Genomic DNA, 57,671 nt, shown 5'->3' on the forward strand with positions numbered 1-57,671 from the left:
AAGATCCAGCGCTTCCGGCAGCAGGAGGAAGCGGTTAGCTGAGCCCGTTCCCTCCGGAAAGCGAGTGTCCGCAGATACAGGCAGATGCAACGTTATTCACTTAAAATGACTTTATCAACACTCTGAAAAGCCGCGCCGGAGATTTTCTCCGGCGCGGCTTTTAAAATGAATTCCTGAATAACAACTGGACTGCAGACAGATGTCTTATCAGTTTCCTGATCGGCTGTCAGAAGCATGCTTTCTAAGCTCGATAGCTTCAGCACGGGCAGTTTCAACTTCTGTGCGGTCTCTGACAAGGTGCCGGTGAAGAACAGAAGGATCTATGCTTCGATCATCAAGATTCCATTCAAGGCCAAGTGCGGATGTCCTCTGCCGGCAAATACGTTCCACTTCATCGGTGAGCGGAATAGAGAAAGGGCGATAAGGCCAACCTTGGTAAACTTCTTCATAACGTTGATTCAGCGATTCTCTCAGCTGATCTGTATAAATTCCAACTTCATACAGCCGGTGATCACCGCGATCGAGCAGCCGGAAAACTTTATCGAAAAGCTTAAGGCTTCCACGGATATTTCCTCTGCGCTGATGATATAGCGCAACCGCCAGCTGAATAAGCAGCAGCCATGTTTTTTCCCGGTTATTTTCTATCCAGTACTCTTCTAAAATTTCATGACACTCAAAAAAGTCACGTGTTGCATGAAATTCAATTAAATAATTGACATACGCCTGTGGATAATCAACTCTCACTTGCTGCATGTGCGACTCTCCTTTTTCCTTAAGCCTGCTTTGCTTTTATCTTTTCAAGTATAAATCATCTTGCTCATTTATAAAACTATTTCCGTCTGAGTCCGCGGTATATGATATAATATCGCATGAAATGGAGTGGGAACTGATGACATATCACGTAAAACTACACGGGTTCGAAGGCCCTCTTGATCTGCTCCTTCATTTGATTCAAAAAAATGATCTGGACCTGTATGATATTCATTTGAAGGATATTACGGACCAATATGTGGATTATATTCGAACGATGCAAGTACTGGAGCTGAATGTGGCGGGAGAATATCTTGTCATGGCTTCAACGCTTCTATATATGAAAAGCAGATTGCTGCTTCCCGCTGAGGAACCGGAAGAGCTTTATGACGAGCTTGATGCAGAGGAAGAATGGACAAGAGAATCGTTAATGGAAAAACTGGTGCAGTACAAAGCCTATAAGGAAGCTGCCTCAGAATTAAAGCAGAAGGAAGCAGAGCGAAGTCTTTATTTTACAAGACCGCCCGAAGATCTTTCTTGCTTCACTGGAAAAGAGGACCCTTCAGCTGAACTGGATGTATCATTATTTGACCTGATTGGAGCTTTCCAAGATGTTCAAAAGCGCACGAAAAAAGAAAAGTCCTATCACAGCGTTGCGCGTGAAGAAATATCAATTGAGTCCAAGATGGGAGCTATCGTGGATACTCTCAAGCGCTACAAGGGCAAAACAACGTTTCGAACGCTTTTTAATGAAGATCAGGAAGATACACCGGTAATGACTTTTCTGGCATTGCTGGAACTGATGAAAAACAAACGGGTGACGTGTGAGCAGGCCAGGCACTTTGCCGATATTTCAATTGTAATGAAGGAGGGGGATTTTGCGTGACGGAAAAAGATATCACCGGAAGACTGGAAGGGCTGCTCTTCGTAGCGGGAGATGAAGGAATGGAAAAAGCTCATCTTTTAAATGCTCTTCAGTTATCGGAGGAGGAGCTTGAACAGCACGCTGATAAATTAAATCAGCAATATGAAAGCGGCGGGAGAGGCATTGCTTTGCAGGAAGTCGCCGGAGGTTATCAGCTGACAACAAGACCGGAACATGCAGATATGTATAAGAAACTCGTCTCTTCACCGGTCAATACGACTCTTTCACAGGCAGCACTCGAATGTCTGGCAGTCATTGCGTATCGTCAGCCGGTCGCGCGCATGGAAATCGAGGATATTCGCGGTGTTAAAACTGACAGACCGCTTCGTACGCTGCAAAACAGAGGGCTGATACAGGAGACCGGGAGAAAAGAAGGTGCCGGCAGAGCGATTCTTTACGGAACAACGAGGTATTTTCTTGAGCAGTTCGGTCTGCAGACGTTAAACGACCTTCCTCCGCTTGAGAAAGAAGAGGAAGGCAGCGAAGATTTTGATCTCTTTTTTGATCGGTTTCAACAAGCGGTAGAAGAGGAAGGTTAACGCATAACGCTTCCACCCGATATTTTAAGGGATTCCCCCACAATGTTATCCGCTGCATCCGAGAGCAGAAACATGATTGTTCTTGCCGTTTCTTCAGGTGTCGTTATCCTGCCGGAAGGAAGGGCTTTTTCGGTTTGTTCGCGCTGTTCTTCATAAGAGATACCGTTAGCGACGGCCTTTTTTTCCAGAATCTGACGGGCCATGTCGGTGTCTACAAACCCTGGACAAACAGCATTCACTCTTACACCGTGCTCAATAGCTTCCAGAGCAAAAGAGTGAGTAAAGCCGATCATGGCAAATTTTGAGCCTGCGTATGCTGTACTTCCGTGCGTTCCACGGAGACCGGACAAGGAAGATATATTCACTACGGACCCTTTCCCGCGTTCTTTCATGCTTTTAAATACGAGCTGACTCAGCATCACTGCAGAAGTAAAGTTGATCTGCATAATGGACTCCAGCTCATCCTCCTTAATAGACTCGACTACGTCGCCGCCGGCTATACCGGCTCCATTAACGAGCCCGGTTAAAGGACCGAAAGCTTCTTCTGCTTCAAATACAAGCCGCTCTCGGTCCCGAGTATCTGTTAAATCGGCCTGAATGGTTAACAGATTCGAGGCATCAGCATGATAGTGGGCCTGCTGACTCAGCGATCGAAGTTTTTCTTCGTTCCGGCCTGCTGCTGTAACCTGAGCTCCAAGCTTAAGTAATTCAAGTGCCAGCACTTTGCCGATTCCGCCTGTTGCTCCGGTAATTAAAACATGTGTTCCTTTAAATGCGTTAGCATGAAACATACTCATTCACATATTCCTCCTCTTCGAACTGCCCGTTCTAAATGATACGGGATTCTTGTCTACAATTACCCTCTAAAGGGAAAGAGAAAACAGAAGCACATAGCAGATTTTCAAGTTGATGGCTGGAAGGAGTCCATACATGTATATAACAAGAAATAAATGGAAATGGGCTATTGCCGGTCTGTTGCTAATTACACTGGCTGCTACATTATACGGCCTTTTTAAACCTGTGCCGGAGGGAACGTCTTTTAAAGGCGATGTTCATTACACCGACAATCTTTCATTTCTGTTTAACCGCTCTTTTGAAGAGGATGGAGAAAGAGTGTTTAATGAGCAGATATACTCGGCCGTGCTGGAAGCAGTGGAAGAGGCTGAAACGTTTGTCGTAGTGGAAATGTTTCTTCTAAACGATAAAACTGACGGTGATTTCCCGGATCTTAGTCTCTCGCTTACGGAGGCGCTGATCGCGGCATCGGAAAGAGGGGTTGACGTTTATGTCATTACTGACCCTATTAATACCAGCTATTATTCCCATGACTCTACGATGATCAATATGCTGAATGAAGCTGAAATTGAAACGGTTATAACGGATATTTCCAGACTTCAGGATTCAAATCCCCTTTATTCAGGAATATGGCGGGCGTATTTGCAATGGTTCGGACAGAGCGGCAACGGATGGATTGAAAATCCGTTTGACCCGGAAGCGCCCGATATGACGATTCGTTCATTTCTAAAGCTGATGAACGGGAGGGCGAATCACCGAAAAGTGATTGTGACGGAGGAAAGCGGGTTTGTCATGTCTGCTAATTTCCATGATGAAAGCTATTATTATATAAATACCGCGTTTCAAACGGGTGGTCACGTTTTATAGGATTTACTTGATTCAGCTCAGTCTGTTTCAAACTTCTCCGGAGGACCGGAAATTCAGGCAGAACCGGCAATGGATGAGAATGAGGGCGAATATGCTGTACAGGTTTTAACAGAAGGAGAAAACTTCACCAGGGTTCAAAAAATGCTGGATGAATCTTCAGCAGACGATATCGTTTACGCAGCTCTTTACTTTTTAGCGGATCCGGATATTGTCGATAGTATAAAAGCCGCAGCCGAGCGAGGAACAGAAGTAAGACTGATTCTGGATCCTAATGAGAATGCATTTGGTATGGATGTATTCGGTATGCCTAACAGACCGGTAGCGGAAGATTTGATGGACCTTGGGCTTCCAAATTTGCAGGTGCGCTGGTACAACACCGGAGACGAACAGTTTCACCCTAAAACGATGGCCGTATTCAGCAGCTCCGGTTTACAGGTAACAGCGGGATCAGCCAATTTTACGAGCAGAAATATGCGGGATAATAATCTCGATACGAATCTTTACGTGGAGGCGGATCAGGGAAGCGATATATACTTGGAAATCGAAAGTTTCTTTGAGGAAATGTGGACGAACGACGGAGCAGATTATACGTTGCCTTACGAACATTATCTAAATCCACACTCAAGCTGGCGCGAGTGGGTGTACCGTTTTCAGAAAATATCCGGATTGAGCACGTATTAAACTGCCATACTTACATGTGGAGATTCAGCAAAAGGGCGCTCACGGGATGTGAGCGCCCTTTTTTGATTAATAGATTTCAGGATTTAATCACTGTCTGGCTGGCTTCATCTTGTTCCAGCTGTTCCGGAGAAGCATGAAGACGTTTGACGTTCGTAATAACGAAGCCGCTTTTCGGTATCGTCGGAACTCTGGAAAGCGACCATGCAAGATTTTGTTCTGGTACCTCATACGATAAATGCGTCGTGAAATACTTGAAGAATGCACGCATCACAATGACAGTCAACCACTCACCTGCACACCGGTGGCCGGCATAATGGTCACCTCCTCCTTGCGGAACGAAGGAAAAGGGGCTGCCTTTCCAGTCCTTGAATCGTTCAGGATTAAACGTATCCGGATCATTCCAACTGTCGGGATGACGGTTTGTGCCGAAAAAATCGAGAACGACAAGCTGATCTTTTTTAAATTGATAATCATGCCACGTAAATGGCTTTTTAACTTTAGCTGCCATAGCGGGAGCGAAAGGATAATAGCGCCGTACTTCCTGGGCAAACATCTGACTGAACCCATTTTCATCTGCGGCGAGCTTCTCGCTGATGTCAGGAAATTCATGGAGGGCGAGACAGCCGAACACGATAAAGTACCCTGTAGCCAGCAGCGGGCGCACGGCGTTGTTAACCTCGACGGCAGCCTCTGAAGCAGAAAGGCGTTTGCCGTTCTCATCGCGGTAATGTGAGATAATATAAAGAGCCGTGTGTTCCGCAGGCTGAAGCTTGCCTTTGCGAACTTGCCGGACAATGCCGGCGAGCCATTCTTCCTGACTTTTTCGGGCTTTTTTTCCGTCTTTCATTCTGGAAAGAGAACCGAACGAATCAACCATCATCCCCATTTCCCGGGTACGCTGCGCCGCCTCTTCTTCCTTAAGGGGTACACCAGCCCAGCGGCATCCGCTTCTGACGAGAACTTCCCGAATGTCGTCATATATAACCGTTCTGCTTCGTTTTTCCCAAAGCTTTGCTTTCTTATCCAGTTCCTGCAGCGCAATGTCCTTCATATCTTCAATTCGTTCCGGAGTCATCATAGACAAAAACATACGCTTGCGGTGCCGGTGTGCTTCTCCATCCATTCCATGGACGCCTTCTCCGAGCAATGACTTGCTTATCACGCCGGGGACCGCATTTTTCCGGACGAAAAGCTCGTTATCATAAAACTTTTCAACTGCTTCTTCACCAGCCATGCATACAGCCTTTTTACCAAGGAGTCTTGTTTCAAAAAGGTCAGACTCCAGCTCGCGCCTGCGTGAAGTAATAAACATAAATCCTTCATTAAGCAAATTAACTGTATTATCAAATCCTTTGGCTTTTGGTACAGGATACTTTATTTTCAAGTTTCCATCCCCTCTCTTATCTGGTCATACCTGCTGCAGGCAGCTATGTACACCTTTCAGATACCCCTGAGGGGAGGGGATGAAACCAGATGCAGGCTAGCCGGCCTCTGTGCGCAGCTCCTCAAGGAATCGTGCAAACGCCTCATGAAAGTCTTCTGCTTGCGTTACATTGTTATGATCATATCCGGGAAGCTCAATATGCTCTGTGCGACCTGCCCATGTCTCCGCTGTCACGAGGGAGTGCTCCGGGGGAATAACCATGTCTTCAGACCCTGTAAAAACAAGCAGCGGCGTTTCGACCGTTTCGGCCATCGTACTCACCGGAAAGGGATGCCGGATAAAGGTGCCGGCGGGGAGCCACGGATGCCGGTGCTGCTGCAGTGCTTTTCTGGAATCATAGGGAGAAATTAATATAGTCGCTGCAACCGGCCTCTCAGAAGCTAAATAGGCAGCCGTACCAGTTCCCATGCTCCGTCCTCCCGATACAATCATTGATTGATCCACCGCGTGATGGGATGCTCCGAAGTCATAAAGCGCTTCGGCATCGGAGAAAAAAGCGTCCTGGGACGGCTCTCCAGTACTCTTTCCGTAGCCGCGGTAATTAACAAACAAGCCATGCCATTCATCCGGGAGCGGGAGGGATTCCATTGCTCTGGAAGCTTCCTCAGCATTCCCTCCAAAATAAATAAACAACGGTGCAGCTTCATCAAGGGAAGAAGGGAGGAACCACCCGTGCAGTTCGGCTCCATCAGAATCGATAACGACTTCCTCAGAGGATGGGAACGCTTCATTTACTTGTTCGATTCGATCATTAGACAGGGATGCTCCTTGAAATAGGTTTTCTTCCTGATTCACAATGGCCTGGTAAAAGTGAAGACCATAAAACAGCAGGCCCACACCTGCGGCTGCTGAAATGAGTAATTTCATTTAAAACCGTTCCTTTCTTCGTCATACCAGATTCGGAGATGATCCTGCATCTTTGCTTCCAGCTTGATTGATGCCGACCGCACGCCGCCAGCCTCCGTATCCGGTGCATCTGGATGGCCACGGAATGCGGTTTTCCATTCTCCCTGGTCTGTTTTCCAGTATGTAAGCAAATAATCCGCATAGAGGCGATAACATTCTTTTGCAGCATGACTTTGCTGAGCAGTAAGCGGAACTTCTGACAGGGGAAAAGGCAGCTTGGGATTCGTCACCTGAATTTCTCGCACGTGGAGCTTTTCACGCTGCCGGGAGCAGGCATTGTGCATTGCCAGAAGCTGCAGCTCAACGAGCCGTTTTTGTTCAATTGCCACATCAGCCTCAGCGTTTTTTGCTTTTAGAGGCAGTTCAGGCTGTTCATTTCGTATAAAAAGGATCAGCAGCAGAACCTGGCCGATCAGAACAACAGATAGCATTACCGTTTGCAGCAAGCGCACCACACCTCTCTTCTTTTGCGAAACCGGCTTTTTCGGAGTACAATAGAGTACTGGCAGATAAATTGTATCATGAACCGCTGTCGGGATGACAACGGAAAGGAAAGGTGTAAACATGGAAAGATTACAGAAAATTATTGCCTCGGCAGGAATTACGTCACGCCGAAAAGCTGAAAAACTGATTGAGGATGGAAAAGTGCAGGTAAATGGAGAAACCGTAACCGAACTTGGCAAGAAAGCAGATGCAGCAAAGGATACCATCCTTGTAGACGGGGTGCCGCTGCAGAAGGAGTCCCCGGTATACTATGTTCTCTACAAGCCTTCCGGTGTGATTTCAAGTGCGAAAGATGAAGCCGGCAGAAAAACGGTGGTTGATTATATCGATACGGACAAGCGGGTTTATCCGGTAGGGCGCCTTGACTACGATACGTCCGGCATTATTATTCTGACGAATGACGGTGAATTTGCCAATACGCTGATGCATCCGAAATATCAAGTTGAGAAAGCTTATTTAGCGAAAGTAGAAGGAATTCCATCGAGACAGTTGATTAAAAAACTGCAGAACGGAATTGTAATAGACGATCAAAAAACGGCTCCCGCGTTTGCGAAAGTCCGTAAAACAGACCAGCGCAAAGGTACATCACTTGTAGAGCTGGTTATTCATGAAGGACGGAACCGCCAGGTCAGAAAAATGTTTGACGCTATCGGCCACCCTGTTATCAAGCTGCGGCGGGAGCGGTACGGCATTCTGGATACAAAAGGCCTTAATGCAGGAGAATATAGAGAGTTAAAGCCGCATGAAGTAAAGAAGCTGCGCGATTCAGCTGTCACATAACGTTCGAAAAAGACATCCCTCCATTTCATGATAATGAAGGCGCTGCATGATAAGATAAGGATGGGGAAATGTTTTCAGTAAAGGAGGGATAGCCATGAAAAAAAAGCGGCTTTTAATGAGATCGGCAATCCTTTTTGTGATGGTTGCTGCTATCGGGTATACATTCTTCAATCATTTTTCGGAAGAGCGAGGCCTGGTTGATGCCGGGGATTCAGCACCTAACTTTGTGCTGGAGGGTCTGGAAGGTGAACCGATCGAACTTTCCGATTTGAGAGGAGAAGGCGTGTATCTCAATTTTTGGGCTACATACTGTACTTACTGCCGCTCAAAAATGGAATATTTGCAGGAACATTATGAAGAATATGAAGAGAAGGGCGTTCGGGTCGTCAATGTAAACGTGGATGAAACGACGCTTCAGGTTGAACGGCATAAGCAGCGATTTAACCTGGCCTATGATTTGTACATTGACCGCAATATGCTTGTGAGTAATGCGTACGGTGTAGGCGTACTGCCGTCAGTCTTTTTAATCGATGAAAACGGAGAAGTGATTGAGAGACAAGTCGGTGGAAAAACTGAAGAGCAGGTCCTCACAGCACTGGATTCACTCGTGCCTGCTCAGTAACGGGGGATTTACATGAACAAAGTAACATGTGAGTGCGGACATGAAAATCCGTATGGGACGTACTTATGTGAGTCATGCGGGAAACCGCTCCAGGATGAAGGACGCCTGGCTAACATGCGCTATGAAGGAGTGGCAAGACGATCACAGACGTATAAAAGATCGCCGGTGGACAAGGTGTGGAACTTCTTTTCATCGGTTAAGGTAGGTATCTGGATCATTGTGCTGCTGCTCGTTACGTCGTCGATCGGCACACTGTTCCCACAGGAAATGTACATTCCGCCCGGAGAAAGCCCGACTGAGTATTATGCGGCTGAATACGGACTTGCAGGGCAGCTGTATTACGACTTGGGCTTTCATAATCTCTACAGCTCATGGTGGTATATGCTGCTCGTTGCAGCTCTTGGAATATCACTCGTCATCGCAAGTCTCGACCGTTTCGTGCCGCTCTACAGAGCACTCAAAAAGCAGCGCGTAACCCGGCACACAGCCTTCATGAAAAAACAGAGACTGTACGGAGAAAAAGAATCAGGCGAAGTGGATATTGATCAGCTGAAAACGGCTTTAATCAAACGCCGCTACAAAGTGAGAGAGGAAAACGGAAACCTGCTTGCGGAAAAAGGACGGTTCGCAAGATGGGGCCCTTACGTTAACCACGTCGGGCTGATTATCTTCCTTATTGGAGGAATGCTCCGCTTTTTCCCGGGAATGTACCTGGACGATTACGTCTGGATTCGTGATGGGGAAACGGAAGTCATCAGCGGCACAGATGGAGAATACTTCGTTGAAAACAATCAGTTCGTCGTAGAATTTTACGACGAAGAAGAGAATGACATTCTGCAGCCTGCCCTTATGCGTGCTGATGCGCCGGTAGTGTCAAACTTTCAAACCAGTGCTTCCTTGTACAAACGATCTTCGGAAGGATCCATCGGCAGCGGCACAGAACTTGAACACGTAAAGGATCATGAAATCATCGTAAACGATCCACTGACGTTCGAAGGAATCTCCCTGTATCAGACGGATTATAAGATGAATGAGCTTTCCAGTTTCACATTCGGAGTCGAAACAGATGCAGAAGGGGAAACAGAAGCGTTGGAAGATGTGGTATTTACCGTGGATTTAAACGATCCGCAGATGTTTTATGAATTTGATAATGGCTATCAAATTGAAATCATTGAATACTTTCCTAATTTTTATGTGAACGATGCTGGAGAGCCGACAACGGAAAACAGAGTTCCGGATAATCCGCGGATCATTTTTGAACTGTTTCCTCCGGAGGCAGATCCTGAAACCGATCAGGGTGAAATCAGCCTGATAGGGATCCAGGTAAACGAAGAACTGAATGGAGAAAATGATCATACGATCCGCATGCTGGACGCGGATATGGTAAACGTGACCGGTCTTGTTATCCGCCGCGATCATACACTTCCGATTATCATGGTCGGCGGTGCCATCTTTATGGTCGGACTTGTGCAGGGTTCTTACTGGCATCATCGGCGTATCTGGATTCAGCAGAAAGACGGCAAGCTGTTTGTTGCCGGGCATGCCAACAAAAACTGGCATGCGTTAAAGAAAGATCTCGAATATTTAAATGACTATTCGGATCTTCCTGAAATAAAAGATCAGCTGGAAGAAGATAAAGCAGCTGAAACGGAAGAAGGAGGGACTTCCAGTCATGTTCGAGCTCAGCAGTAATATGCTCTATGTCGCATTTGGTCTTTACCTGGCCTCTACTGTCTTTTTTGCCGTGTCGATCACAGGCCGGAAATTTAAAAACCGCAGCGGGGAAGAAAAAAATAAATCAGCTTTGTTAGGTTATCTTTCCGCGATTCTGGCACTTTGTGCTTCCATTGCCTATTTCGTGCTCCGCTGGATCGCTGTCGGCTATGCACCTGTCAGCAATATGTTTGAGTACACGACCGCCCTTGGAATTGCAATGGCACTCGCGTTTGTGATTATTTATCCGATTTATCATAACAGATATTTGGGATTTGTTACGATGCCGATCGTGATGCTGATCATCGCGTACGCTTCCATGTTTCCCGGTGAAGCACAGCCATTGATTCCGGCGCTGCAGACGAACTGGCTCTTTATCCATGTTATTACGACAGCGATCGGTCAGGGGATTTTAGCCATTGGTTTCGCTGCGGGTGTATTATATCTTATCCGCTCGATTGACTTTTCAAAGGCTTCGAAAAAAGTAAAGGCAATTGAATTTATTATGTTCGGACTTCTGGCAACGGTTGCTTATATTGCGATCGGCACAGGATTTGGTGCCGCTGATTACACAGCTGAATTCTCTTATGTCAATGAATTTGGAGATGAATCGACAATAGAGTACTATCTGCCGCCGATTGTCGGACCGAATGAAGGAGAATTGATCTCCGAGCAAGGCTTCAGTCCTGTCGTTAATCTACCTGATTATTTACGCAGTGACGATGTAAACACGCTTCTCTGGTCGTTCCTCGGAGGAATCGTGTTATATGGCGGACTACGTGCAGGCTTCCGTAAACCGGTTGCTGGAACGATTCAGCCGCTGGTCAGCCGGGTGAACCTGCAGACGGTAGATGAAATCAGCTATCGTGCCATTGCGATCGGATTTCCTATTTTTACACTTGGTGGTCTCATTTTCGCTATGATATGGGCACAAATCGCGTGGACAAGGTTCTGGGGATGGGATCCAAAAGAGGTGTGGGCCTTGATCACCTTCCTCTTCTACGCAGCCTACCTGCATTTGCGGCTGTCAAGAGGATGGCACGGTGAAAAGAGTGCGTGGCTCTGCGTGATTGGGTTTGCTCTCATCATGTTCAACCTGATCTTTGTGAACCTCGTAATCGCCGGACTTCACTCTTACGCATAACTTCGATACAATATGAATACAGGATCATGGGGCTGTCCGCATAAACGGACAGCCCTTTAAATGGAGGTCAGTGCTATGGAAATTGCTGAAGATACGAAGATTTTAATTGTAGACGATGAAGAACGAATCCGCAGACTGCTCAGAATGTACCTGGAAAAAGAAGCGTATACAGTGGAAGATGCTGAAAACGGAGAAAGCGCTCTCACGATGGCGCTTGAAACCGATTATGATCTGATCGTGCTTGATTTAATGATGCCGGGTATGGACGGCATTGAAGTTTGTGAAGAAATTCGAAAACAAAAGGCGACGCCGATCATTATGCTCACAGCTAAAGGGGAAGAAGTAAACCGTGTGCAGGGGTTTGAGGCCGGTACAGATGACTATATTGTTAAGCCGTTCAGTCCGCGTGAAGTGGTGCTGCGTGTAAAAGCGCTGCTTCGCAGAGCGTCGTCCACGAAATTTCTGCAGACGGAGACGAAAACAAAAGAACTGTTTGAGTTTCCTTATTTAACAATAGACGATGATGCGCATCGAGTGACAGTAAAAGGTGAATTAATCAGTCTGACGCCTAAGGAGTATGAATTGCTTCTGTACCTTGCACAGGCACCGGATAAAGTGTTTGCCCGTGAACAGCTTTTAAAAGACGTCTGGAACTATGAATTCTTTGGTGATTTGAGAACGGTGGATACACACGTCAAGCGGCTTCGGGAAAAACTAAGTCAAGTTGAGCCCAAAGCGTCAGATATGATAAAAACAGTCTGGGGCGTCGGCTATAAGTTTGAAGCAGGAGACGCCGGCTGATGTTTTGGCGAAGCGTCGTAGGGAAGCTCTGGTTTACTATTCTTCTCTTAGTTTCAGTTGTTCTTCTTGTGCTGACCGTACTTCTGCTCGAATATTTTGAACGGTTTCACACCGAACAGGCTGAGCAGGAGCTGCTGAACCACGCCAATTTAATCGTTGAATTTCTGGAGGAGTCTGAGAGCGGGGAAGAGGCGGTAGAGCTGACGAGTACGATTTCCTCATCCTATGCTGCCCAGGCTGTCGTATTCGGCGAAACAGATTACTGGTATACGGCACAGGAGGAATCGCTCCCAATCGCTTTATTTTCAGAGGACGGCACGTTAGCGCGCGTGCTTGAATCGGATGAAACAGTCGTCACTCAGGGAGAGTTTATGAATACGCCGGAAGATGAAAGAGAAATTATGATCGTCGGCGTTCCGTTCTCATTTGAAGATGGTGAAGACGGAAGCCTGTACCTCTATCAGCCTCTGGATGTAATCGATGAAGCGTCAGACCAGACGAAACAAATCATCTTCTTCTCGGCGGCAATCGCCATTATCCTGACGACTGTCTTTGCTTTCTTTCTTTCTTCGCGAATTACGGCACCGCTCAGGCAGATGCGCACCGCTTCGCTTGAAGTCGCCAAAGGTAATTTTGATACAAAAATTCCAATTCAGACAAAGGATGAAATCGGTCTGCTTGCAATGGCATTTAATCGGATGGGCAGAGCGCTGAACACGAATCTGACGGCATTGAATCGTGAGAAGGAACAGCTTTCCCGAATTCTCGCTTCGATGGCTGACGGAGTCCTCACGCTTAATAAAGAAGGACAGGTTGTTGTGATGAACCCGCCGGCTGCTTCGTTTATGGAAACGTGGAAGTACGAGCAGCAGCTCGCAGGAGACGGTCAGCCAATTGAACTTTACAGACTGTTCAGAAGAGTGGTCACGGAAGAGAAAGAAGTCGATGCAGAGTTCACTGTACAAGGACGAAGCTGGGTCATATTAATGACACCGCTTTATGACGATGATACGATTCGAGGAGCGGTAGCCGTTCTGCGTGATATGACAGAAGAAAGGCAGCATGATAAACTCAGAAAGGACTTTATCGCTAACGTGTCACACGAGCTTCGTACGCCGATCTCCATGCTTCAGGGCTATAGTGAAGCTATTGTGGACGATATTGCAGAGAGCGCGGAAGAGAAAAAGGAAATGGCGGGTATTATTTACGATGAATCGCTTAGAATCGGGCGCCTCGTAAATGAACTGCTTGATTTAGCTCGAATGGAAGCAGGATATCTTTCTCTGCAGCGAGAAATAGTTGATATCGGAGTGATTGTTGAAAAAATGATTCGGAAATTTCAAGTTGTTGCAAATGAACAGCAGCTCTCCCTTTCGTCATCTATTAAGACGAGTCATGCAGAGGCATATGCAGATCCTGACCGGATCGAACAGGTACTGACGAATCTGATTGATAACGCAGTGCGTCACACGTCAGAAAAGGGAAGTGTTTCGGTTTCTGTATTTACGGAACAGCGTGATATCGTGATTGAGGTAAATGACACGGGAGCAGGAATACCGGAAGAAGACCTTCCATTCATTTTTGAGCGTTTTTATAAGGCTGATAAAGCGAGGACGAGAGGCAGGGCAGGAACCGGACTGGGTCTCGCTATCGTAAAAAACATTGTCGATGCCCACGGCGGAAAAGTGACTGCCCGCAGTAAATTAAATGAAGGAACCACATTCCGAGTAGAACTTCCATCAGCTAAAGGAGGAGAAGAAGCATGAAGATTTATACGAAGAAAGGTGACAAAGGTCAAACACAGCTGATTGGCCGCAGAGTGCCGAAAACAAATGAACGAGTCAACGCTTATGGCACAGTGGATGAACTAAACAGCTTTATCGGTGTCGCTGCTGCATCTCTTCCGGAGAACTGCAGCGATATTCAGCAGGAGCTTCTGGAGATCCAGCACGAGCTGTTCGATCTTGGGGGAGATTTGGCAAACGTAACAGGTAAAACTGACTGGGCGCTTTCAGGAAAAGCCGTTTCCAGACTTGAAGGTGCGATCGACCGTTATTGGAGCGAGGCTGCGGAAATTAAAGCGTTTATTCTTCCAGGGGGTACAAAAGCAGCTGCTGATATGCACGTATGCAGGACGGTAGCTCGCCGTGCTGAGCGCCTCACAGCAGCCATTCATGATGATGATCAAATGCCGACTGAAGCGCTCCCTTATTTAAATCGTCTTTCTGACTATTTTTTCGCTGCAGCAAGAGTGGTAAATCATCGTAATGATGTGCCGGATATCGCCTATGCCAGAGGAAAAACAGTTTTCAAGTAACAAATCGTTGATGCTGAAGCATGAAAAGAGCAGCAGGGGGAGTACAACGTTTTTACGAGCCTTAAACGAAAACAGAGACCCGCGACGGACACGGGTCTCTGTTTGTATTTATATTAGAGAAGAATTTCGATGTCAGCCTGGTCACGCAAATCCTGCACGTACTGATTTTGACGAATCTGCATTTCGATTTCTTCTTGCACATCTTCAAATTCAGCTTCAGCCATTTGAGGATCGCTCATAGCCTGCATTTCAAAAGCTTCACGCGCTTCTTCCTCATCTACTTCGTATTCTTCTTCAACATGATCCATGGAAAGCAGCTGTTCAACGAGATTCATTTCGCGAATTTCATTTTCAAGCTCTTCTTCCGTGTATCCTTGTGATTCTAATGCTTCCTGAAACTCTTCATCTGAGCCGAATGCACTTTGAATTTCTTCATATTCTGATTCGACTTCATCTTCATCTGCTTCAAGCCCTTGCTCTTCAGCTTCCTGAGCCATTACGCGTTGATTGATGAGCTGATCCAGAAACTGCTGTTGAAACTGCATCATCATCATAGAAGATTCTTCATCTTCCATTTCCTGTTCAGCGAAAATCTGTTCGAACTGAGCCAGCTGTGCCTGAAGTTCGCCACTCTGAATTTCTTCACCATTAACGACCGCAACCGGCTCTTCAGGGTCGCGTTCCATGAATTCAGCAGCTTCATCCGGATCCATATCTTCAACTGCTTCTTCATTCATGCCGTCGTCTTCACCATTCATTGCATCGTTCATGTCATTATCTTCATCCGGCGTATCAGCATTTTCGCTGTCATTGTCGATGGATTCTTCGATATTGTTGTCAGTATTTCCGTTGTTTTCGGCATTATCAGCGTTGTTCTCGTTCCCGCAGGCTGCTGCAAAAAGCAGAGTAGAGAGTGAGAGAGCAAGCATACCGTTTCTAGTTGTCTTTTTCATTTGATTAATCAACCTTTCTGTATATGTCCCATTGCTACAATAACTGTATCATAAATAAAAGATAGTAGGCAATTTAGCGATTCTATAAAAATAACGAATCTGCCCGGCAGGCGGACGATAAGCTCTTGACATCCCGATATGACATGAATGAAACCTCTCGTGATATATCATTCGTTCGGGTGCGTGCAATCTCAAAAAAAAGCCGTCCATTTAGGCGGACGGCAGCCTGTTTTTACAATTCAATTGACGTAACAAACTGAATTTCTTCAATCCGAGAGAATGCTTCCAGAACGTCATCCTGACATTCTTTATCAGTTGTAAGAAGCATGATAGCCTGTCCGCCTTCTTCTTTGCGGCCTACCTGCATGGTAGCTATATTTACGTCATGCGTTCCGAGCAGCTGACCTACTTTACCGATTACACCGGGGCGGTCATTGTGTCTGACATAAAGCGTGTGCTTGGCAGGCTGAAAATCGAGCTGGAACTGATCAAGCTGTACAATGCGGGGACCAATTTCTGCACTGTGTGTGCCATGAATAATGAGCTTATTTGATTCACCAAGGATCTCTGCCTTGAAAAAGTTTTTGTACCCGTTCGCATCATTTTCGTGAATTTCAGAAACATCCACTTCCCGTTCCTTGGCGATGACGGATGCATTCACTTCATTTACGTAGTCGTCCATTCTGTGACGAAAAAAACCTGCAAGAAAGCTGCGGCTGAAGAGCCCGGTTTCCTGATGAGAGATCTCACCGGCATAGCTGATGTTAATTTGTTTAACCGGCTCTTTGAACAGCTGTGAGGCTGTTTCGCCAACTGTTTTCGTCAGCTTGGTGAACGGAGAGAACTTTTCGAACGCGTCCTGATCCAAATAAGGAAGGTTGAGAGCATGCGGGGCAGGCCTGCCTTCTAAGTATCCCAACACTTCCTGTGAAACCGATTCTGCAACATTTTGCTGTGCCTCAGTAGTGGAAGCTGCAATGTGCGGAGTGGTAATCACCTGATCGAGCGAAGAGAGAGGATGTTCAATCGCAGGTTCTTCAGCAAAAACATCTACTGCAGCGCCGCGTACATGTCCGCTCGTTACCGCGCGGTAAAGGGCTTCCTCATCAATGATACCGCCGCGCGCACAGTTCAGAATAAACACACCGGGCTTGGTCGAAGCCAGCGTTTCATCGTTTAACAAATGACGGGTTTCTTTCGTGAGCGGCGTATGAACCGTCAGAATATCACTTTGACTCAGTGCATCCTCAAGTGAGACCGCTGTAACATGATTTTTTTCTGCACGGGATTTTGTCAGAAAGGGATCGTACGCAAGTACATTCATTCGAAAGGCTCGAGCCCGCTGAGCAAGCTCTGCTCCGATTCGACCAAACCCGATGATACCAAGCGTTTTCCCGTACAGCTCTGCTCCCTGGTATTTTTTGCGGTCCCAGCGGCCTTCTTCCATCGAACGGTTCGCCTGAGGAATATTGCGCACGAGAGAGGCCATCATCGCAAATGTATGTTCAGCCGTTGAAATCGTATTTCCGTCCGGAGCATTTACCACGACAACACCATGATTTGTAGCAGCATCCAGATCAACGTTATCGACTCCGACTCCGGCACGGCCGATTATTTTTAAGTTAGGCATGCTGCGAAGCAAGTCGGCTGTCACTTTTGTTGCACTGCGTATGAGAAGAGCGTCAACCTCTTCCAATGGAATTTCCGTCTCGTGTACGTTTTCCTGCACAACATTTACGGAACTGCTGTCCAGGATCGGACGAAGACCGTCTTCACTCATTGCATCTGAGACCAAAACCGTATAAAGGTTCTGATCCAGCTTGACTGCTTGTTTCACGTTCACTGCACATCATCCTCCATTTAGGGTACTCAACTGATTGTCTTATACTAACATGAAAATCTGATTATTTGGACGTTCACGCTCAAAAAACAAAAGTTTTTTCGGAGTAGACGAGAAGTCCGACCAATGGTAGCGCTGTCATCTGCATATAAGAGTGTCTAATCAGAGACAGGCAAGGAAACTATCTTAAAAATGGTTTGCTACAGAAGGGGGTGTCCATTCGTGATTATCGATCAATATTACTTGCAGCAGGCTTATATTTACGACAAAAAAAGTCCTGTATCAGCGTGCGATACAGGACCGGGTAAAGAAGTCTATTCAAATTTTAGTGCGTCACCGTCAAATGGTTCATCGGCGATTTTAATTGAATCTGTCGGACAGCCATCAAAGGCGTCTTCCAGGTCTTCATACAGATCCTCAGGCACTGCTTCCGTTCCTTGATTATCATCCAGAATCACATAAGCGATTCCTTCATCGTCATAATCATAAATATCCGGAGCAGCTGCACCGCAGGCGCCGCATGCAATACAGGTGTCTTTATCGACAATCGTGTATTTAGCCATTTCCTTACCTCCTATATAAGTATCTTCCAAAAGCCATAGCGGCTGGAATTCGTAACGATTCGTACTTCCTACGATGTTTAATTGTAAAGGTTCTCCTTAAAGATTTCAACAGGCAAAGCGAATACGCTTAACCAGTCCGCTGGCGCAGCCGGTTATTTTTCTTTAGAATAGAAGGCAAAGCAATTGAATCGCTGATGTCGGGGAGGTGGACATGTTGAAGGGTTTACTGCTGCACGTGATTTCCAAACTTCAGAAAAGCAGGTCTGCTTCTGGAGCCGTTCATATACTTAAGGGGAAACGTTCTGCACAGACGATACAGGACATTGAGCTGTTTCAATTAAATCAATGGGCCGGTGCCGCGAGATGCTGGAAGGGAAAAGATCTTGCTGCATTGGCAGAACAGCTGTATAACGAGAAAATGATCACAGGAGATAATCGCCGTTCTGCAGTGACAGACAAAGGGTATCATCTGTTAAAGCAGACAGCATGGATGAATGAGCTGTATTTTCAAGGCCGTGAATATGAATGGACCGGATTTGCTGAAGTGTTCTGGCGGAAGCTGAATTTAACGGTGCAAGCTGCTGGTTCCCTTGCTTCGACTAACAGAGGCTTTTTGCCGGTTTACGCTGAAGCCGACGAGCGTGACGCGGTTCGCAGTATTATTAAACGTGCTGGCAGCAGACGTGTGAACAGACTGATTTACGAGAAGCTTGATCAGGAGCTGCGTCAGCTCCCGGATAAAAGTGCTTTAATCTTTGTCTCCAGACTTGCAGGAAATCAATCGCAAGGAAAGACGGTAAAACAGCTGGCAGGCAGCATGCCGGAAGAAGAAGTTTATTTACGTTGGCGCAGCGTCATTCACCAGCTGATGAGTACGGAATGGCCTGAGGAATTTCTGCCGCTTATTTCGCACGTCAAGCAGCAGTCAGCCTTAACAAATAGTGCGGTTAAAACAAGGGCACTCGTAATGAATGGGAAATCAAAGGATGAGATTGCAGCTGAGCGCGGGTTGAAATCGAGCACCGTTGAAGATCATCTCGTCGAGCTCGCAATGTTTGATTCCGCTTTTCCGGCTGCCAGGTATATTCCGTCTGAAAAGCTGAAAGAACTCACCGTGATTCTTCAAGATGCCGGTCAGCAGGCCAGTTTAAAAGATATAAAAGAAACCGCAGGTGATAAGGGAAGCTACTTTGACATCCGCCTTGCTGGTGCTTTAATGAAAAACCGAAAGGAGGGGAAGCTTTGAATGCGAAAGAACTTTTGCAAGGTACTCCTTTTAAGGAGTTCCGGCCAGGACAGGAGAATGTCGTCACGTCCATTTTAAATGGGCGTGATACGCTTGCTGTGCTTCCTACCGGTTCCGGAAAAACATTATGTTATCAGCTTCCAGCAGGTATTTTGCCGGGCCTCACGATCGTCGTTTCCCCGCTGGTATCGCTGATGGATGATCAAGTAACTCAGCTTAAAATGAACGGTTTTCAAAAAGCAGCCGCACTTCACGGAAATAAACAGCCGGAAGAAAAAAAGCGAATATGGCAGCAGCTTTCCCAGCTGAAGCTATTATATGTTTCTCCTGAAATGCTTGCGGTTGACAAGATTAAGCAGCGGCTGCAAAAGCTTACAGTGTCACTGCTCGTAGTGGACGAAGCCCACTGTATTTCTCAATGGGGACATGAATTCCGGCCCGATTATAAAAGCCTTGGAGAGGTCAGAGAGGAGCTCGGGAACCCTGTGCTGCTCGCTTTAACGGCCACTGCATCAGAGCTTGTAAGGACAGATATTGCTTCATCCTTGCGGCTTCATCATCCCTTGATTGAAGCTCATTCTGTCAACCGGGAAAATATATTTATTGCAATAGAGAGAATGAACGAACCAACGAGCCGGCAGCAGCATCTTTTGAAGCTGGTTGCAGCATCAGCAAAACCTTGTATTATTTATACGGGAACGAGAAGAGATGCAGAAGTCTGGAGCAGCCTTTATAAAGGACCCTCTGCTTTTTATCACGGAGGAATGAATGCTGAGGACCGCAATAGTATTCAGGGTCAGTTTTTATACAATGAGATTGACGTGCTGTTTGCAACGAGCGCATTTGGAATGGGGATTAACAAACCCGACGTCCGGACCGTTGTTCATGGGTATATGCCGGCATCGGTCGAACAATATGTGCAGGAAATTGGCAGAGCCGGAAGAGATGGTAATAGAGCGATCGCTCATGCGGTCGTTGCTGACAGAGACATGATGCTTCCATGGCATTTTGTTGAGATGGAAATTCCCGGAACAGATTGGATGAGAAATGTCCTGCTGCCTGCTGCAGAAGCTAACAAAGATCTGACACAGGTTGTGGAGGATGCAGCCTTTGCAGAGCATACAGCATCGCTGTTAATAAGCCGGTTCAATGAGAATAACAGGGAAAAGACCGGGCAGGAGATTGTTGAAGCACTGATCCAGCAGTTTGATAAACGCAGACAGGAGCGGGCTGAACAAATCCGGCAAATCACAACTCTTTGCAATTCCACCTCGTGCTATCGAAAACAAATTTTGAGTTATTTTGAAGAGGTTCCGTATTCCGCAGAAGAGAACTGCTGCTCTAACTGTCATGCAAACCCTCACATTGAATCGTTACCACCCCGTCAACGATCAGTGGATAACTGGCAGGAACTGCTGAAGAATAAATTGCACATTGGAGCCGGATAACGTGAAGCGTGAGATGCTGGATCAGTTAACTGACAAAGAACTGTACGCAAATCTGTATGCCACCCAGGGATTTATGCTCGCAGCAGCGCTTGCAGGCGCCTTTTTTCTGACTGGCTCCATATTCACCCCATTTATAAACATTTCCTGGCATACGTCAGCTATTCTTGCGGGAATAGCATTTGCAGCGGCGGTCATTCTGTTGGAAATTCTTTTTTACAAAACGCTTCCCCCACGCTGGTTCGATGACGGTGGAGTCAATGAACGAATTTTCCGGCATATGCACCCTGTTCATATCGCTGTGGTAAGCCTTATAGTAGCAGTGTGTGAAGAGGTGCTTTTCAGAGGGGTTATTCAGGAACAGTTTGGACTTATAGCAGCGTCATTATTATTCGCTCTGATACACGTGCGGTACCTGAAAAATATATTTCTGTTTTCGTTTGTTGTTATAATGAGTGTTGGACTGGGTCTGCTTTACGAGTGGACCGGAACACTTCTCAGTGTAATCCTTGCACACTTTCTTATTGATTTTATTCTAGGGTTGCTTATACGCTATAAAGTACTCTCATAGAGAGGTGGCACAATCAGTCAGACTCAGGCGAAGCTGACTGATTTTCGCAGAAGGACTATAGTTTTTCCTGTCATTAGGTGGTAAGGTATAGGCAGGTATAAAAAGGGTGGTGGGACTATGAGTGAACAGAGAGCAGAAACGCTGACGGAAGAACAGGAAGAAACTCCGTTTCCTTCCAGAAGAGACAAGCACAGCAGTAAAAGTACTCCGCGCAGAAAAAAGAAGAAGAAAAAGAAAACCGGAAACGTTCAGTTTCCACTCGTACGTATCTGGCTCGTCTTGTTTTTTACAATTGTTGCAGCGATGTTCACTTATCCTGTATGGATCGAGCAAATCCGCTGAGGTGTTATCAGCGGATTTTTCAGCGTCAGCATACCGTCTTTCACACCCTTCCGGACGTTGGCTTTTGAAATAATGCCCGTTCATAATATGCGATTCTTTGACAGCGCTTTCACAGAACGGATTGCAGATCTTAAGCTAAGTAAGATATGATGGAAAAGGCAGAGAAAAAAGCAAGCTGTCAATTACCAAAAGAGGTGATGTTATGAGCAGAGTTCCGTCAGATATTGAAATTGCCCAGAAGGCATCAATCAAACGTGTAAAACACATAGCAGAGGATCTCGGTATCCCCGAAGAAAAACTGGAGCCATACGGCCACTTTAAGGCAAAGCTGCCGCTGGACTTAATCGATGAGAAGCCGGAGGCTAAAACGATTTTGGTAACAGCAGTTAACCCGACACCGGCCGGAGAAGGTAAATCAACAGTTACGGTCGGGCTGGGGCAGGCATTAAATAAAATTGGTAAAAAAGCTGTCGTTGCATTGCGGGAACCTTCACTTGGCCCAACAATGGGAATGAAGGGCGGGGCCTGCGGTGGCGGGTATTCTCAAGTAATTCCTATGGAAGATATCAATCTTCATTTTACAGGTGATATACATGCGATAACGACTGCTCACAATGCGCTTACAGCTATTATGGATAATCATATACATCGAGGCAATGCGTTAAACATCGATGTCCGAAAGCTTACCTGGAAGCGCGTAATGGATATGAACGATCGCTCACTCAGAAATATAGTAGCCGGGCTCGGCGGACCACTCCAGGGTGTACCCCACGAAAGCGGCTTTGACATCACCGTGGCCTCCGAGATTATGGCCATCCTCTGTCTTGCAGACAGCCTTGACAATTTAAAAGAGCGTTTAGCACAGATGGTGGTCGCCTATACGTTTGAAAATAAACCGGTTACCTGCGGCGATCTGAATGTAGAAGGTGCACTGGCGCTGTTGTTAAAAGACGCTATTAAGCCAAATCTTGTTCAGACGCTGGAAAACACGCCGGCATTAATTCACGGGGGACCATTTGCAAACATCGCACATGGTTGTAACAGCGTTATCGCAACGAAGATGGCAGCATCACTCGGAGATTATGTCGTAACGGAAGCCGGATTCGGAGCAGACCTCGGAGCAGAAAAATTCCTGCATATCAAAGCGGCTTCTTCAGGGGTGAAGCCGAATCTGGTCGTTGTTGTTGCGACGGTGCGGGCACTGAAAATGCACGGCGGTGTTGATAAAAACCAACTGAAAGAAGAGAACGTGGAAGCTCTGCGTGCCGGAAGCGCTAATTTACTAAAACATGCCGAAACGCTTCGATCATTCGGGCTCCCTATTCTCGTCGCGGTAAACCGGTTTGTGCACGATACGGATGAGGAAATGAACGCACTTAAGCAAATCTGTTCCGATCATCATATACCGGTTGAAACTGCTGAAGTCTGGGAAAAAGGCGGTGAAGGGGGGCGCGCACTTGCGGAAAGAGCAACGTCGCTGATAGAAGAAAAAACGGCCGCTTTTGCGCCATTATATCAGGCTGCAGATTCACTGGAACAAAAAATCGATACGATTGTTAAGAAGGTATATGGCGGTGAAGGTGTAGTGTTTTCCAACAACGCATCAAAGCAGTTAAAACTGTTTAAAGAAAACGGATGGGACAGTCTGCCGGTCTGCATGGCAAAGACACAGTATTCTTTATCTGATGATCCAGCCGCACTCGGCAGGCCGAAAAACTTTACTGTAACCGTTCGTGAACTGCGTATATCAGCAGGAGCCGGATTTGTCGTCGTGTTGACAGGAAATGTGATGACAATGCCGGGACTGCCTGAACGTCCCGGAGCTGAAGACATGGATGTAACTTCGGACGGAAAAGCACTTGGTTTATTTTAAATCGTATACAGCCGCACCGGAGACAACTGTCTCCAGTGCGTTTTTTATATAATCAAAGCTGCGGCCATCTTCTGTGCCAGTTTCATAAGAAGTTTGTTTCGACAAACCATAAACCTGCTTCATGACCGTTTTTTACTGGTTTAGCAGGCATTGATAAAGCAAGCGGAACAGGAATAATCGTTAGTATGCAGGCTAATGGCAAGACCTGTGAAGCATTCAGGACAGCCTGTTGATTCCTATACTATGGCGCACGAAAAGTAAAGGAAGGCTTCTTTTTTCCTTTATGCACAAGCATATGATAGAATATGACTAACAAATGTACAAACCTTCGGGAGGGCGTAATGAAGCGTATAATCGGAGTTGCTGCTATTCTGGCAGGCATACTGCATATGCGCTGGCGGGCGAATGCTACCCAAATGCTGGAGCATTCAGTTTCTGTTTCTCATGCTGGCATGAAGTGCCGGCTTCTTTTTATAAGTGATCTTCATTCCCGTCGGCTGCGGAAGAATGATATCCAATTCTTCCCTAAACCTGCAGACGCTGTTATCATTGGCGGTGATATGGCAGACTCTGAGACAGCCGTGTCCGTCATCCGTGACAATTTAGTGCTTTTAAAAGAAATTGGTCCAATTTATGCAGTTAGAGGTAACCATGATTTCCGGCGGCTGCCGCTTTTGCATGGCTTTTACGAAAAATTCGATGTCCGGCTGCTCGTCAATGAATGGGTGCAGCTTAAGAATGGTCTTATACTGGCCGGAAGCGATGATGAATTGGCAGGCAAGCCACATAAGCTGATGTCGATTCCGATGAAAGCTTCAGGTCCTTTTATCTGGATCTGCCACAATCCGAGAACGCCGCTTACAGTGCGTTTAAATCGACGGCCCGATCTCATTTTAAGCGGTCATACGCACGGCGGCCAAATTCGTCTCGGTCCTTTTGGACTCGATGAAGTAGGAGGCATGAAAAGTCGTTTTCGAACAAAACTGCTGATTTCAAACGGATACGGGACGAGAAAAATCCCGCTTCGGTTAGGGGCCCCTCCTCATATTCATTCAATAAATATGATTAATCATCATTAGCTCCGCTTGAAAACAGTCGGAAAGTGCTATAATCTTAATGACGTATGCAACGAATATAGAAAAAGCAGGTGACGCAGGTATGGGTGAACCGCAAGGCAAATATAACATTAAAGCTGTATCCAACCTACTAGGCATTCATGCGGGGACTCTCAGGGCCTGGGAGCGGCGTTACAACATGATTGAGCCAGTCCGTAATGATGCAGGCCACAGACTTTATACGGATGAGCACGTCAGGATCTTAAAATGGATTGTCAACAAGGTGGAAAACGGTTTTACGATCGGACAGGCTGTTGATCTTCTCAATAAGCAGGAAGAGCCGGCCTTCATTGAACATGATCCTCGCTATTCGAATCAAATGGACCTGTTAAAAGAGCAGTTGTTATTTGAACTGCTGAAATTTCATGAAAGTAAATCAAACGAACTCATTGACCGGGCATTCAGCATGTTCTCAACAGAAAAAGTACTGATTCATATTCTGGGAGGAATCATGCAGGAAGTAGGTCTGAAGTGGGAGCGTGGTGAAATTCTTACCGCCCACGAGCATTTTGTCACATCACTTTTACGAACTAGGATCGGGATGGTGTTTCACTCGCTGCCCGTCAATGGGTTTCTTCCGAAAGTGATTTGTGTCTGCGGTCCGGATGATTCGCATGAAATCGGACTTCTCATTTTTACGTATTTTCTTAAGCAGAGAGGATACGAAACAATTTATTTAGGTGCAGGTATTCCGGGAGAAGACGTTAAAAAAGTAGTGGCTGAGGTGGATGCAAAAATGGTAGTGATTGCATCGACGATCCCGGCGCATCGAGAGAAAGCTGTAAAACTCGCGGATGATATTCATCAGTCGAACCTTATCAAAGTAGGACTTGGCGGTCATGCTGTCGATCAGATGAGCCGCGATGAGAAGCTTGCATGCAGAGAATACTTAATTGGCAGCTCGGAAACAGAATGGCGTGAATGGCTGAAAGAAAACTAGGCTCTAGCGCTGACAGGAATAATACCATAATCGTCCGGACTTCGCCTGATAGTGGCTGGTCCGGACCTTTTTATGGGCAGGCGTCAGCAGCACCTGCCAACCATCGAAGCCTTTCAGGCCGGCGTAAACCGGAGTTTGATGCAGAGTTCGGATGCTTCAACTTTAACTGCCTGCACGAAGGCGAATTTGATGTTTTCCATACAAGCAGCAGTCAGAAGATTCGAATATATCCTGCAGAAGCAAAAAGAGTGTGGAAAAATGGATTACACTTCTTTATAGTAGGTAGTGAAGGCAGATAGTATTAGAGACGACACGCAGGGGTGAAATGAATGGATGAAAAAGCTAAAGCTCCAGTAGCAGCTGACAAAAAAGATAATGTACTGGACTCGACCCAGACCGTTATTCACAAAGCACTTGGGAAGCTTGGCTACTCAGAGGAAGTTTTTGAATTGTTAAAAGAGCCGATGCGCATGATGACTGTACGAATACCAGTACGTATGGATGATGGTTCTATTCAGATTTTTACCGGGTTCCGGGCTCAGCACAATGATGCTGTCGGACCGACAAAGGGCGGCGTACGTTTTCATCCGGATGTTACGGAAACAGAAGTGAAAGCGCTGTCAATATGGATGAGTCTGAAGGCCGGCATCGTGGATCTTCCTTACGGCGGGGGAAAAGGAGGCATTATCTGCGATCCCAGAAAAATGTCCTTCCCAGAAGTGGAACGGCTCAGCAGAGGATACGTCAGGGCAATTTCACAAATAGTAGGTCCTACCAAAGACATTCCTGCCCCGGATGTACAAACGAATTCACAAATCATGGCTTGGATGATGGATGAATACAGCAGAATGAAGGAGTTTGACTCCCCTGGATTCATCACAGGAAAACCACTCGTGCTGGGCGGATCTCAGGGCAGAGAATCTGCTACAGCAAAAGGGGTTACCATTTGTATCAGAGAAGCTGCGAAACGAAGAGGAATTAACCTTGAAGGTGCGAGAATCGTTATTCAGGGGTTTGGTAATGCAGGCAGTTTCCTGGCTAAGTTTATGCATGAGGCCGGTGCAAAGGTAGTCGGTATTTCCGACGTTCAGGGCGCTCTTTACGATCCGGAAGGTCTGGACATCGATTACTTACTCGACCGGCGTGACAGCTTCGGCACTGTATCAAATCTCTTTAAAAATACGATCTCGAATGAAGAACTGCTTGAGTTGGAATGTGATATTCTAGTTCCTGCTGCGATCGAAAATCAAATCACAGAAGAAAATGCGAACCGCATTAAAGCGAGTATTATCGTGGAAGCAGCAAACGGACCTACTACTATGGTTGCCACTGAGATTCTTTATAACCGCGGCATTCTCCTGGTGCCGGACGTTCTTGCGAGCGCGGGAGGGGTAACCGTTTCTTATTTTGAATGGGTTCAAAATAATCAAGGTTATTACTGGACGGAAGAAGAGGTCGAAGAACGACTTGAAAAAGTGATGATTAAGGGATTCGATAATGTGTATCGGGTCGCACAGATGCGTAACGTCGATATGAGACTGGCAGCTTATATGGTCGGCGTGCGTAAAATGGCTGAAGCAAGCCGATTCAGAGGCTGGATTTAAAGCATGAAAATTGAGGCTTGTCTTAACCAGTCTCGCTAAAACCAAAATGAACCGGCAATCCTCTTGAGAGATTGCCGGTTCATTTTGATGACATAAAGGTTATCGGCTTTGATTATATAAGTATATGCTGCACAGAGCGTCATACTAATTGCCGCGCAGGCTTTAACGATACCGCCGTTTTATGGTAACAGAACGAAACGGTGTAACAATGCTCTCATACACGAATGTTGGTGCGGTTTGATGAGCGGACATGCGCTGCTGCCGGGAAAGAATACGTGGACGTAATGCAGCCGGGCCAGGAAAAATCGCAGATCCGTGAATTTATAAAGACTCTTTAGCTGTATTTTTGAGTTTCTCGTCTGGATCATATAAAATAAGGAGCAGTTCAGATGCAGGAAAGGAGCCGATAGGCTTGAAAAGCGAAACAGTTATTATCATTGGAGCGGGGCCATGCGGTCTTTCTGCAGCAATCGAGCTCCAGAAACGCGGTATTGATGCTCTAATATTAGAAAAAGGAAACCTCGTTCATGCAATATATCAGTATCCGACTCATCAGCAGTTTTTCAGTACGAGTGAGAAGCTTGAAATTGGTCAAGTGCCGTTTTACAGCACAGAGCGGAAGCCGAAGCGAAATGAAGCGCTCGTTTATTACAGACGAGCTGCAGAGGAATACAACTTGCGTATTCACCCTTACGAAAAAGTAACAGAAGTGGAAAAAACAGAGAGTGGCTTTGCTGTAACGTCAGAGCATAAAGATAAACAAAAGCGTTATCAGTGCCGATATGTTATAGCTGCAACTGGATATTACGGATCCCCTAATTTCATGAAAATTCCTGGTGAAGATCAGGCGCATGTGCATCATTATTTTCACGAAGCACATCCTTACTTCAAACGAAAGGTAACAATTATTGGCGGGAAAAATTCTGCGGTCGACGCTGCACTTGAACTCGAAAAAGCTGGTGCAGAGGTTACAGTGCTCTACAGGGGAAGCGATTATTCGAAAAGCATTAAACCGTGGATTCTGCCTGAGTTTGATAGTCTCGTCCGTCACGGAAAGATTGACATGGTATTTGAAGCGGAAGTATGCCGGATCGAGTCTGAATGCATTGTTTACCGGAAGGACGGTGTCGAGCACAGACTTCAAAGCGATACAGTATTTGCGATGACCGGTTATCGCCCTGACCACCGTTTCCTGCGCCATATGGGAGTTGCCGTCGATGAGAAAACCGGCAGGCCGTCTTTTCATTCGGAAACAATGGAAACGAATGCAGAAGGCATTTATATTGCCGGCGTCATTGCTGCCGGGAATAATGCAAATGAGATATTTATTGAAAATGGGCGGTGGCACGGTAAGCTTATTGCGAAGTCGGTACAGGAAAAAGAGGTACAGCCGAGTCATTAGCGGGAGAGCTGGCATGCTCTCCCGGCACGCTTTTTTATCAGAATTTACTGGCGGCTGCACATTATAAACCTGCACGCTCGCAGCTGACAGCTTCTTCAATTGGCTGTTCATTTAGTTTATTGATCAGGAGAGGAGCTTACAAGATTGAAAAAAGTAACGGTATTGACCACAGGCGGAACAATCGCGAGCAGTCGGAATGAAAAAGGCAGACTCGAAGCGGGTATTTATACGGGCGAAGAGCTGGCAGCTAAACTGCGGCTGCCCGAAGATATTGAAGTTAAGGTAGTTTCCGTTCTTCAAAAAGCAAGTATACATATAACACTGTCGGATATCGATCTGTTAAGGGAGCAGATCCAGGAAGACGGCTGGTCAGATGGATTTGTTGTTACACACGGAACAGACACATTAGAAGAGTCTGCTTATTATTTTGATCTGACATATAACGGTGACCGGCCGGTCGTCTTTACAGGCTCTCAGCGTTCACCGGATCAGCTTGGCAGCGATGCCTTTATTAATCTGCGCCATGCTGTTTATACTGCTGCATCTTCACAGGTATCCGGAATAGGAACAGTAGTTGTTTTTAATGAACGAATTTTTTCTGCAGAATACGTCAAGAAAGAACATGCATCCAATGTACAGGGCTTTAACGCATTCGGATTCGGTTATCTTGGCATTATTGACAATGATGTCGTTCACATGTATCAGCGACCAATTCGAAGAGAATATTTTTCCGTAAATCAAGCTGCTTCTCCGCGCGTCATTTTAATTAAAGCACATGTAGAAGCGGATGATCTGCTGATAAATGCGTGTATTGATAAGCATGTGGACGGAATTGTACTTGAGGGGCTTGGACGAGGACAGGTCACAAAAGAACTGGCTGCGGCTTGCGGACGCGCGGTAAGGGCGGGAATTCCAATTGTGCTGACAACGGCTTCTGAAGAAGGACATGTTTATACGACTTATGACTATGAAGGAAGCGCATATGATCTTATAAATAAGGGAGTGCTTCTTGGCAGGGACGCCGACAGTAAAAAAGCCCGCATCCGCTTAACGGCATGCTTGAAAGCCGGACTCAATCCAGTTGATTATTTCGGCCCGATTGATCATCCTGCCACATAAGCACGGCGAACAGCAATGATGTAAAAGCAGGAGGGGTCGGGAATGCTCAGTTTACTGGCGGCGGCTGTGGCTCCGGCACTGGCGCTTCTATTTTATTTCTATTTAAAAGATGAATTTGAACAAGAGCCTGTTCATATGGTTATCCGCTGTTTTTTGTTTGGTGCTCTGTTGGTTCTGCCTGTAATGTTTGCTCAGTACATTATCAGTACAGAAACTACTCTTGCTCAGACACAGTCCGGGACAGCGGCAGTGCCTGCACTGCTGGAAGAACTTTTTAAGTGGTTTACGGTGCTTGCTGCTGTCTACACTCATATCCATTTTAATCAGCGTTACGACGGGATTGTGTATGCTTGCGCAGTAGGGCTGGGATTTGCTTCTGTTGAAAATATCTTTTATCTGCTCGAGTACGGTCTCGACTATGCTTTCATCCGAGCCGTTTTTCCGGTTTCCGGACATGCACTTTTCGCTGTCGTCATGGGTTATTATATCGGCCGGGCTAAGTTTGGCAGACATCGGAATCTGAATCTTTTCCTGGCTTTGGCTTTTCCCGTTTTGCTCCATTTCAGCTATAATTTTCTTGTCATTTCACGCGATGCTGCGGCATTCACAGCCGTACCATTTATGATTGGGCTGTGGATTCTAGCAATATGGAAGGTGAAAAAGGCAAACCGTCTTCAGCGCTCCGCTCTGCACATTTCTTGAATAAACGGACTATGCATTGTATAGTAGGGAGCAGAAAAGGGTGAGCTTTATACCTGTATGGAAGGGACGTGATTTTTTGCCAGAAACAAAACAACGCTTTAAAGTCGTGATTCGATGTCAGGACTGTGGTGAAAAGTATATCCTCCGAGGGCGTCCTAACGAGAACGGAGGATTTGACACAGGATTTAAACGATGCGTCTGTAGTAACGAGTACCGCTTTGATATAGACGTGGCACCGGAATAAATTATGTCAGCTGTGTTGACTGTGGACTCGAACTAAAACTTACAGAAAAGATCCGTTCAGAAAAAGGGTTACTGAATATTACCGAATGACAAGAAGCTGCCCGCTGGAGGCGGCTTTTTTGCATCTGCAAATACATTCAGCGTTCTAACTGAGCTGACCTTTTCTGAGTAGAACAGCTGAAGAGCTGGATCAGATCGATACGAATGGCAGTAGGAGGATGAGGAACATTCTGGTATAATTAATATAACTATTTAACCAGGGAGATGGGGCTATGATAAAGGCAGGAACACCTGTGGAGATGGAACTGAAATCTGGTTCAGAAGATTACAGCAAGTTAAGAAGCAAAGTGCTCGACCTTCAAAAAGGATATATTTTTATTGATTATCCTGTTTCCATAGAAACCGGCCGTCCTAAGTTTTTTCTGGAAGGAACTGAATTCACCGTTTCGTTTGTTGGACAGGATGAAGCGGTTTATATGTTTGAATCCTCCGTTGCGGGTCGTGTAAAGCGTAAACTGCCGATGCTGATCCTTAAACATCCACCTTCAGAAGAGTATCGAAGAATTCAGCGCAGGCAGTACGTACGAATTGACTGCTCATTAGACTGCGCATTCCGGAGCGACGCCGGCGAGTTCGACCCTTTCACAACCATTACGCTGGACTTGTCCGGGGGAGGCATGTCCTGTGTACTGCCATCCCGTCATCCGTTAAAGGACAATACCAGAGCAGATATTTGTCTGGCACTGCCGTTTAAAAATGGAGAGACAAAATACGTGGAGGCACATGTCAGAACAGTTCGCATCATTGCTTCCGACTATCAGACTAAAGCATCTTTTGAATTTCATGAGCCGCCGGAAAGCCTGCGGGAGCTTATCATTCGGTATATTTTCGAGCAGCAGCAGGAAGCAAGAGAGCGCGGATTAGCCTGAGCGATGAAGCATACAGCATGACTGAATGACAGAAGAAAGATTCTCCTTTGCCGAAGCGTGTGTTAAAATAACGTCGTATAAAATTTTGTGCTGGAAGAGGTTTGGATGATGACGAGAGCAAATATCGCAATAGATGGACCAGCAGGGGCTGGGAAAAGCACGGTAGCGAAAAAACTGGCTGCTGAGCTCGGCTACACGTATATTGATACCGGAGCGATGTACAGAGCTCTAACATGGAAAGTGCTTCAAGAGCAGGCAGACCCGGAGAATGAATCAGCTGTGCTGCATATTCTTCAGCAGATGCATCTTGAACTGGACATGAAAAACGGGAACGTTTTTGTAACAGTAGATGAGAAAGATGTAACAGACGCCATTCGGCAGCAGGATGTGACCTCCCTCGTATCGTTTACAGCGAGGCATGCCCGAATTCGATCGGAAATGGTTGAGAAACAAAAAAAGCTTGCCGAAAAAGGCGGCACGGTTATGGACGGAAGAGATATAGGCACCGCTGTGCTTCCGGACGCCTCTTTCAAATTCTTTTTAAATGCCACAGTGGAAGAACGTGCCAAAAGACGCCACGCGGAACAGCTGCAAAAAGGGATGCAATCTGACCTGACTCAGCTTCAGACCGAAATCGCAGAACGGGACAGAATTGACTCTGAGCGTGAAACAGCTCCGTTAAAAAAAGCAGATGATGCTTTAGAAGTCGATACGACCGCGATGACGATCGACGAGGTTGTTTCCTTTTTGCTTGGCATAGTAAGGGAAGTGAAACGGTATGAGTAAACTCTATGCAACAGGACAGTTCGTCTGCCGTACTTTTTTCAGGTTGTTTTATCGTCCTGAAATTATCGGCAGGGAGCATATTCCGAAAGAAAAGGGTGTACTGATGTGCAGCAATCACATCAACAATCTTGACCCGCCGCTTGTCGGCGCGTTTCTAAAACGTCAGACGCGCTTTATGGCTAAATATGAGCTGTTTCAGCTTCCTGTATTAAAAAAGCTACTTCCAGCACTCGGTGCGTTTCCTATTAAACGGGGGTCGAGTGACCGGCAGGCTATGCGTTCAGGTTTAAAGCTGCTGAAGGAAGGGGAATTGGTAGGTGTATTTCCGGAAGGCACCCGGAGCAAAACTGGCACGCTCGGTAAAGGTCTTGCCGGAGTTGGATTCTTTGCTCTCCGTTCTGATGCAGCGATTGTTCCATGTGCAGTGATCGGATCTTATAAACCGTTCTCAAAGATTAAGCTGGTTTATGGCAGTCCGGTAGACATGCAGCCTTTAAGGGACAGGAAGGCATCACCTGAAGAAGCAACAGCAGAAATTATGTCTGCTATTCAAGAACTTTTAGATAAAAATCAAAAATAAGCAGGAATCTGTACCGGAGACAGAGAAGTGCTAGTAACGAAGAAGTTTTAGGGCCCGGATTTTTCTGACGGGATATAGGGAGGTAATTGTCAATGGTAGAAGAAATGAACAATGAAATGACAGATTTCCGATCATTATCGGTAGGGGATCTGGTCAAAGGCACTGTCGCTAAAGTGGAAGACAAGCAAGCGTATGTGAACGTCGGTTACAAGATGGACGGCGTCCTGCCTATCAGTGAATTGTCCAGTCTTCACGTTGAGAAAGTCGGAGACGTGCTTCAGGAGGGCGAGGAGTATGAATTTAAAGTAACAAAGCTTACAGAGGATGAACTCGTCCTTTCGAAGAAAGCAGTTGTAGCTGAGAAGGCTTGGGAAGAAATGGAGCGCCGCCTGGAAAGCGGAGAGATTTTCGAGGCAGAAGTTGCCGATGTCGTGAAGGGCGGACTTGTCGTTGATGTAGGCGTCCGCGGATTTATTCCTGCGTCTCTTGTAGAGCGCCACTATGTAGAAGACTTTTCAGACTACAAAGGGCGTACGCTTCGTCTGAAAGCGGTCGAAATGGACCGTGAACGTAATAAATTGATTTTATCTCAGCGTGCTGTGCTCGATGAAGAAGCCAGCGAGCGTAAAAAAGACACGCTCGAACAAATCAAAGAAGGCGATGTTATCGCAGGAACAGTTCAGCGGCTTACTGACTTCGGTGCCTTTGTCGACGTTGGAGGAGTAGACGGGCTTGTCCATATTTCGCAAATGGCGCATCAGCATGTTGAAAAACCATCCGATGTTGTATCTGAGGGAGATCAGGTGAACGTTAAAGTCCTTTCCGTCGATCCTGATAATGAACGTATCTCTCTTTCTATTAAAGATACGCTTCCGGGACCATGGGAGTCTATTGCAAATGAGATTAAGCAGGATGATGTGATTGAAGGAACTGTTAAGCGTCTCGTTTCATTTGGTGCTTTTATTGAGGTGGCACCTGGTGTAGAAGGACTTGTTCATATTTCTCAGATCGCTAACCGCCATATTGCTACTCCGGGTGAAGTGCTTACAGAGGGTGATACGGTGCAGGCGAAAGTCCTCGATGTGAATGTCGGTGAGAAACGAATTTCACTCAGCATCCGCGTTCTTGATGAGGATAAGCAGGAAAAAGAAGAGAGTGCACGAAAGCAGGAGTATAAAAAAGAAGATGACGGCGGATTTTCCCTCGGTGATATGATCGGGGACCAGCTGAAAAAATATAAAAACTAATACGAGAACCAGGTTCCGGTGTGGGCTTCCAGCTCATGCCGGTTTTTTTGAACTGTCCGTCCGCATGTTATCCGTATCAGTCTGAATACTGGCGAGTGGACGGGCCCCAAGGAGGCAGTTTATGACGCGCGAACAACGAAAGCTTGACCATATACGGCATGCCCTTACAACAGCAGACACCTCCGGTAATGGATTTAGAGATATGCAGTTTATTCACCAGTGCTTTCCGGAAATTAATGTAGAGCAGACAAATGTAGAAACGATGATTGGACCGATCAAATCAGCTGCTCCGATTATGATAAACGCTATGACGGGCGGCGGCGGTCAAAGAACGAAAGAAATCAACGGTGCAATAGCCGAGCTTGCAGCGAATTTGGGAGTCCCCGCTGCGTGCGGTTCGCAAATGGCGGCAGTAAAGGATTCTTCTCAGCAGGATACGTTTTCAGTGATGAGAGAACGCAGTCCCTATGGAATATTATTTGCTAATATCGGAGCGGAGGCAGCCGTTGACGAAGCGGCTGCTGCAGTTAATATGATCCAAGCGAATGCCCTGCAAATTCATATTAATCCGATTCAGGAGTTAGTGATGCCTGAAGGAGATCGTCATTTCAACGGCTTGCTTGAGAAAATAGCTGCTGTGAAAAAAGAACTCGAGATCCCTCTGATCGTGAAGGAAGTCGGATTTGGTATGTCGATGGAATCGGCAAAGCTTGCAGTAGAAGCAGGAGCGGATATCATCGATACCGGCGGACACGGAGGCACAAACTTCTCTGCTGTTGAAAACAGCCGCAGGCAGAATGAATTAAGCATGTTCGACAGCTGGGGGATTCCGACAGCCGTTTCGTTGATTGAGACCAAGCAATCAGTGGACGTTCCTGTAATTGCATCAGGCGGTATCCGGACGGCTGACGATATATTGAAATCACTCTCATGCGGAGCGGCTGCATGCGGAATGGCAGGAGCAGTTTTGAAAAACCTTCAGGAAAAAGGTCTGGAAAAAACCGCTCAGGAAATGAACGATATGATAGAATATATAAGGCTCGGAATGACAGCGCTTGGAAAGAAACGAGTAAAGGATTTGACCGGCTCGCCAGTTATCATATCCGGAAGCACCGGTTTGTGGCTGAAAGAGCGGGGGATTTCCACATCTGTATTTGCCAGACGCACGTCTGCTCTATAGCATCAGCTCCTAAAACCTTGTCTAAAATGACGAGCCGTCTATGATATAATGATTCCAGAGCAGGAAACGGGATCAGAAAGCAGGGATAGAAGTGTCAAAACCAGTACTAGCAATTGTTGGAAGGCCAAACGTCGGCAAGTCTACGATATTTAACAGATTGATTGGAGAGCGGCTGGCGATTGTAGAAGATAAACCAGGTGTAACCCGTGACCGGATTTACAGTTCGGCAGACTGGCTCCACCACCAGTTTTTCATTATTGATACCGGTGGAATTGAAATAACGAATGAACCGCTGATGGAACAGATGCGTGCTCAGGCAGAGCTTGCTATTGATGAAGCAGACGTGATTTGTTTTGTCGTAAACGGCAGGGACGGTATAACCGGAGCAGACGAAGAAGTAGCCAGACTGCTTCAGAGATCAAATAAACCTGTCGTCATCGCAGTCAACAAGCTCGATGATCCTACGATGCACGATAAACTATATGAATTTTACAGTCTCGGAGTGGGGGATGTTTTTCCGGTTTCCGGTTCGCACGGACTGGGGCTCGGCGACCTTCTCGATGCCGCCGCCTCTTATTTTCCGGAAGATGAAGGCGACGGCTATGAAGATGATACGATTCGAATGAGCCTGATCGGGCGGCCGAACGTTGGGAAATCATCGCTCGTGAACGCAGTTCTTGGTGAAGATCGTGTCATTGTAAGCAATATTCCAGGTACTACGAGGGATGCAATAGACACTCCGTTTACGAAAGATGACCGGGATTATGTCATCATCGATACAGCAGGTATGCGTAAAAAAGGAAAAGTGTACGAGTCTACAGAGAAATACAGCGTACTGCGTGCTCTTCGCGCTATTGAACGCTCGGATGTTGTCCTGACCGTACTCGACGGTGAAGAAGGTATTATTGAACAGGATAAAAAAATCGCCGGCTATGCACACGAAGCTGGAAGAGCAGTCGTCATCGTCGTAAACAAGTGGGATGCTGTCAAAAAAGACGATAAAACGATGCAGCGCTTTGAGGAGAAAATACGTCAGGAATTTCAGTATCTCGACTATGCTCCTATCGTCTTTTTATCAGCCCTGACAAAGCAGAAAATTCATCACCTTCTGCCCGTTGTTAACGAAGTGAGTGAGGCCCACAATCTGCGGATTAAGACGAACGTTCTGAATGATGTCATCGTTGATGCAGTTACATCGAACCCTACGCCTACTGACCACGGAGGTAAACGGCTGCGAATTAACTACGCAACTCAAGTTTCTGTAGCGCCTCCAACGTTTGTGTTGTTTGTCAATGATCCCGAGCTTCTGCACTTCTCTTACAAGCGGTATCTGGAAAATAACATCCGGAGAGCGTTCGGGTTTGCAGGGACACCAATCCGTATTTTAGCAAGAAAGAAAAGTGAATGATAAACTCGTAAAAAGCTGCAGGTTATCGTAAGACCGGGGTGCATAAATGTACGTTTTATCACCTTCTGGATACCTGCAGTGGAAAGGAGGGGTAATGATGGCTATTGCAGCTGTCTTTGTGTCTTACTTGATAGGTGCTGTCAGCTTCAGCTATCTGATGGGTCAGCTGTTAAAAAAGCTGGACATCAGAGATCACGGCAGTGGAAACGCAGGAGCAACGAATACGCTTCGTGTCCTGGGAATTGGTCCGGCCATTACTGTATTGCTCTTAGATACGGCAAAAGGAATCGCTGCCGTTTACCTCGGCTTCAGCTGGAGCGGCGGAGATCCTTTGTTTGCAGCAATGGCCGGTACAGCAGCGGTGGTCGGTCATAACTGGCCGGTGTATTTTGGTTTTCGAGGCGGAAAAGGGGTCGCCACGACAATCGGTGTAATGGCTGTATTGGTTTTCTGGCCTGCGCTTATTGCAGGTACCGCAGCAATCATTTCAATCGTTGTAACAAGATACGTGTCGCTCGGTTCTCTTTTGTTCATGTCCGGGACGACGCTGCTTACAGCTGCGTTACTTCCTGTATTCGCCTATCCGCCTGTGTATCTCTATTTCCTGGCAGGATTAACTATTTTGTCGATATGGAGGCACCGCACGAATATTAAGCGTCTTAAGGACGGAACTGAAAGCAGGCTCGGTCAGAAAACAGAAACGAGTTCATAAGGGGGCGCTCATATGAAAAAGACAGCCGTAATAGGAGCAGGCAGCTGGGGGACCGCTTTAGCCGGGGTACTGGCTGATAATGGTCATGAGGTGACGATCTGGGCAAGAAGAGAAGAGATTGCAGACGAAATTAATTCCAAGTCAACAAACAGCAAATACTTACCGGATATTCATCTGCCCCAAACGATTAAAGCGGTAACGAATATCCGCATAGCAGCGGAAAACGCAGATGCTGTTATTCTGGTCGTGCCGACTAAAGCAATGCGTGCAGTATTGCGGGATATCCGACCTTATCTGCGGGAGGAAGCACTGCTTGTTCATGCGAGTAAAGGAATAGAACCGGAATCACACTTACGCATATCGGAAATCATCACTCAGGAGCTGGAGCGCACGGATGTTGTCTGTTTAAGCGGCCCGTCTCATGCAGAGGAAGTTTGCAGAAGACAGCCGACTACCATTACTTGCAGCTCAATACATATGGAACTCGCAGAAGAAGTACAGGATTTATTTATGAATCAGTTTTTCCGGGTCTATACAAACCCCGATTTAATTGGCGTTGAAATAGGCGGAGCGCTTAAAAATATCATTGCGATAGGCTCAGGAATGACGAGCGGACTCGGATTTGGTGATAACGCCCGTGCTGCTTTAATGACGAGAGGTCTTGCAGAAATATCCAGGCTTGGTGTAAAGCTTGGGGGGAACCCTTTAACGTTTTCCGGACTTTCTGGCCTCGGCGATCTGATCGTAACCTGTACGTCTCATCACAGCCGTAACTGGCGGGCAGGTAACATGATTGGGAAAGGAAAAACGGCCGATGAAGTGGAAAACGAAATGGGAATGGTCGTCGAAGGGATGCGCACAGCGAAAGCTGCGTATCAGCTCTCAAAGAAGCTCAACATCGATATGCCGATTACAGCAGAACTTTATGCTGTTCTTTTTGAACATAAGGACGTGAAAAAAGCGGTGGAGGCTCTCATGGGCAGAGTGAAGAAAAAAGAAGTCGAAGGCATCATGAGTGGTACACTGCCTGAGGGCGGCAAAGACCCGCTTGATCAACTGGAACCTTGATGTAAAAAAGTACAAGGTTACTTGATACGTCACCAGCCTGACGGGAGCAACGACTCCGTCAGGCTTTTTTTGTATTTTGGCAGATGTAAATAAGCATACTGCGTCTTGCTTATATGAACGAAATCAGGGTACAGAGAAAATGTGACAATATGCTGAACACGCCTGCGACAGACAAGGGTAAGCGGTCTTCTGTCAAGCCAGAATGACCAGTATTGTGCTATAATGATGCAGAATGGAATCAAGAGGGGGAATGAGAATGTTTGAGGATCCCTTAATGAAAATGTGGGTATCTTTTATCGCAATGGGACTAATGTTTGTATCTGTTATTATAACTATATTTACTAAAGAGAAACTTAGGGGGGTTCTCCGGTATTCTCTGCTGACAATAAGCTTTATTTGTATTATCGTCTCTGGTCTGATTGTTTTCCTTGTAACATTCAGCGGCCCCGTACCGGAATAATTTCTATTTAAAGGCGGGAATGGTTATGAAAGCAGTTATTCTTCTGGCAGTTCTGGCACTTCTCACCGGCTGTCTGTATCCGCAGGATCAACGCGATGCCCAGCATGGACCTAACGAGGAGCAGCTTGAGAGGGTTCAGAATGCTGTCACACAATTTCAGGAAAACACAGGTGTGCTTCCAATTGCGACACGTGAAGCAGATACACCGCAGTACAGGCGTTACCCGGTTCAATTTACGCAGCTCATTCCGGCATATTTAAACGAACCTCCGGCCAATGCATTTGAGAATGGAGGAACGTATCAGTATGTGCTGATGAACGTTGAAGAGACGCCGGAAGTAAAGCTGATTGATCTTCGGACTGTTCGCACGATTCAGGAGTTGGAAACGCAGATTTTCAGCTATCGAAGTTCAAATCAATATGCTCCCGTCGATGAGGTTGTCGGAAGTGAATTGCTTAGGCTTGATTATGAAGCGCTTGGCTACGAGGAAGAACCTACTGTAGCGAGTCCGTTTCATCCCGATCACAGGCTGCCTCTGCTATACACAACGCAGGGGGATGTCGTTATCGATTTTTCACTCGATATTCAGCATTATGCTGAAGAATATGGCCTTGATGGCTATGAGTATGGAGAAGATATGCGGGATTTATTAACTGATCATGCGCCGTTTGTACCAGCTTATTCTGTTCCGACTACGTTGACAGAAGAAGGTGGGACTGAATTTCTCGAGGGAGAGTTAAGTTAAGCGGGAGACCGGAAACCTTGCAGTATGAAGGGTTCCGGTCTTTTTGTCAAATATTTTACATATTTAGCAAAATAATAATAAAAAAACAATGAAATGCACGAAAGTTGTTGAATTCACAGGGTTTTTCGTTTAACATAAGCCTTGTTATCCCCTTCGTGCTAAGGGTTAACACATGGTTCAGATTTAAAGCAATGGTAAGTATACCTTACAGGGAGGTGAATACCATGAACAAAACAGAACTGATCAATGCGGTTGCTGAAAAAGCAGACCTTTCTAAAAAGGACGCTACTGGTGCTGTAGATGCCGTTTTCGACATCATCACTGGTGCACTGGAAAAGCAGGAAAAGGTACAGCTGATCGGATTCGGTAACTTCGAAGTGCGTGAGCGTGCTGCCCGTAAAGGCCGCAACCCTCAGACAGGCGAAGAGATTGAAATCCCGGCCAGCAACGTGCCTGCATTTAAGCCTGGTAAGGCTCTTAAAGATGCAGTTAAGTAATAGATTACATAAGCATAGTAACTGCCTTATGTAATGAGAGAATACCCGTCAGGCCCTGGGCTTAACGGGTATTCTTTTTTGTATCGGGCCAGTTTTCTTGTAGGTAGAACGGCCCTGTGCTATTATCAACACATTCAGCTGCATATACACGATGTATAAGCAGAGTGTCCGCTAAACCGGGCTTGAGCCGGATGTTGACCGGCAATCAACGGGTGTAAGCTGGACACAGGGCTGAGGACAACAGGAAATGGAGGCTGTTATAAATGAGCCAGGTAGATCATGCAAAAATTGAACAGGCAGTTACATTAATACTCGAAGCCATCGGTGAAGATCCGGACAGAGAAGGGCTTGAAGATACTCCAAAACGCGTAGCCAGAATGTACGAAGAAGTCTTTCAGGGACTGCACCAGGACCCGAAAGAGCACTTTAAAACGGTGTTTGGAGAGGACCATGAAGAGCTGGTGCTTGTAAAAGATATCCCGTTTTATTCCATGTGTGAGCATCACCTCGTTCCGTTTTTCGGAAAAGCCCACATCGGCTATTTGCCGCAGGGCGGCCAAGTGACTGGCCTCAGCAAACTGGCCCGTGCGGTAGAGGCTGTTACGAAGCGTCCACAGCTGCAGGAGCGAATTACATCCACTATCGCTGATTCCATGGTTGCGACACTGAATCCTCGCGGAGTCATTGTAATTGTTGAGGCAGAGCATATGTGCATGACGATGCGCGGAGTTAAAAAGCCTGGTTCGATGACTGTTACTTCCGCTGTCCGAGGTGCTTTCCGTGATGACGCAGCTGCGCGTTCTGAAGTTATGGCGCTGATTAAGCAGTAAAAACATTCACGGGAAGGAGGCGGTTTGATGGCACAGTCGAACGACTACATTGTCATTAAAGCTGAAGAAAACGGAGTAAACGTTATTGGTCTCACCCGCGGTACGGATACCCGCTTTCATCATTCGGAGAAGCTGGATAAAAATGAAATGATGATTGCGCAATTTACCGAACATACATCTGCGATTAAAATCAGAGGCCGTGCCAAAGTACAGACGGCTCATGGCGAAATGACGAGCGGAGAAGACTGAATGTGTCTGTCTCACTGTACCGGTCCGTGGCACGCTGCGGACCGGTACAGTTTTTTATGTAATAAGAAATTGTTAAAAGAACGAAGTCCGGAAAGGGAGTAAATGGGCTATTATTATTGCAGTAAAACTTATTGCTCATCCTTTCTCGTTTAGAAACGTATGTGCTATACTAGACTAGCAGATATGGAAGCGCCGTCTTCCAATCGGATGACGAATCTGGGGGCTCTGAGCATGACAGCAACGTACGATCACGTAAACAATTTACATAAACTCACTGAGGATTTTTACAGGGAAGCATCGTATTCCTATGTTCAGAAATTCCTTCCTGATGCTGTCATGAACGTGATGCAGGCTGAGCTTATTTTGCTTCTTCTGGAAGATACAGCACTTCTTGCTGAGGAGAAACATGCAGTGGCTCTCGCGGCTTCACTGGTGCAGTCCGCGATGGATACTCATGACCATATAGACAGCGTGCCTGTTCACTCGGAAAAACATAGAAAAGAACGTCAGCTTACTGTGCTCTCAGGAGATTACTACAGCAGTCTCTATTATTCTATTCTTGCTGAACGTAAACTCATTGACTATATTAATTTGTTCTCAGGCGCGGTTCAGAAAATAAACGAATATAAAATGGCTGCGCTCGAAGCAGAAAATGAACTTGATACACTTTCTCTGCTGGCAGAAGCTGCATCATGTATTCCTGCAGCGGCAGCGGCACATACCGGGCACGGCGACTTAATTCCTGCATTCAAGCAGCTCTTTTTACTTCAGCTGCTGAAGGAGGAACACAAGGATAAAGAAATGTTCTTTTCATGCAGACTGCCCCGGTCCGATAGATCCGAACTTGCGGGCAGAGCCTTTTTGCGATTAAAAGAACTTCCGGCAGCCGATGGCCGTACACAGACATTTATGCGCCAGGAAGCGCGCAGGCTTATGATGATGCCTTATTAGGAGAGATTTGAATGACCCAGACTAAAGAACAAAAGGTACATGACGTTTTTCAATCTATTTCAGGAAATTACGATAAAATGAACGCTATTATTAGCTTTCAGCTGCACCGTTCCTGGCGAAGAGATACCGATCGCCGGATGGAGGTATTTAAAGGGGCCCGAGCCCTGGACCTCTGCTGCGGAACAGCAGATTGGACGATCACATTAGCGGAGGCTGCAGGGCCGGAAGGACACGTTTACGGACTTGATTTCAGCGAAAATATGCTGAATATCGGCAGACAGAAAACGTCCTCTATTCCCTCTCTGGAACTGATTCAGGGTAATGCCATGGAACTTCCGTTTGAGGATGAAACGTTTGATTTCGTAACCATCGGATTTGGTCTCCGCAATGTACCTGATTATGATACGGTGCTGTCCGAGATGCACAGAGTGTTAAAGCCCGGCGGTACGGCTGTCTGTCTAGAAACATCACAGCCGGAAAAGCCGCTTGTAAGCGGCGCTTACTGGATTTACTTCTCAAAGATCATGCCGGTTTTCGGTCGCCTGTTCGCAGGAAAATACGAAGAATATTCATGGCTTCAGGAATCTACAAGGAACTTCCCTTCGAAACAAAAGCTTAAAAGCATGTTTCTAAGGGCCGGATTTTCAAGCGTAGATGTGCGCTCATATTCAGGCGGTACAGCAGCTTCCCACTTTGCTTATAAAGCAGAAAGGGGAGACGTTCATGAAAAAGCTTAAAGTGATACTGGAAATGATCAAATTTGAGCACACCATTTTCGCTCTTCCATTTGCTTTTCTTGGTGCTCTGCTCGGCAGCTACTATGTGCTAGGTCATTTTCCTTCTGTTATGGACTGGGTATGGATAACTCTCGCTATGATAGGAGCAAGAAGCGCAGCTATGTCTTTAAACAGAGTGATTGATGCTTCAATCGATAAAGCAAATCCGCGTACAAAAGAACGTGCTATTCCGGCTGGACTGATCTCAAAAGTGGAAACATGGATCTTCATTGCAGTTTCCTTTTTCGTATTGTTCTTTGCAGCGTTTCAGTTGAATATGCTGGCTGTATACCTGCTGCCGCTGGCGGTGTTTTTTCTTGTGTTTTATTCTTACACAAAGCGTTTCACCTGGCTTTGCCACGTAATTCTGGGCATCACCATCGCACTCGCTCCACTCGGGGGATGGGTGGCTGCGACCGGCGTACTTTCCTGGGAAGCCATTGTGCTTTTCACGGCTGTTGCCTTCTGGACAGCCGGATTCGATATTATATACGCGACACAGGATGCTGATTATGATCGTGATGCCGGGCTGCATTCTATTCCAAGCCGATTCGGTATTGCCAAAGCGCTCCTGTTTTCCCGAAGCTTTCATATGGTCAGTTTTACAGCACTGCTCCTGCTGGCTTTGGTTACGCCGCTAAGCTGGATTTTTATTGCAGGTGCACTTGCTGCGGGCGGGGTAATGATTTATGAACATTCACTCGTTTCTGCAGATGATCTCTCTAACGTAAACAAAGCGTTTTTTACGATGAACGGTATTATCAGTTTGCTCATGCTCGTGTTTACGATCGGGGACCTGCTGATTCTCGCCTGACGAATCCTTGAAAGGATGACGGTAATATGTCTTTTACAATTGGTGAAATCACCTATACAAATATTCAGCCGATGTTTCATTTCCTGGACAGGCCTGCTATGGAGCAGCGGGGGTTCACATTTCAGAAATCAATCCCCTCCGAATTGAATGGGCGGATGCGTGACGGACGGATAGACGCAGGAGGCATAAGCTCATTTGAATATGCTTCCAATCCCGACGCTTACTATATATTAAAAGATCTTTCTGTTTCATCGAAAGGCGATGTGAGGTCTATTTTTCTATTTTCAAAACGTCCTATCGGTGAGCTGAACGACGCTTCTGTTGCGCTGACCTCGAGCTCGGCCACGTCTGTCCACCTGCTTAAACTTCTGCTGGAAAGACGTGAAGGGATTCAGCCTGTTTATTCGACAGAAGAACCTGATTTTACTTATATGATGAAAAATCATGATGCCTGCCTTCTGATTGGTGATGATGCGATTAAAGCAGCAGACTCCGCAGAAGGGATATACCAGTATGATCTTGGTCGGCTCTGGTTCGACTGGACAGGGCTGCCAATGACGTATGCACTGCTGGCTGTTCGCAGAGAGAAGGCGGAGAATGATCCTTCAAAAACGGAAGAGCTGCACCGGCAGCTTCATCGGAGTCTTCGTGCTTGCAGGGAAACGGGTTTTAAAGCTTTAACGGAAAAATCAGCCGCTGATCACGGATTAACTACAACGTTCTGGGAAGCGTATTTTCAAAATCTGCGCTACGAGTTAAACGATGAGGAGCTCGACGGACTCAACCTGTTCTGCCGGTTGCTTTATGAGGAGCAGTATATTTCTCAAAAGCCGGAGATAGAAGTCTGGGAATCGGACAGACACAGGATGGGATCACGATGAAGCTCGCAGAACTTTACAGGCACGTGAAACCGGAAGCGGCAAAACTGGAAAAGGAAATTGAGTCTGCAATTGTTTCAAATCATGATGTACTGGAACGGACATCCTCGCATATTCTTCAGGCAGGCGGTAAACGAATCCGGCCAGTCTTTGTACTCCTGAGTGCTAAATGCAGCTCGTATGATTTCGATGAAATTAAGAAAGTGGCAGTGCCGCTTGAGTTGATTCATATGGCATCGCTCGTTCATGACGACGTCATTGATGATGCGGATACCAGAAGAGGCAGGGAAACGATAAAATCAAGATGGGATAACCGGACGGCAATGTATACAGGTGATTTTTTATTTGCAAAAGCGATTCAGAAAGCAGCGGAGAGCCAGTATCTGGATGTGCATCCGATCCTGTCACGTGCTATGAGGGAAATGTGCATTGGAGAAATTGAGCAGCTGCGGGATCAATATAATGCAGATCAGTCGCTTAAAGATTATTTGCGACGCATCCGCAGAAAAACAGCCCTGCTCATTTCTGTGAGCTGTGAACTTGGAGCGGTCGTCAGCGGAGCAGATGAATCATTAAGACGGGCTTTGAAATGGTACGGCTATTACGCAGGAATGGCGTTTCAAATCACAGATGATATTCTGGACTTTACCGGCAGTGAAAAAGAGCTGGGTAAACCTGCCGGCAGTGATCTGATTCAGGGAAACATAACGCTTCCTGCTCTCTATGCGATGCAGGAGGATAAAGAGCTAAATCAGATGATCCGCCGCTATACGAATGACCCTGAACGGGCGGAGCTGCCAATGGATGAAGTGATCAGACGACTTCGAAACACAACTGCGGTTGCCAGATCCCGGGAGCTTGCAGATGCCTACGTGCATAAAGCAGTGATGATGCTGAAGCCTTTTTCCGGATCAGACACAGATGCCCTCGTTCGGATTGCACATTTTATTGGAGGTCGGCGCTTCTGACAACGTTCTTAGCCGGGCAGAAAAACAAGTCTGCCCGGCACGTTATTTTATTTTATTGAAAGCGTTGTCATGCACGACGGTTTTTGTTATAGTAGGATAGAATTACATAATATGTATGCAGGAGATGATCAGAAATGGAACAAACATTTGTTATGGTTAAGCCTGATGGCGTGCGCCGCGGGCTTGCAAGTGCGATTATGAATCGATTTGAGCAAAAAGGCTATGCTCTTCGCGGAGCTAAGCTGATGACGATGTCGCGCGATCTTGCAGAAACACATTACGGTGAGCACAAAGAGCGTCCGTTTTTTGGTGAGCTTGTATCATTTATTACTTCCGGACCGGTTTTTGCCATGGTATTGGAAGGAGAAGGTGTCATTGCGGAAGCTCGTAAAATGATCGGTGCCACTGATCCGCTCGAAGCTGCACCGGGCACAATTCGTGGAGACTATGCGATCAAAAAGTCGGAAAACATTATTCACGGCTCGGATTCGTCTGAAAGTGCGGATCGGGAAATTAAGCTGTTTTTCGCAGCTGACGAACTCGTAGAAGCACCTCAGACTATTTCATAAAAAAATAAACATAGTCATAAAAAGGCGCCGATGACCGTTTAACAGGTCATCGGCGCTTTTTATGCGTGAAGGCATATGTTCTATGCAGCTTAAACGCTTTAAAAAAGGCAAATAGTGAGCGGGCATACATAACGTCGTTTAAAAATAGTTCAGCAGCAAACGAACTAAACTTTGAGCTATATATGATGAAGCATGCGTAAACACGTGCGAATGTACATAGCTTGACTACAATTGTTTGAAATCATGCCTGCTGTGCGATAATAAAGATACAATAAAATGCCGATACTACTATTGAAGCCTGCATTACATAAAAGATATCAAGCTGCTGGCGGGAAAGATGGGGGATTATATGAGCGCAGACTACATTGCATTTACAGAAGCTGTATATAAAAAGACAGGGATTGATTTAACACTTTATAAAGAAGCGCAAATGAAGCGCAGGCTGACTTCACTTCGCGACAAACGGGGGTTTACGAGCTTTCAGAATTATTTTAACGCGCTGCGGACAGATGAACAGCTGTTTCAGGAATTCCTGGAACGCATGACGATTAATGTATCTGAGTTTTTCCGGAACCGGAGCCGGTGGGACGTACTTCAAAAGCAGATTCTTCCGGAGTTGGCAGCGGACAAATCACGCATAAAGCTGTGGAGTGCTGCATGTTCTACCGGCGAAGAACCTTACTCCTTGTCGATCCTGCTGCACGAGCTCCAGCTAAATGGCAGTATTCTGGCTACCGATCTGGACGAATCCATATTGAACAGAGCGCGCGCGGGGCTTTATTTGGAGAAATCTTTGCGTGAAGTTCCGCAAGCTCTTCGGAGTGCCCACTTTTTAAAAACTGCTGGAGGCTGGAAAGTATCGGAACAGCTGAAAAAGCTGGTCACATTTAACAAGCATAATTTGCTTAAGGACCCATATCCAAAAGGGATCGATTTGATTGTGTGCCGAAACGTGATGATATACTTTACTGAGGAAGCGAAAGCAGATATCTATAACCGGTTTTCGGACTCGTTACGTCCCGGAGGTATTCTGTTTGTGGGAAGCACGGAGCAAATTTTTAACCCTCATAAATTCGGTTTGGAATCAGCCGGGACTTTTTTCTACCGTAAAGGCTGAAAGCCGGCTGCTGATAAAGTAAGGAGCCTGCTTATGAATGACTTACCTGATAGTGGTCTGCAGGAAAAAAACCATCCCGAACAGGAGGGTTTTTTCCTGTTGTTGTTTAAACCGGCCACTGAAGAACACCGCTCTGACAGAGAAAGCATAGAAATCGAACATGCCGGCAAAAAACGTTAAAATGGAACAATAGAAAGAGAAGATAAACAAAAAAATGTTCTTTTCGGAAAAAATCGTGCAATCCTCTTGAAATTACGCGCAAAATCAGCAAGAATAGACACTAAGATAATTTAACGCATAAAAGCGATAAAGAAAATGGAAGGTGATCTTGGATGAGATTTTTAACAGCAGGTGAATCACACGGTCCACAACTTACAGCGATTGTAGAAGGAGTGCCTTCCCAGCTGCCTTTGCAGGCTGAAGATATTAATAAGCATCTGGCACGCCGTCAAAAGGGATACGGCCGCGGCCGCAGAATGCAGATTGAAAAAGATCAGGTACAGATTTTGAGCGGCGTAAGGCACGGCAGGACAACAGGGGCTCCGATCACGCTTGTCGTAGAAAATAAAGATTGGACGCACTGGACGAAAATCATGGGTGCTGAGCCTATTTCAGAAGAAGAAGAGCAGGAAGTCAAGCGCAAAATTACGCGCCCACGGCCAGGGCACGCTGATCTGAATGGGGCGATTAAATACCGGCACCGAGATATGAGAAATGTGCTGGAGCGTTCCAGTGCAAGGGAAACGACAGTCAGAGTAGCAGTAGGTGCGCTGGCACAGGTCATTCTGGAACAGTTTAACATCAGGCTTGCCGGCCACGTTCTGGAAATCGGCGATGTAAAAGCTGAGCAGCTTCCATTTGAGAGCGTGGACGCCCTTCAGGAAGTAACGGAAGCTTCAGAAGTCCGCTGCATGGATAATGAAGCTTCTGAAAAAATGAAGGCAGCTATAGATGATGCGAAACAGAATGGCGATTCGATCGGCGGTATCGTCGAAGTAATTGCAGAAAATGTGCCGATCGGTCTCGGAAGCTTCGTTCATTATGACCGAAAACTGGACGGAAAAATTGCACAATCAGTATTGAGTATTAATGCTTTCAAAGGTGTGGAAATCGGCTTAGGCTTTGAAGCTGCGAGAATGAAAGGAAGCGAGGTTCATGATGAAATCACATATTCCGAGGAAAACGGATTTCAGCGCAGAACGAACCGCCTCGGTGGCTTTGAAGGTGGCATGACAAACGGCATGCCGGTTGTTGTCCACGGTGCTATGAAGCCAATTCCTACGCTTTACAAGCCGCTTCAAAGCGTTGATATAGACTCTAAAGAGCCATTTACAGCATCGATTGAACGCTCTGACAGCTGTGCTGTTCCTGCAGCAGCAGTAGTCGCTGAAGCAGCCGTGGCATGGGAGCTTGCAGACGCATTCCTTGATAAATTCGGAGCAGATACGATGGAAGACATTCGTCAATCATATGAAAACTACTTGAAAGAAGCGAGGGAGTTTTAAATGGGCAAGAGGCTGGACATTATCAACAGCGGAGGAAGTTATCCGGTTGAAATTGAGCACGGCCTCCGCTTTCGCACGGAAGAGAAAATACGTCAGGTATGTCCTGACGCTACGTCCGTCTTTCTTATCGCGGACGAGAATGCAGCATCTCACTATTTAAACGATGTGCTTTCTTCTTTTCAACAGCCGCCGCACGTGATCTTTCTTCAGCCGGGAGAAGGATCGAAATCAATCGAGGAGCTGCAACGCGTGCTTACAGAGCTGCTGGAACATGGAGCAGACCGTAAAAGCGTTGTCGCAGCACTTGGAGGCGGCGTCACTGGAGATTTAGCAGGATTTGCAGCTGCAGTGCTTTTGCGAGGTGTTTCCTTTGTTCAAATTCCCACAACGCTGCTCGCTCACGACAGCAGCGTTGGCGGGAAAACGGGGATCAACCATCCGTCAGGCAAAAATCTGATCGGTGCTTTTTATGCGCCTGCCGCGGTTTTATACGACCCTGCTATGCTGCAGACGCTCCCGGAAGGGGAATGGCGCTCCGGATTTGCTGAGGTTATCAAGCACAGTCTGATCAGCCGCAGCGGATTTTTAGAATGGCTGTCCGACAACGTCAATAATCCACGCGATTTGCAGGATGAGGCGCTTGAAGAGCTGTTGTACCGTTCTATTCAGGTGAAAGCTTCGATTGTTGAAGAGGATGAATTTGAAGCGGGCGTCCGTGCTTATTTGAACTTCGGGCACACGCTCGGCCATGCAATCGAAGCAGAAGCAGGCTACGGCACATGGACGCATGGAGAAGCTGTTGCACTTGGCATGCTGGCAGCGATGCATCTGAGTCGTTTCAAGCTTCAGGCTGATCTCCCTCTTGAGAACGTCAAGGAGCTGCTCGAGAATCATGGCTTTCAAACAGCTCTCCCGCACTCCTTCGACCATCAGAAGCTCCTGGAGCGGATGAAACGTGATAAAAAGACCGAAGCCGGAAACCTTCGCTTTGTACTGCTTAGAGAGCTCGGTATGCCTGAGCTGATTCCAGTGGAAACGGAGCTTGTCAAGGAAGCATTGAAAGAGGTGACAAGCGATGATTAGAGGCATCAGAGGTGCAGCAACCGTTAACGAAAACACCGAATCAGAAATTTTAGTTCACACAGAACGGCTCATGAAAGAAATTGAATTACGAAATGAACTGGACCCGGAACAAATCGCCCATGTCATCGTAACCGTCACAGAAGATATAGACGCAACGTTCCCAGCCAGGGCGCTTAGGGACATAGCAGGGTATCAGTTCGTACCGGTGATGTGTTCAAGGGAAATTCCAGTGCCTGGTTCGATGCCGCTTTGTATCAGGCTGATGGTGACAGTGGAAACGGATTTGAAGCAGAAGGACATCCAGCACGTCTATCTTGGAAAGGCAGCATCACTGAGGCCGGACCTTTCCTTGACAAACAATGAAGGATAACGTAGGATAGCGCTAATAGAGATGAGCGGTCCCGCAAGCGAAGGGACCAGAGCAGAGCCGGAGCAGAGTCCGAAGAGTTTAGCTGAGATGAGTTTAGTTCTGAACGTATGAATAACCTCCTATTCCATATCCCTGACGGCAGAATGTCATCGGGGGATATGTTCTTCATGCTACTCTCCGGCTTCATCTGACTTAAGATGAGGTGATTTTGTGTTTAATTTTAACCGCGAATCGTTTTTGGACAAAGCTTCCAAAAATCGAACGATCCCCCTTACTGCAACGATAACAGCTGATACGAAGACACCGGTTCAGCTTTTTCACCAATTTAATAAAAATGCTGCGTTTCTTCTGGAGAGCCGAGATCCACTCTCGCCATGGTCCAGCTACTCGTTTATCGGTCTGGATCCATTTTGCTATCTGGAAGATGAGGGAGAGTCGTTTATCAGGCTCGACCAAAACAGGAAAACGGTATGGAAGGAGCAGACGCTCCACGATGCATGGGAGCGTATTTTCTCAGAACTGGATCCGTCACCTGATTTACCAGACCTGCCCTTTCCCGGTGGAGCTGTCGGCTATCTTTCATTTGAAGGGTTTCGAAATTACGAGCCGGGCATTCGAAAAATGGATGAGGCAGATCACGACGTACAGTTTATGTTCTGTCAAACGATTCTTGCCTATCATCACAGAGATGAAACGCTCACCATTATTCATTTTGCAGATGCTGCCCGTTCGCCGGAAGCAGCATTCGATGAAGCTGTCGGACGGATGAGGGAAGTAATGTCAACCGTTGGCAATGCCGCCGACCAGCTTCCGCTGCTGCCTGTTGAAGAAGAAGTAGAAGATGATTTATTCGACGGAGTCGCTTCTAACTATACGAAGCAGGAGTACATGGCTGATGTGAATCGGATTAAAGAATACATTGCCGCCGGGGACGTATTTCAGACGGTCCTGTCACAGCGCTTTGAAATGCCGGTTGAATCAGACGGTCTTTCTTTATATCGTGTACTTCGAAAAGTAAATCCAAGTCCTTATTTGTATTATATCCGGTTTCATGACCAGGAAGTAATTGGAAGTTCACCAGAGCGGCTAGTTAAAGCGGACCGAAACAGGGAGCTGGAAATTCATCCGATTGCAGGAACCCGTAAACGCGGGAGAAATGATGAGGAAGACCGTGAGCTGGAAGCGGACTTGCTTGCTGATGAAAAAGAGCGCGCAGAGCATTTGATGCTGGTTGATCTTGCCCGAAACGATATTGGCCGCGTAAGTGATTATGGAAGTGTAGGTGTTCACGATATGATGAGCATCTCCTACTTCTCGCATGTAATGCATATGACGACGCGAGTCACCGGTACACGGAAGGAGTCGGTTCATCCGTTTGAGGCGCTTCTTGCCACGCATCCTGCAGGGACGGTATCCGGAGCCCCGAAAGTCAGAGCGGTGGAAATTATTCAGGAGCTTGAGAAAGAACGCAGAGGCGTGTATGCAGGGGCAGTTGCCTACTATGGCTTTAACAAAGCTATCGATTCATGTATCGCAATCCGTACGATGATTTTGAAAAAAGGTACAGTCTATGTACAGGCAGGCGCCGGAATTGTGCAGGACTCTGTTCCGGAAAATGAATGGGAAGAAACCCGAAGCAAGGCCAGTGCACTGCTTTATGCCGTCAAACTTGCAGAGCAGAGAAAGCAGAAAGAGGGGGTCATCAGTCATGACGTTCAGCAGAGTCATTAGAGGAGAAACTATGAGCAGAGATGAGGCAAGGGATACGGCGCTTCAAATGATGGAAGGGAATCTGTCCCCGGAAGTGACAGCGGGTCTTCTTTCGATCATGGCTTACCGGGGAGAGACGGTACCTGAAATCACCGGCTTTGCTGAGGCAATGATTGAGAAGTCACAAAAAGTGACAGCTGAATTTGACGTGATTGATACGTGCGGTACAGGAGGAGACGGCAGCGGAACGTACAATGTGTCAACTGCAGCAGCGCTGCTCGTCAGTTCCCTTGGTGTGAAAGTTGCCAAGCACGGCAACCGCAGCGTTTCCTCTAAATCTGGAAGCGCAGATGTGCTTGAAACCCTCGGAATTCCTGTCGAAAGCAGTCCGGATGAATGCCTGCAAAGTCTGAACGAAAACGGAATGAGCTTCTTTTTTGCCCCGCGCTATCATTCAGCTATGAAGCATGTTGCGCCGGTCCGGCAGGCGCTCGGGCAGCGAACTATTTTTAATGTGCTCGGCCCGCTGACGAATCCAGCCGGAGCCCGCGTGCGGGTGATTGGTGCGTACAGCCTGGAAGCTGCAAGAAAAATGGCCGAAGCTTCTTTAAATCTGCCAATTGACCGCGCTCTGTTTGTGCACGCAAGGGACGGGCTTGATGAATTCTCAGCAGCTGCAGCGACAGACGTGATCGAGCTTCGAAACGGCGAACTGCGTGAATACACTTATTCACCGGAAGATGCCGGGCTGAGAACGCTCCCCTTGAAAGGAGCGCTCGTAAACGACGCCCGCGAAAGCGGTGCTCTGATTGAAGCATTATTTCAAAATGATGGCCCTGAAGACGCGAAGGTTCTGCTGCTCTTGAATGCAGGAGCTGCTTTGTACACGGCCGGGCGTGCAGCAACTATTAAGGACGGCGTAAAGGAAGCTGAGAAGGCTTTGAATCAATCAGCCTACAGGCAGCTGGAGCTGCTGCGCAGAAAAGGAGCAGGTGCGGTATGACGATACTCGATACAATCGTGGCAAGAAAACATGATGAAGTAAAAGCAACCGTTCTTCCGGAAAGACAAATTGACGGTCCTAAACGATCCATGTCTCAATCGCTTGCATCGGGAAGGCTGCCGCTTGGTGTGATTGCAGAAGTAAAAAAAGCGTCTCCTTCAAAAGGACTCATTGCTGAACGGTTTGACCCGGAAGGAACAGCACGCGACTATGAAGCTTCTGGAGCCGGAGCGATTTCGGTATTGACAGACCGGGACTTTTTCCAGGGAAACAATCGTTATCTGACGAGCATCAGAAATCAAGTCTCTCTGCCTGTGCTGCGAAAGGATTTTATAATTGATCATCTGCAAATTGAAGAAGCTGATTTAATCGGGGCTGACGCAATTCTGCTGATTGCAGCCTGTCTGGAGGAAGCGCAACTTAAAGAGTTTTCTCAGCATGCACGTGAACGAGGCATGGAATCATTAGTAGAAGTCCATGACGAGACGGAATTGGAAAAGGTGCTGCGAGCCTCTCAGCCTGATATGATAGGGGTGAATAACCGGGACCTGCGAACGTTTCACACTGATTTAAGTGTGTCCGAACGGCTGCGGCCGATGATCCCGGAATCGACGATGTTTATCAGCGAGAGCGGTATTCATACGGCTCAGGATGTAAAACGATTGTATGAAGCCGGAGCTGACGGTCTCTTAATCGGCGAAAGCCTGATGAAAAGCAGGGACCGGACGGCCTTCATTCGATCGTTATTTGGTGAACTGCAATGATGCTTAAATTTTGCGGGACACGTCATGAACTGGATTATCAAAAGGCTGTTGCTGCAGGACCTGACTTTATCGGCTTTATTTTTGCTGACAGCCCGCGTAAAGCAGATCCGGATGACGTGGCCCGGTGGATAGCAGGGTCCCCTCTGTCATCCGCTAAGCCGGTCGGAGTGTTTGTAAACGAAGACCTCGATCATTGCGCAGCGAAAGCGGTAAAAGCGGGCTTGGAGGTCATTCAACTGCATGGAACAGAATCTGCTGACTATGCAGCTGAACTGAAGCAGAAAACAGGGTGTCAAATCTGGAAGACGATTCATCATGCTGAAGACGGGCTGATGAAGATGAAGCGTTACCGTGACGTTGCCGACGGATATGTGATTGATACGAAAACAGCCGGAGCGTGGGGCGGGACAGGCGCGAAGTTTGACTGGAATGCAGTTCCTGAGTATATACAGGAAGCAGACTTCCAGGGTGTTCCAGCTTTCATTGCCGGCGGCGTTAATCCGGAGAATGCTGCGGAACTGGCTGAATACAAGCCGCATGGCATCGATGTGTCCTCCGGAATAGAAACAAATGGTCAAAATGATGAAAGGAAGATGATCAGCATGGTTCGAACTGTGAAAAACCATTATCAGGCTCCGGATGAACTGGGCCGCTTTGGAGACTACGGCGGCAGATATGTGCCGGAGACGTTAATGTTCGCGCTTGAAGAGCTTGAAGAATCATTCAGGAAAACCGCAGCTGACGAAAATTATTTAAAAGAGCTGCATCAAGAGCTGCACTCCTATTCAGGAAGACCGACCGGACTGACATATGCTGCCCGCCTTTCTGGAACTTACGGCGGAGCGGATATTTATTTAAAGCGGGAAGATTTAAACCATACAGGCGCTCATAAAATTAATAATGCGATTGCTCAGGCTCTTCTGGCCAAACGAATGGGTAAGACTCAGATTATTGCAGAAACCGGTGCCGGCCAGCACGGGGTTGCCTCCGCTACTGCTGCAGCCAGATTCGGACTATCCTGCAAGGTATTTATGGGCCGGGAAGATATTAAACGGCAGGAGCTGAATGTATTTCGCATGAAGCTGCTCGGGGCAGAAGTGATAGAAGTAACGTCCGGCGGCATGACGTTGAAAGATGCCACGAATGAAGCGATTAAGCATTGGGTTGCACATGTAGAAGACACCTTTTACCTGATCGGCAGTGCAGTCGGACCCCATCCTTATCCGGAAATGGTCCGGCATTTCCAAAGCGTCATTGGAGAAGAGAGCCGCAGACAGATGCTGGAATCAACAGGAAAGCTTCCCGATCATGTTGTCGCATGTGTAGGCGGCGGAAGCAACGCAATGGGCATGTTTTATCCTTTTATTAATGACGATGGGGTGAGCCTGACAGGCGTAGAGGCTGCCGGCCGCGGTGTTGATACAGATCAGCATGCCGCCACACTGGCACGTGGACGAAAAGGAGTGTTGCACGGATCGATGTCGTACTTGCTTCAGGATGAATATGGCAACATTACAGAACCTTATTCCATTTCTGCTGGACTCGATTATCCGGGTATCGGTCCGGAGCACGCTCACCTGAAAGACATAGGCAGAGTGAATTATGTACCTGTATCAGACGATGAAGCGATGGAAGCATTAAAAGACTTGTGCGAACTGGAAGGCATTCTTCCGGCAATCGAAACGGCGCATGCTCTCGCTTATGTGAAGAAACTAGCTCCTGAGATGAAGCAGGGTGAGTCTATTCTTGTATCCCTCTCAGGCAGAGGAGATAAAGATGTGAATACGATCAGGCAGGCGTTTGAGGAGGATCCGTCATGAACAGATTAAAGCAAGATGCATTTCTGCATGCTGAAAAACGATTTGTACCTTATATCATGAGCGGACATCCAGACTATGAATCGTCTGTTGAGATCGCACTTATGCTGGAACGTGCAGGAGCAGCAGCGCTTGAGTGGGGTGTTCCCTTCAGCGATCCGCTGGCAGATGGACCGGTTATTCAGTCAGCCGGTGACTATGCCCGAGCCAGAGGTGCAAGTCTGTCCAAAGCACTTGAAGGTGCAAAAGAAGCAAGGGAAAGAGGCCTGTCTATTCCGATGATTTTATTTACGTACATCAATCCCGTTCTTTCGGCTGGGATCGATAACGTACTGGATCGCATGCAGGAGGCTGGAATGGATGGTATTCTCATTCCGGACCTTCCATTTGAAGAGAGCGGTCCGCTTCGGGAAGCGGCTAAGGAGAGAGGTTTATCCCTCATCAGCCTCGTAGCACCAAGTTCCAGAACGAGAATGAAAAAAATCAGCCGTGAAGGGGACGGATTCATTTATTATGTCACATCACTCGGAGTGACTGGGACGAGAGAAAACTTCTCGGAGAACCTTCAAAAATCAATTGAGGAAGTCCGTGAAGCGGCCGAAGTTCCGGTTCTAGCTGGATTTGGCATCTCAAAACCGGAGCATGTTGCTTTTTTCCACTCGATCGCAGATGGTGTCATCGTTGGAAGTGCTCTCGTGCGCTGTATCAGTGAGAGAGCCGAAAAACTGGAAAATCGCTCAACCCGCGAAGAAGCACTTCGCGAAATTGAAGCATTTGTTGACGAGCTAACGTCAAAGCAGAAGGGATGATAAGCAATGCAGGTAAAACCATCCGTCAGAGGATTGAAGCCCTACCAGCCCGGAAAAACACCTGAGCAAGTCCGGGAAGAATTAGGTCTGGAGCGGGTCGTAAAACTCGCTTCAAATGAAAACCCGTATGGGGCTTCCCCGGAAGTAGCCAAGGCGGTAACAGAGTCGCTTGTAAATGTTGCTGTCTATCCTGATGGTGCAGCTCGCGCCCTTCGAAAAGAAACTGCTTCCCGGCTTGGCGTACAGGACAATCAGCTGCTGTTCGGCAACGGGTCAGATGAAGTTATTCTGATTCTGTGCCGGGCAGTGCTGGAGCATGGGGACAATATTGTTACAGCTTGGCCGACCTTCCCTCAATACCGCCATAACGCTGTTATAGAAGGTGCAGAGGTAAAGGAAGTACCTTTGCAAGAGGGCTTTCATGATTTACAGGCAATGGCATCAGAAGTGGACAGCCGTACTAAAATCGTCTTCGTCTGCAATCCGAATAACCCGTCAGGCACGCATACTGGTGCTGATGAATTTCGAGCATTCATGAAGCAGATTCCGGAAGACGTCATCGTTGTCAGCGACGAGGCATACAAAGAATATGTAGATACGGATGATTATCCGGATACACTCTCCATGATCGATGAATACCCGAATCTTCTTGTACTGCGCACGTTTTCCAAGGCATACGGAATTGCATCTCTTCGGGTAGGCTACGGTGTCGGCAATGTAGAACTGATCGCTGCTGTTGAACCGGGAAGAGAGCCGTTCAACACGAACAGCGCTGCTCAGGCAGGAGCGCTCGCGGCATTGAAAGATGTTCAGTTTTTGGATCGCTGTGTGAGCAGTAATTCAGCAGAGAAGCGAAAGTTCGAACAGTTTTGTGAGGAAAACGGATTTCATTATTACCCAAGCCAGGCAAACTTTATTTTAATGAGCGTGGATCTTCCCGGAGGCGACGTTTTTGATCACCTGCAGCGCAATGGATTTATCGTCCGTAACGGTGAGGCGCTGGGCTTTCCGCGTCACGTAAGAATTACATTCGGCAGACCGGAAGATAACGACCGGATTCAGGAAGAACTGCTTGCACTTCGGCAGGAGGAGGCAGGAGT

At 46.9% G+C, this 57,671-nt stretch carries 61 protein-coding genes (2 of these 61 only partly in view); 53 read left to right on the top strand and 8 right to left on the bottom strand.

The features are described 5' to 3' along the window. Positions 1-207: 207 nt before the first annotated feature. On the bottom strand, positions 208-753 hold the full coding sequence (locus HCN83_RS11240) for a DUF309 domain-containing protein (RefSeq protein ID WP_168007343.1): 546 nt from the start codon (positions 751-753) through the stop codon (positions 208-210). 136 nt (positions 754-889) lie between these two features. Between HCN83_RS11240 and HCN83_RS11245 the strand changes: the two genes are divergently transcribed. Both HCN83_RS11245 and scpB read left to right on the top strand, forming a co-directional pair. Beyond that, positions 890-1,636, top strand: coding sequence for a segregation and condensation protein A (locus tag HCN83_RS11245; RefSeq protein WP_281351725.1), 747 nt, complete (start codon positions 890-892; stop codon positions 1,634-1,636). Further along, positions 1,633-2,214: an SMC-Scp complex subunit ScpB gene (gene scpB / locus HCN83_RS11250; RefSeq protein ID WP_168007345.1), complete on the top strand. Its 582-nt coding sequence runs from the start codon at positions 1,633-1,635 to the stop codon at positions 2,212-2,214. The genes HCN83_RS11245 and scpB overlap by 4 nt, the downstream gene beginning before the upstream one ends. Here the strand turns inward: scpB and HCN83_RS11255 are convergent. Beyond that, a complete protein-coding gene (locus HCN83_RS11255; protein ID WP_168007347.1) occupies positions 2,211-3,011 on the bottom strand; it encodes an SDR family NAD(P)-dependent oxidoreductase in 801 nt (266 codons plus the stop codon). The two genes, scpB and HCN83_RS11255, sit on opposite strands and share 4 nt — an antisense overlap. A gap of 133 nt (positions 3,012-3,144) precedes the next feature. Between HCN83_RS11255 and HCN83_RS11260 the strand changes: the two genes are divergently transcribed. Next, positions 3,145-3,876, top strand: a complete 732-nt coding sequence (locus HCN83_RS11260) for a hypothetical protein (protein ID WP_168007349.1) — start codon at positions 3,145-3,147, stop codon at positions 3,874-3,876. 69 nt (positions 3,877-3,945) lie between these two features. Further along, positions 3,946-4,557 carry a phospholipase D-like domain-containing protein gene (locus tag HCN83_RS11265; protein ID WP_168007351.1) on the top strand — a complete coding sequence of 204 codons (612 nt, stop codon included), beginning with the start codon at positions 3,946-3,948 and terminating at the stop codon, positions 4,555-4,557. Positions 4,558-4,633: 76 nt separating this feature from the next. Here the strand turns inward: HCN83_RS11265 and HCN83_RS11270 are convergent, their stop codons facing one another. From HCN83_RS11270 to HCN83_RS11280, 3 genes are all read right to left on the bottom strand, one after another. Then, positions 4,634-5,941: a cytochrome P450 gene (locus HCN83_RS11270; RefSeq protein ID WP_246238206.1), complete on the bottom strand. Its 1,308-nt coding sequence runs from the start codon at positions 5,939-5,941 to the stop codon at positions 4,634-4,636. Positions 5,942-6,037: 96 nt separating this feature from the next. Continuing rightward, positions 6,038-6,868, bottom strand: a complete 831-nt coding sequence (locus HCN83_RS11275; protein ID WP_168007353.1) for an alpha/beta hydrolase — start codon at positions 6,866-6,868, stop codon at positions 6,038-6,040. Further along, positions 6,865-7,353, bottom strand: coding sequence for a hypothetical protein (locus tag HCN83_RS11280; protein ID WP_168007355.1), 489 nt, complete (start codon positions 7,351-7,353; stop codon positions 6,865-6,867). Before HCN83_RS11280 ends, HCN83_RS11275 begins: the two co-directional genes overlap by 4 nt. Before the next feature lie 118 nt (positions 7,354-7,471). Between HCN83_RS11280 and HCN83_RS11285 the strand changes: the two genes are divergently transcribed. The 7 genes from HCN83_RS11285 (at position 7,472) to HCN83_RS11315 (ending at position 14,788) form a co-directional block, all read left to right on the top strand. Continuing rightward, positions 7,472-8,191 carry a pseudouridine synthase gene (locus tag HCN83_RS11285; RefSeq protein WP_168007357.1) on the top strand — a complete coding sequence of 240 codons (720 nt, stop codon included), beginning with the start codon at positions 7,472-7,474 and terminating at the stop codon, positions 8,189-8,191. Between the two features lie 94 nt (positions 8,192-8,285). Continuing rightward, positions 8,286-8,813 carry a thiol-disulfide oxidoreductase ResA gene (gene resA / locus HCN83_RS11290; protein WP_168007359.1) on the top strand — a complete coding sequence of 176 codons (528 nt, stop codon included), beginning with the start codon at positions 8,286-8,288 and terminating at the stop codon, positions 8,811-8,813. Between the two features lie 12 nt (positions 8,814-8,825). Then, on the top strand, positions 8,826-10,505 hold the full coding sequence (resB, locus tag HCN83_RS11295; protein ID WP_168007361.1) for a cytochrome c biogenesis protein ResB: 1,680 nt from the start codon (positions 8,826-8,828) through the stop codon (positions 10,503-10,505). After that, positions 10,486-11,670, top strand: a complete 1,185-nt coding sequence (gene ccsB / locus HCN83_RS11300) for a c-type cytochrome biogenesis protein CcsB (RefSeq protein WP_168007363.1) — start codon at positions 10,486-10,488, stop codon at positions 11,668-11,670. The genes resB and ccsB overlap by 20 nt, the downstream gene beginning before the upstream one ends. A 75-nt stretch (positions 11,671-11,745) precedes the next feature. Next, on the top strand, positions 11,746-12,471 hold the full coding sequence (locus tag HCN83_RS11305) for a response regulator transcription factor (protein WP_168007365.1): 726 nt from the start codon (positions 11,746-11,748) through the stop codon (positions 12,469-12,471). Continuing rightward, the gene (locus tag HCN83_RS11310) at positions 12,471-14,237 is read left to right on the top strand and encodes an ATP-binding protein (RefSeq protein ID WP_168007367.1); all 1,767 of its coding nucleotides are present in this window, start codon (positions 12,471-12,473) and stop codon (positions 14,235-14,237) included. The genes HCN83_RS11305 and HCN83_RS11310 overlap by 1 nt, the downstream gene beginning before the upstream one ends. Further along, the gene (locus tag HCN83_RS11315) at positions 14,234-14,788 is read left to right on the top strand and encodes a cob(I)yrinic acid a,c-diamide adenosyltransferase (RefSeq protein ID WP_168007369.1); all 555 of its coding nucleotides are present in this window, start codon (positions 14,234-14,236) and stop codon (positions 14,786-14,788) included. The genes HCN83_RS11310 and HCN83_RS11315 overlap by 4 nt, the downstream gene beginning before the upstream one ends. Positions 14,789-14,901: 113 nt before the next feature. Here HCN83_RS11315 and HCN83_RS11320 read toward each other — a convergent pair whose 3' ends face one another. The 3 genes from HCN83_RS11320 to HCN83_RS11330 form a co-directional block, all read right to left on the bottom strand. Further along, entirely contained in the window at positions 14,902-15,741 is an 840-nt protein-coding gene (locus HCN83_RS11320; protein ID WP_168007371.1) for a SurA N-terminal domain-containing protein, read from the bottom strand. Positions 15,742-15,973: 232 nt separating this feature from the next. After that, positions 15,974-17,578 carry a phosphoglycerate dehydrogenase gene (serA, locus tag HCN83_RS11325; protein ID WP_425483616.1) on the bottom strand — a complete coding sequence of 535 codons (1,605 nt, stop codon included), beginning with the start codon at positions 17,576-17,578 and terminating at the stop codon, positions 15,974-15,976. Between the two features lie 317 nt (positions 17,579-17,895). Then, positions 17,896-18,144, bottom strand: coding sequence for a ferredoxin (locus HCN83_RS11330; RefSeq protein ID WP_168007373.1), 249 nt, complete (start codon positions 18,142-18,144; stop codon positions 17,896-17,898). A 211-nt stretch (positions 18,145-18,355) separates the two neighbouring features. Between HCN83_RS11330 and HCN83_RS11335 the strand changes: the two genes are divergently transcribed. Continuing rightward, positions 18,356-19,390: a helix-turn-helix domain-containing protein gene (locus HCN83_RS11335; protein WP_168007375.1), complete on the top strand. Its 1,035-nt coding sequence runs from the start codon at positions 18,356-18,358 to the stop codon at positions 19,388-19,390. After that, complete coding sequence (locus tag HCN83_RS11340) at positions 19,387-20,838, top strand: RecQ family ATP-dependent DNA helicase (protein WP_168007377.1); 1,452 nt, start codon at positions 19,387-19,389, stop codon at positions 20,836-20,838. The genes HCN83_RS11335 and HCN83_RS11340 overlap by 4 nt, the downstream gene beginning before the upstream one ends. A 1-nt stretch (position 20,839) precedes the next feature. Beyond that, positions 20,840-21,406, top strand: coding sequence for a CPBP family intramembrane glutamic endopeptidase (locus HCN83_RS11345; RefSeq protein ID WP_343033719.1), 567 nt, complete (start codon positions 20,840-20,842; stop codon positions 21,404-21,406). 117 nt (positions 21,407-21,523) lie between these two features. Further along, entirely contained in the window at positions 21,524-21,748 is a 225-nt protein-coding gene (locus HCN83_RS11350; protein ID WP_168007379.1) for a hypothetical protein, read from the top strand. Between the two features lie 202 nt (positions 21,749-21,950). After that, a complete protein-coding gene (locus HCN83_RS11355; RefSeq protein WP_168007381.1) occupies positions 21,951-23,621 on the top strand; it encodes a formate--tetrahydrofolate ligase in 1,671 nt (556 codons plus the stop codon). A 341-nt stretch (positions 23,622-23,962) separates the two neighbouring features. Continuing rightward, positions 23,963-24,700: a metallophosphoesterase gene (locus tag HCN83_RS11360; protein WP_168007383.1), complete on the top strand. Its 738-nt coding sequence runs from the start codon at positions 23,963-23,965 to the stop codon at positions 24,698-24,700. Between the two features lie 37 nt (positions 24,701-24,737). Then, positions 24,738-25,676: a MerR family transcriptional regulator gene (locus HCN83_RS11365; RefSeq protein WP_246238207.1), complete on the top strand. Its 939-nt coding sequence runs from the start codon at positions 24,738-24,740 to the stop codon at positions 25,674-25,676. A gap of 329 nt (positions 25,677-26,005) precedes the next feature. Continuing rightward, on the top strand, positions 26,006-27,280 hold the full coding sequence (locus tag HCN83_RS11370; RefSeq protein ID WP_168007385.1) for a Glu/Leu/Phe/Val family dehydrogenase: 1,275 nt from the start codon (positions 26,006-26,008) through the stop codon (positions 27,278-27,280). Positions 27,281-27,692: 412 nt separating this feature from the next. After that, complete coding sequence (locus HCN83_RS11375) at positions 27,693-28,682, top strand: YpdA family putative bacillithiol disulfide reductase (protein WP_168007387.1); 990 nt, start codon at positions 27,693-27,695, stop codon at positions 28,680-28,682. A 144-nt stretch (positions 28,683-28,826) separates the two neighbouring features. Next, positions 28,827-29,801: an asparaginase gene (locus HCN83_RS11380; protein WP_168007389.1), complete on the top strand. Its 975-nt coding sequence runs from the start codon at positions 28,827-28,829 to the stop codon at positions 29,799-29,801. 42 nt (positions 29,802-29,843) lie between these two features. Further along, positions 29,844-30,503, top strand: a complete 660-nt coding sequence (gene prsW / locus HCN83_RS11385; RefSeq protein ID WP_168007391.1) for a glutamic-type intramembrane protease PrsW — start codon at positions 29,844-29,846, stop codon at positions 30,501-30,503. A gap of 515 nt (positions 30,504-31,018) precedes the next feature. Next, a complete protein-coding gene (locus tag HCN83_RS11390) occupies positions 31,019-31,675 on the top strand; it encodes a flagellar brake protein (RefSeq protein ID WP_168007393.1) in 657 nt (218 codons plus the stop codon). 105 nt (positions 31,676-31,780) lie between these two features. After that, complete coding sequence (gene cmk, locus HCN83_RS11395; RefSeq protein WP_168007395.1) at positions 31,781-32,461, top strand: (d)CMP kinase; 681 nt, start codon at positions 31,781-31,783, stop codon at positions 32,459-32,461. Then, complete coding sequence (locus HCN83_RS11400) at positions 32,454-33,041, top strand: lysophospholipid acyltransferase family protein (RefSeq protein WP_168007397.1); 588 nt, start codon at positions 32,454-32,456, stop codon at positions 33,039-33,041. The genes cmk and HCN83_RS11400 overlap by 8 nt, the downstream gene beginning before the upstream one ends. A 92-nt stretch (positions 33,042-33,133) precedes the next feature. Beyond that, positions 33,134-34,288 carry a 30S ribosomal protein S1 gene (gene rpsA, locus HCN83_RS11405; RefSeq protein ID WP_168007399.1) on the top strand — a complete coding sequence of 385 codons (1,155 nt, stop codon included), beginning with the start codon at positions 33,134-33,136 and terminating at the stop codon, positions 34,286-34,288. A 121-nt stretch (positions 34,289-34,409) separates the two neighbouring features. Continuing rightward, entirely contained in the window at positions 34,410-35,468 is a 1,059-nt protein-coding gene (fni, locus tag HCN83_RS11410) for a type 2 isopentenyl-diphosphate Delta-isomerase (protein ID WP_168007401.1), read from the top strand. A 91-nt stretch (positions 35,469-35,559) separates the two neighbouring features. Beyond that, positions 35,560-36,876, top strand: coding sequence for a ribosome biogenesis GTPase Der (gene der / locus HCN83_RS11415; protein ID WP_168007403.1), 1,317 nt, complete (start codon positions 35,560-35,562; stop codon positions 36,874-36,876). A gap of 94 nt (positions 36,877-36,970) precedes the next feature. Continuing rightward, entirely contained in the window at positions 36,971-37,588 is a 618-nt protein-coding gene (plsY, locus tag HCN83_RS11420) for a glycerol-3-phosphate 1-O-acyltransferase PlsY (protein ID WP_168007405.1), read from the top strand. Positions 37,589-37,600: 12 nt separating this feature from the next. After that, positions 37,601-38,656, top strand: coding sequence for an NAD(P)H-dependent glycerol-3-phosphate dehydrogenase (locus HCN83_RS11425; RefSeq protein ID WP_168007407.1), 1,056 nt, complete (start codon positions 37,601-37,603; stop codon positions 38,654-38,656). A gap of 280 nt (positions 38,657-38,936) precedes the next feature. Beyond that, a complete protein-coding gene (locus HCN83_RS11430) occupies positions 38,937-39,116 on the top strand; it encodes a DUF2768 domain-containing protein (RefSeq protein WP_343033721.1) in 180 nt (59 codons plus the stop codon). Between the two features lie 25 nt (positions 39,117-39,141). Further along, entirely contained in the window at positions 39,142-39,861 is a 720-nt protein-coding gene (locus tag HCN83_RS11435; protein ID WP_168007411.1) for a hypothetical protein, read from the top strand. 224 nt (positions 39,862-40,085) lie between these two features. Further along, the gene (locus tag HCN83_RS11440) at positions 40,086-40,358 is read left to right on the top strand and encodes an HU family DNA-binding protein (protein WP_168007413.1); all 273 of its coding nucleotides are present in this window, start codon (positions 40,086-40,088) and stop codon (positions 40,356-40,358) included. Between the two features lie 263 nt (positions 40,359-40,621). Beyond that, on the top strand, positions 40,622-41,188 hold the full coding sequence (gene folE, locus HCN83_RS11445) for a GTP cyclohydrolase I FolE (RefSeq protein ID WP_168007415.1): 567 nt from the start codon (positions 40,622-40,624) through the stop codon (positions 41,186-41,188). A gap of 27 nt (positions 41,189-41,215) precedes the next feature. Next, on the top strand, positions 41,216-41,437 hold the full coding sequence (gene mtrB / locus HCN83_RS11450; RefSeq protein WP_168007417.1) for a trp RNA-binding attenuation protein MtrB: 222 nt from the start codon (positions 41,216-41,218) through the stop codon (positions 41,435-41,437). Positions 41,438-41,668: 231 nt separating this feature from the next. Beyond that, positions 41,669-42,388: a heptaprenyl diphosphate synthase component 1 gene (locus HCN83_RS11455; RefSeq protein ID WP_168007419.1), complete on the top strand. Its 720-nt coding sequence runs from the start codon at positions 41,669-41,671 to the stop codon at positions 42,386-42,388. A gap of 11 nt (positions 42,389-42,399) precedes the next feature. Next, positions 42,400-43,125 (top strand): demethylmenaquinone methyltransferase, encoded by a 726-nt coding sequence (locus tag HCN83_RS11460; RefSeq protein ID WP_168007421.1) that lies wholly within the window; start codon positions 42,400-42,402, stop codon positions 43,123-43,125. Further along, positions 43,112-43,978, top strand: coding sequence for a UbiA-like polyprenyltransferase (locus HCN83_RS11465; RefSeq protein WP_168007423.1), 867 nt, complete (start codon positions 43,112-43,114; stop codon positions 43,976-43,978). Before HCN83_RS11460 ends, HCN83_RS11465 begins: the two co-directional genes overlap by 14 nt. 26 nt (positions 43,979-44,004) lie before the next feature. Beyond that, the gene (locus tag HCN83_RS11470) at positions 44,005-44,859 is read left to right on the top strand and encodes a menaquinone biosynthetic enzyme MqnA/MqnD family protein (protein WP_168007424.1); all 855 of its coding nucleotides are present in this window, start codon (positions 44,005-44,007) and stop codon (positions 44,857-44,859) included. Next, positions 44,856-45,824 (top strand): polyprenyl synthetase family protein, encoded by a 969-nt coding sequence (locus HCN83_RS11475; protein WP_168007426.1) that lies wholly within the window; start codon positions 44,856-44,858, stop codon positions 45,822-45,824. The genes HCN83_RS11470 and HCN83_RS11475 overlap by 4 nt, the downstream gene beginning before the upstream one ends. Positions 45,825-45,958: 134 nt before the next feature. Further along, entirely contained in the window at positions 45,959-46,393 is a 435-nt protein-coding gene (ndk, locus tag HCN83_RS11480; protein ID WP_168007428.1) for a nucleoside-diphosphate kinase, read from the top strand. A gap of 349 nt (positions 46,394-46,742) precedes the next feature. Next, complete coding sequence (locus tag HCN83_RS11485) at positions 46,743-47,510, top strand: CheR family methyltransferase (protein ID WP_168007430.1); 768 nt, start codon at positions 46,743-46,745, stop codon at positions 47,508-47,510. Positions 47,511-47,543: 33 nt separating this feature from the next. Continuing rightward, positions 47,544-47,690, top strand: coding sequence for a hypothetical protein (locus HCN83_RS11490; RefSeq protein WP_168007432.1), 147 nt, complete (start codon positions 47,544-47,546; stop codon positions 47,688-47,690). A 152-nt stretch (positions 47,691-47,842) separates the two neighbouring features. After that, complete coding sequence (aroC, locus tag HCN83_RS11495; protein ID WP_168007434.1) at positions 47,843-49,015, top strand: chorismate synthase; 1,173 nt, start codon at positions 47,843-47,845, stop codon at positions 49,013-49,015. Further along, entirely contained in the window at positions 49,016-50,098 is a 1,083-nt protein-coding gene (gene aroB, locus HCN83_RS11500; protein WP_168007436.1) for a 3-dehydroquinate synthase, read from the top strand. It begins immediately after the preceding gene. Continuing rightward, entirely contained in the window at positions 50,091-50,468 is a 378-nt protein-coding gene (aroH, locus tag HCN83_RS11505; RefSeq protein WP_168007438.1) for a chorismate mutase, read from the top strand. Before aroB ends, aroH begins: the two co-directional genes overlap by 8 nt. Before the next feature lie 210 nt (positions 50,469-50,678). Continuing rightward, entirely contained in the window at positions 50,679-52,199 is a 1,521-nt protein-coding gene (gene trpE / locus HCN83_RS11510; RefSeq protein WP_168007440.1) for an anthranilate synthase component I, read from the top strand. After that, positions 52,177-53,181 (top strand): anthranilate phosphoribosyltransferase, encoded by a 1,005-nt coding sequence (gene trpD, locus HCN83_RS11515; protein ID WP_168007442.1) that lies wholly within the window; start codon positions 52,177-52,179, stop codon positions 53,179-53,181. The genes trpE and trpD overlap by 23 nt, the downstream gene beginning before the upstream one ends. 2 nt (positions 53,182-53,183) lie before the next feature. Next, on the top strand, positions 53,184-53,945 hold the full coding sequence (gene trpC, locus HCN83_RS11520; RefSeq protein ID WP_168007467.1) for an indole-3-glycerol phosphate synthase TrpC: 762 nt from the start codon (positions 53,184-53,186) through the stop codon (positions 53,943-53,945). Further along, positions 53,942-55,765, top strand: coding sequence for a tryptophan synthase subunit beta (trpB, locus tag HCN83_RS11525; RefSeq protein ID WP_205774610.1), 1,824 nt, complete (start codon positions 53,942-53,944; stop codon positions 55,763-55,765). Before trpC ends, trpB begins: the two co-directional genes overlap by 4 nt. After that, positions 55,762-56,571 carry a tryptophan synthase subunit alpha gene (gene trpA, locus HCN83_RS11530; protein WP_168007444.1) on the top strand — a complete coding sequence of 270 codons (810 nt, stop codon included), beginning with the start codon at positions 55,762-55,764 and terminating at the stop codon, positions 56,569-56,571. Before trpB ends, trpA begins: the two co-directional genes overlap by 4 nt. 6 nt (positions 56,572-56,577) lie before the next feature. Next, positions 56,578-57,671: the 5' portion of a histidinol-phosphate transaminase gene (gene hisC / locus HCN83_RS11535; RefSeq protein ID WP_168007446.1), read on the top strand. It continues 7 nt past the right edge of the window; only the first 1,094 of its 1,101 coding nucleotides appear in the window; it begins with the start codon at positions 56,578-56,580; the stop codon falls past the right edge of the window. Next, position 57,671: a 1-nt sliver of a prephenate dehydrogenase gene (locus HCN83_RS11540; protein ID WP_168007448.1), read on the top strand. 1,100 nt of this gene lie beyond the right edge of the window; just 1 of its 1,101 coding nucleotides falls inside the window; its start codon straddles the right edge of the window (only 1 of its three bases is visible, at position 57,671); the stop codon falls past the right edge of the window. Before hisC ends, HCN83_RS11540 begins: the two co-directional genes overlap by 8 nt.

Origin of the sequence: Alkalicoccus luteus (assembly GCF_012034335.1) — a bacterium.
GTDB classification, from domain to species: Bacteria; Bacillota; Bacilli; order Bacillales; family Salisediminibacteriaceae; genus Alkalicoccus; species Alkalicoccus luteus_A.

Excerpts from the sequence above, each read along its gene's own strand:
- HCN83_RS11240 (WP_168007343.1), bottom strand. The coding sequence starts at position 753 with ATGCAGCAAGTGAGAGTTGATTATCCACAGGCGTATGTCAATTATTTA.
- HCN83_RS11245 (WP_281351725.1), top strand. The coding sequence starts at position 890 with ATGACATATCACGTAAAACTACACGGGTTCGAAGGCCCTCTTGATCTG.
- HCN83_RS11255 (WP_168007347.1), bottom strand. The coding sequence starts at position 3,011 with ATGAGTATGTTTCATGCTAACGCATTTAAAGGAACACATGTTTTAATT.
- HCN83_RS11260 (WP_168007349.1), top strand. The coding sequence starts at position 3,145 with ATGTATATAACAAGAAATAAATGGAAATGGGCTATTGCCGGTCTGTTG.
- HCN83_RS11265 (WP_168007351.1), top strand. The coding sequence starts at position 3,946 with ATGGATGAGAATGAGGGCGAATATGCTGTACAGGTTTTAACAGAAGGA.
- HCN83_RS11275 (WP_168007353.1), bottom strand. The coding sequence starts at position 6,868 with ATGAAATTACTCATTTCAGCAGCCGCAGGTGTGGGCCTGCTGTTTTAT.
- HCN83_RS11285 (WP_168007357.1), top strand. The coding sequence starts at position 7,472 with ATGGAAAGATTACAGAAAATTATTGCCTCGGCAGGAATTACGTCACGC.
- resA (WP_168007359.1), top strand. The coding sequence starts at position 8,286 with ATGAAAAAAAAGCGGCTTTTAATGAGATCGGCAATCCTTTTTGTGATG.
- resB (WP_168007361.1), top strand. The coding sequence starts at position 8,826 with ATGAACAAAGTAACATGTGAGTGCGGACATGAAAATCCGTATGGGACG.
- ccsB (WP_168007363.1), top strand. The coding sequence starts at position 10,486 with ATGTTCGAGCTCAGCAGTAATATGCTCTATGTCGCATTTGGTCTTTAC.
- HCN83_RS11305 (WP_168007365.1), top strand. The coding sequence starts at position 11,746 with ATGGAAATTGCTGAAGATACGAAGATTTTAATTGTAGACGATGAAGAA.
- HCN83_RS11310 (WP_168007367.1), top strand. The coding sequence starts at position 12,471 with ATGTTTTGGCGAAGCGTCGTAGGGAAGCTCTGGTTTACTATTCTTCTC.
- HCN83_RS11315 (WP_168007369.1), top strand. The coding sequence starts at position 14,234 with ATGAAGATTTATACGAAGAAAGGTGACAAAGGTCAAACACAGCTGATT.
- HCN83_RS11320 (WP_168007371.1), bottom strand. The coding sequence starts at position 15,741 with ATGAAAAAGACAACTAGAAACGGTATGCTTGCTCTCTCACTCTCTACT.
- HCN83_RS11330 (WP_168007373.1), bottom strand. The coding sequence starts at position 18,144 with ATGGCTAAATACACGATTGTCGATAAAGACACCTGTATTGCATGCGGC.
- HCN83_RS11335 (WP_168007375.1), top strand. The coding sequence starts at position 18,356 with ATGTTGAAGGGTTTACTGCTGCACGTGATTTCCAAACTTCAGAAAAGC.
- HCN83_RS11350 (WP_168007379.1), top strand. The coding sequence starts at position 21,524 with ATGAGTGAACAGAGAGCAGAAACGCTGACGGAAGAACAGGAAGAAACT.
- HCN83_RS11355 (WP_168007381.1), top strand. The coding sequence starts at position 21,951 with ATGAGCAGAGTTCCGTCAGATATTGAAATTGCCCAGAAGGCATCAATC.
- HCN83_RS11360 (WP_168007383.1), top strand. The coding sequence starts at position 23,963 with ATGAAGCGTATAATCGGAGTTGCTGCTATTCTGGCAGGCATACTGCAT.
- HCN83_RS11365 (WP_246238207.1), top strand. The coding sequence starts at position 24,738 with ATGACGTATGCAACGAATATAGAAAAAGCAGGTGACGCAGGTATGGGT.
- HCN83_RS11370 (WP_168007385.1), top strand. The coding sequence starts at position 26,006 with ATGGATGAAAAAGCTAAAGCTCCAGTAGCAGCTGACAAAAAAGATAAT.
- prsW (WP_168007391.1), top strand. The coding sequence starts at position 29,844 with ATGCTCAGTTTACTGGCGGCGGCTGTGGCTCCGGCACTGGCGCTTCTA.
- HCN83_RS11390 (WP_168007393.1), top strand. The coding sequence starts at position 31,019 with ATGATAAAGGCAGGAACACCTGTGGAGATGGAACTGAAATCTGGTTCA.
- cmk (WP_168007395.1), top strand. The coding sequence starts at position 31,781 with ATGATGACGAGAGCAAATATCGCAATAGATGGACCAGCAGGGGCTGGG.
- HCN83_RS11400 (WP_168007397.1), top strand. The coding sequence starts at position 32,454 with ATGAGTAAACTCTATGCAACAGGACAGTTCGTCTGCCGTACTTTTTTC.
- rpsA (WP_168007399.1), top strand. The coding sequence starts at position 33,134 with ATGGTAGAAGAAATGAACAATGAAATGACAGATTTCCGATCATTATCG.
- fni (WP_168007401.1), top strand. The coding sequence starts at position 34,410 with ATGACGCGCGAACAACGAAAGCTTGACCATATACGGCATGCCCTTACA.
- plsY (WP_168007405.1), top strand. The coding sequence starts at position 36,971 with ATGATGGCTATTGCAGCTGTCTTTGTGTCTTACTTGATAGGTGCTGTC.
- HCN83_RS11425 (WP_168007407.1), top strand. The coding sequence starts at position 37,601 with ATGAAAAAGACAGCCGTAATAGGAGCAGGCAGCTGGGGGACCGCTTTA.
- HCN83_RS11430 (WP_343033721.1), top strand. The coding sequence starts at position 38,937 with ATGTGGGTATCTTTTATCGCAATGGGACTAATGTTTGTATCTGTTATT.
- HCN83_RS11435 (WP_168007411.1), top strand. The coding sequence starts at position 39,142 with ATGAAAGCAGTTATTCTTCTGGCAGTTCTGGCACTTCTCACCGGCTGT.
- HCN83_RS11440 (WP_168007413.1), top strand. The coding sequence starts at position 40,086 with ATGAACAAAACAGAACTGATCAATGCGGTTGCTGAAAAAGCAGACCTT.
- folE (WP_168007415.1), top strand. The coding sequence starts at position 40,622 with ATGAGCCAGGTAGATCATGCAAAAATTGAACAGGCAGTTACATTAATA.
- mtrB (WP_168007417.1), top strand. The coding sequence starts at position 41,216 with ATGGCACAGTCGAACGACTACATTGTCATTAAAGCTGAAGAAAACGGA.
- HCN83_RS11455 (WP_168007419.1), top strand. The coding sequence starts at position 41,669 with ATGACAGCAACGTACGATCACGTAAACAATTTACATAAACTCACTGAG.
- HCN83_RS11460 (WP_168007421.1), top strand. The coding sequence starts at position 42,400 with ATGACCCAGACTAAAGAACAAAAGGTACATGACGTTTTTCAATCTATT.
- HCN83_RS11465 (WP_168007423.1), top strand. The coding sequence starts at position 43,112 with ATGAAAAAGCTTAAAGTGATACTGGAAATGATCAAATTTGAGCACACC.
- HCN83_RS11470 (WP_168007424.1), top strand. The coding sequence starts at position 44,005 with ATGTCTTTTACAATTGGTGAAATCACCTATACAAATATTCAGCCGATG.
- HCN83_RS11475 (WP_168007426.1), top strand. The coding sequence starts at position 44,856 with ATGAAGCTCGCAGAACTTTACAGGCACGTGAAACCGGAAGCGGCAAAA.
- ndk (WP_168007428.1), top strand. The coding sequence starts at position 45,959 with ATGGAACAAACATTTGTTATGGTTAAGCCTGATGGCGTGCGCCGCGGG.
- HCN83_RS11485 (WP_168007430.1), top strand. The coding sequence starts at position 46,743 with ATGAGCGCAGACTACATTGCATTTACAGAAGCTGTATATAAAAAGACA.
- HCN83_RS11490 (WP_168007432.1), top strand. The coding sequence starts at position 47,544 with ATGAATGACTTACCTGATAGTGGTCTGCAGGAAAAAAACCATCCCGAA.
- aroC (WP_168007434.1), top strand. The coding sequence starts at position 47,843 with ATGAGATTTTTAACAGCAGGTGAATCACACGGTCCACAACTTACAGCG.
- aroB (WP_168007436.1), top strand. The coding sequence starts at position 49,016 with ATGGGCAAGAGGCTGGACATTATCAACAGCGGAGGAAGTTATCCGGTT.
- aroH (WP_168007438.1), top strand. The coding sequence starts at position 50,091 with ATGATTAGAGGCATCAGAGGTGCAGCAACCGTTAACGAAAACACCGAA.
- trpD (WP_168007442.1), top strand. The coding sequence starts at position 52,177 with ATGACGTTCAGCAGAGTCATTAGAGGAGAAACTATGAGCAGAGATGAG.
- trpB (WP_205774610.1), top strand. The coding sequence starts at position 53,942 with ATGATGCTTAAATTTTGCGGGACACGTCATGAACTGGATTATCAAAAG.
- trpA (WP_168007444.1), top strand. The coding sequence starts at position 55,762 with ATGAACAGATTAAAGCAAGATGCATTTCTGCATGCTGAAAAACGATTT.